The organism is Prosthecodimorpha hirschii (genome assembly GCF_001305515.1).
In the GTDB taxonomy this organism is placed as follows: domain Bacteria; phylum Pseudomonadota; class Alphaproteobacteria; order Rhizobiales; family Ancalomicrobiaceae; genus Prosthecodimorpha; species Prosthecodimorpha hirschii.
The window spans coordinates 4,289,277-4,346,947 of sequence record NZ_LJYW01000001.1 but is presented as its reverse complement, the minus strand read 5'-3'; the positions used below and the strand labels follow the sequence as shown (position 1 = coordinate 4,346,947).

Annotated in this window: 47 protein-coding genes (1 of these 47 only partly in view); 27 read left to right on the top strand and 20 right to left on the bottom strand. The window is 70.3% G+C overall.

The window, feature by feature from the left end:
* A protein-coding gene (locus ABB55_RS19060; RefSeq protein WP_054360216.1) for a catalase crosses the window boundary here: on the bottom strand, positions 1 to 543 show its 5' end (the start). 933 nt of this gene lie to the left of the window's left edge; only the first 543 of its 1,476 coding nucleotides appear in the window; its start codon is at positions 541 to 543; the stop codon falls past the left edge of the window.
* A gap of 175 nt (positions 544 to 718) precedes the next feature.
* On the opposite strand from ABB55_RS19060, the gene ABB55_RS19055 reads away from it, so the two are divergent.
* Positions 719 to 1,630, top strand: a complete 912-nt coding sequence (locus ABB55_RS19055) for a hydrogen peroxide-inducible genes activator (protein ID WP_054360215.1) — start codon at positions 719 to 721, stop codon at positions 1,628 to 1,630.
* Here the strand turns inward: ABB55_RS19055 and ABB55_RS19050 are convergent.
* Together ABB55_RS19050 and ABB55_RS19045 are read right to left on the bottom strand one after the other, a co-directional pair.
* Positions 1,623 to 2,201, bottom strand: coding sequence for a DUF4337 family protein (locus ABB55_RS19050; RefSeq protein WP_054360214.1), 579 nt, complete (start codon positions 2,199 to 2,201; stop codon positions 1,623 to 1,625). The two genes, ABB55_RS19055 and ABB55_RS19050, sit on opposite strands and share 8 nt — an antisense overlap.
* A gap of 103 nt (positions 2,202 to 2,304) precedes the next feature.
* Positions 2,305 to 2,637, bottom strand: coding sequence for a YbjQ family protein (locus tag ABB55_RS19045; protein WP_054360213.1), 333 nt, complete (start codon positions 2,635 to 2,637; stop codon positions 2,305 to 2,307).
* Positions 2,638 to 2,873: 236 nt separating this feature from the next.
* On the opposite strand from ABB55_RS19045, the gene ahcY reads away from it, so the two are divergent.
* From ahcY to grpE, 8 genes are all read left to right on the top strand, one after another.
* Entirely contained in the window at positions 2,874 to 4,274 is a 1,401-nt protein-coding gene (gene ahcY, locus ABB55_RS19040) for an adenosylhomocysteinase (RefSeq protein WP_054362172.1), read from the top strand.
* A gap of 201 nt (positions 4,275 to 4,475) precedes the next feature.
* Positions 4,476 to 7,064, top strand: coding sequence for a sensor histidine kinase (locus tag ABB55_RS19035; RefSeq protein ID WP_083463756.1), 2,589 nt, complete (start codon positions 4,476 to 4,478; stop codon positions 7,062 to 7,064).
* Positions 7,065 to 7,068: 4 nt separating this feature from the next.
* Positions 7,069 to 8,613, top strand: a complete 1,545-nt coding sequence (gene tsaE / locus ABB55_RS19030) for a tRNA (adenosine(37)-N6)-threonylcarbamoyltransferase complex ATPase subunit type 1 TsaE (RefSeq protein WP_054360212.1) — start codon at positions 7,069 to 7,071, stop codon at positions 8,611 to 8,613.
* Positions 8,614 to 8,640: 27 nt separating this feature from the next.
* Entirely contained in the window at positions 8,641 to 9,393 is a 753-nt protein-coding gene (locus ABB55_RS19025) for a nucleotidyltransferase family protein (protein WP_054360211.1), read from the top strand.
* 24 nt (positions 9,394 to 9,417) lie between these two features.
* A complete protein-coding gene (gene addB, locus ABB55_RS19020; protein ID WP_054360210.1) occupies positions 9,418 to 12,699 on the top strand; it encodes a double-strand break repair protein AddB in 3,282 nt (1,093 codons plus the stop codon).
* Positions 12,696 to 16,325 carry a UvrD-helicase domain-containing protein gene (locus ABB55_RS19015; protein ID WP_054360209.1) on the top strand — a complete coding sequence of 1,210 codons (3,630 nt, stop codon included), beginning with the start codon at positions 12,696 to 12,698 and terminating at the stop codon, positions 16,323 to 16,325. Before addB ends, ABB55_RS19015 begins: the two co-directional genes overlap by 4 nt.
* Positions 16,326 to 16,435: 110 nt before the next feature.
* Positions 16,436 to 16,759, top strand: a complete 324-nt coding sequence (trxA, locus tag ABB55_RS19010; RefSeq protein WP_054360208.1) for a thioredoxin — start codon at positions 16,436 to 16,438, stop codon at positions 16,757 to 16,759.
* A gap of 154 nt (positions 16,760 to 16,913) precedes the next feature.
* Positions 16,914 to 17,540: a nucleotide exchange factor GrpE gene (grpE, locus tag ABB55_RS19005; protein WP_054362170.1), complete on the top strand. Its 627-nt coding sequence runs from the start codon at positions 16,914 to 16,916 to the stop codon at positions 17,538 to 17,540.
* Positions 17,541 to 17,616: 76 nt separating this feature from the next.
* Here grpE and ABB55_RS19000 read toward each other — a convergent pair whose 3' ends face one another.
* Entirely contained in the window at positions 17,617 to 19,164 is a 1,548-nt protein-coding gene (locus ABB55_RS19000; protein ID WP_152982106.1) for a hypothetical protein, read from the bottom strand.
* A gap of 237 nt (positions 19,165 to 19,401) precedes the next feature.
* Here ABB55_RS19000 and ABB55_RS18995 point away from each other — a divergent pair, with 237 nt between their 5' ends.
* From ABB55_RS18995 to ABB55_RS18985, 3 genes are all read left to right on the top strand, one after another.
* Positions 19,402 to 19,854 (top strand): thiol-disulfide oxidoreductase DCC family protein, encoded by a 453-nt coding sequence (locus tag ABB55_RS18995; RefSeq protein ID WP_054360206.1) that lies wholly within the window; start codon positions 19,402 to 19,404, stop codon positions 19,852 to 19,854.
* Positions 19,851 to 21,539: a saccharopine dehydrogenase family protein gene (locus ABB55_RS18990; protein WP_054360205.1), complete on the top strand. Its 1,689-nt coding sequence runs from the start codon at positions 19,851 to 19,853 to the stop codon at positions 21,537 to 21,539. Before ABB55_RS18995 ends, ABB55_RS18990 begins: the two co-directional genes overlap by 4 nt.
* A 174-nt stretch (positions 21,540 to 21,713) precedes the next feature.
* Entirely contained in the window at positions 21,714 to 22,520 is an 807-nt protein-coding gene (locus ABB55_RS18985; protein WP_054362169.1) for an SDR family NAD(P)-dependent oxidoreductase, read from the top strand.
* A gap of 767 nt (positions 22,521 to 23,287) precedes the next feature.
* Here ABB55_RS18985 and ABB55_RS18980 read toward each other — a convergent pair.
* Entirely contained in the window at positions 23,288 to 24,625 is a 1,338-nt protein-coding gene (locus tag ABB55_RS18980) for a polyhydroxyalkanoate depolymerase (protein WP_083463754.1), read from the bottom strand.
* A gap of 517 nt (positions 24,626 to 25,142) precedes the next feature.
* Here ABB55_RS18980 and ABB55_RS18975 point away from each other — a divergent pair.
* Both ABB55_RS18975 and ABB55_RS18970 read left to right on the top strand, forming a co-directional pair.
* On the top strand, positions 25,143 to 26,501 hold the full coding sequence (locus ABB55_RS18975; RefSeq protein ID WP_054360204.1) for an ActS/PrrB/RegB family redox-sensitive histidine kinase: 1,359 nt from the start codon (positions 25,143 to 25,145) through the stop codon (positions 26,499 to 26,501).
* A gap of 167 nt (positions 26,502 to 26,668) precedes the next feature.
* Complete coding sequence (locus ABB55_RS18970) at positions 26,669 to 27,226, top strand: ActR/PrrA/RegA family redox response regulator transcription factor (protein WP_054360203.1); 558 nt, start codon at positions 26,669 to 26,671, stop codon at positions 27,224 to 27,226.
* Positions 27,227 to 27,418: 192 nt separating this feature from the next.
* Here ABB55_RS18970 and ABB55_RS18965 read toward each other — a convergent pair whose 3' ends face one another.
* The 9 genes from ABB55_RS18965 to ABB55_RS18925 form a co-directional block, all read right to left on the bottom strand.
* Positions 27,419 to 28,840, bottom strand: coding sequence for a sodium:proton antiporter (locus ABB55_RS18965; RefSeq protein WP_054360202.1), 1,422 nt, complete (start codon positions 28,838 to 28,840; stop codon positions 27,419 to 27,421).
* A 136-nt stretch (positions 28,841 to 28,976) separates the two neighbouring features.
* Positions 28,977 to 30,311, bottom strand: coding sequence for a methyl-accepting chemotaxis protein (locus ABB55_RS18960; protein WP_054360201.1), 1,335 nt, complete (start codon positions 30,309 to 30,311; stop codon positions 28,977 to 28,979).
* 194 nt (positions 30,312 to 30,505) lie between these two features.
* Entirely contained in the window at positions 30,506 to 32,032 is a 1,527-nt protein-coding gene (locus ABB55_RS18955; RefSeq protein ID WP_054360200.1) for a UxaA family hydrolase, read from the bottom strand.
* 171 nt (positions 32,033 to 32,203) lie between these two features.
* Positions 32,204 to 33,313, bottom strand: a complete 1,110-nt coding sequence (locus tag ABB55_RS18950; protein ID WP_054360199.1) for a pyridoxal phosphate-dependent aminotransferase — start codon at positions 33,311 to 33,313, stop codon at positions 32,204 to 32,206.
* A gap of 110 nt (positions 33,314 to 33,423) precedes the next feature.
* A complete protein-coding gene (locus ABB55_RS18945; protein ID WP_054360198.1) occupies positions 33,424 to 36,537 on the bottom strand; it encodes an efflux RND transporter permease subunit in 3,114 nt (1,037 codons plus the stop codon).
* Positions 36,538 to 36,639: 102 nt separating this feature from the next.
* Positions 36,640 to 37,809 carry an efflux RND transporter periplasmic adaptor subunit gene (locus ABB55_RS18940; RefSeq protein WP_054360197.1) on the bottom strand — a complete coding sequence of 390 codons (1,170 nt, stop codon included), beginning with the start codon at positions 37,807 to 37,809 and terminating at the stop codon, positions 36,640 to 36,642.
* A gap of 328 nt (positions 37,810 to 38,137) precedes the next feature.
* Positions 38,138 to 38,713, bottom strand: coding sequence for a hypothetical protein (locus ABB55_RS18935; protein WP_054360196.1), 576 nt, complete (start codon positions 38,711 to 38,713; stop codon positions 38,138 to 38,140).
* A 32-nt stretch (positions 38,714 to 38,745) separates the two neighbouring features.
* On the bottom strand, positions 38,746 to 40,224 hold the full coding sequence (locus ABB55_RS18930; protein ID WP_244472077.1) for a cobyric acid synthase: 1,479 nt from the start codon (positions 40,222 to 40,224) through the stop codon (positions 38,746 to 38,748).
* A gap of 142 nt (positions 40,225 to 40,366) precedes the next feature.
* On the bottom strand, positions 40,367 to 41,518 hold the full coding sequence (locus ABB55_RS18925) for a YbfB/YjiJ family MFS transporter (RefSeq protein ID WP_054360194.1): 1,152 nt from the start codon (positions 41,516 to 41,518) through the stop codon (positions 40,367 to 40,369).
* A 191-nt stretch (positions 41,519 to 41,709) separates the two neighbouring features.
* Here ABB55_RS18925 and ABB55_RS18920 point away from each other — a divergent pair, with 191 nt between their 5' ends.
* The 4 genes from ABB55_RS18920 (at position 41,710) to ABB55_RS18905 (ending at position 45,111) form a co-directional block, all read left to right on the top strand.
* The gene (locus tag ABB55_RS18920) at positions 41,710 to 42,075 is read left to right on the top strand and encodes an ArsR/SmtB family transcription factor (protein WP_054360193.1); all 366 of its coding nucleotides are present in this window, start codon (positions 41,710 to 41,712) and stop codon (positions 42,073 to 42,075) included.
* On the top strand, positions 42,056 to 42,613 hold the full coding sequence (locus ABB55_RS18915; RefSeq protein ID WP_054360192.1) for an SRPBCC family protein: 558 nt from the start codon (positions 42,056 to 42,058) through the stop codon (positions 42,611 to 42,613). Before ABB55_RS18920 ends, ABB55_RS18915 begins: the two co-directional genes overlap by 20 nt.
* Positions 42,614 to 42,829: 216 nt before the next feature.
* Positions 42,830 to 43,582: an ABC transporter ATP-binding protein gene (locus ABB55_RS18910; RefSeq protein ID WP_054360191.1), complete on the top strand. Its 753-nt coding sequence runs from the start codon at positions 42,830 to 42,832 to the stop codon at positions 43,580 to 43,582.
* Positions 43,579 to 45,111, top strand: a complete 1,533-nt coding sequence (locus ABB55_RS18905; protein ID WP_054360190.1) for a hypothetical protein — start codon at positions 43,579 to 43,581, stop codon at positions 45,109 to 45,111. Before ABB55_RS18910 ends, ABB55_RS18905 begins: the two co-directional genes overlap by 4 nt.
* A gap of 29 nt (positions 45,112 to 45,140) precedes the next feature.
* On the opposite strand, the gene ABB55_RS29115 is transcribed toward ABB55_RS18905, so the two are convergent.
* The gene (locus ABB55_RS29115) at positions 45,141 to 45,299 is read right to left on the bottom strand and encodes a DUF3309 domain-containing protein (RefSeq protein ID WP_083463751.1); all 159 of its coding nucleotides are present in this window, start codon (positions 45,297 to 45,299) and stop codon (positions 45,141 to 45,143) included.
* 193 nt (positions 45,300 to 45,492) lie between these two features.
* Here ABB55_RS29115 and argJ point away from each other — a divergent pair, with 193 nt between their 5' ends.
* The 3 genes from argJ (at position 45,493) to ABB55_RS18890 (ending at position 47,419) form a co-directional block, all read left to right on the top strand.
* Entirely contained in the window at positions 45,493 to 46,725 is a 1,233-nt protein-coding gene (gene argJ / locus ABB55_RS18900) for a bifunctional glutamate N-acetyltransferase/amino-acid acetyltransferase ArgJ (RefSeq protein ID WP_054360189.1), read from the top strand.
* 68 nt (positions 46,726 to 46,793) lie between these two features.
* Positions 46,794 to 47,195, top strand: coding sequence for an 8-oxo-dGTP diphosphatase MutT (mutT, locus tag ABB55_RS18895; RefSeq protein ID WP_054360188.1), 402 nt, complete (start codon positions 46,794 to 46,796; stop codon positions 47,193 to 47,195).
* A gap of 11 nt (positions 47,196 to 47,206) precedes the next feature.
* On the top strand, positions 47,207 to 47,419 hold the full coding sequence (locus ABB55_RS18890; RefSeq protein WP_054360187.1) for a Flp family type IVb pilin: 213 nt from the start codon (positions 47,207 to 47,209) through the stop codon (positions 47,417 to 47,419).
* 75 nt (positions 47,420 to 47,494) lie between these two features.
* On the opposite strand, the gene ABB55_RS18885 is transcribed toward ABB55_RS18890, so the two are convergent.
* The gene (locus ABB55_RS18885; protein ID WP_054360186.1) at positions 47,495 to 48,403 is read right to left on the bottom strand and encodes a methyltransferase domain-containing protein; all 909 of its coding nucleotides are present in this window, start codon (positions 48,401 to 48,403) and stop codon (positions 47,495 to 47,497) included.
* 135 nt (positions 48,404 to 48,538) lie between these two features.
* Between ABB55_RS18885 and ABB55_RS18880 the strand changes: the two genes are divergently transcribed.
* From ABB55_RS18880 to ABB55_RS18865, 4 genes are all read left to right on the top strand, one after another.
* A complete protein-coding gene (locus ABB55_RS18880) occupies positions 48,539 to 49,351 on the top strand; it encodes a ComF family protein (protein WP_083463750.1) in 813 nt (270 codons plus the stop codon).
* A gap of 40 nt (positions 49,352 to 49,391) precedes the next feature.
* Positions 49,392 to 49,661, top strand: coding sequence for a glutaredoxin 3 (gene grxC / locus ABB55_RS18875; protein ID WP_054360185.1), 270 nt, complete (start codon positions 49,392 to 49,394; stop codon positions 49,659 to 49,661).
* An 81-nt stretch (positions 49,662 to 49,742) separates the two neighbouring features.
* Entirely contained in the window at positions 49,743 to 50,600 is an 858-nt protein-coding gene (locus ABB55_RS18870) for a carbon-nitrogen hydrolase family protein (protein WP_054360184.1), read from the top strand.
* A complete protein-coding gene (locus ABB55_RS18865) occupies positions 50,597 to 51,121 on the top strand; it encodes a DUF1178 family protein (RefSeq protein WP_054360183.1) in 525 nt (174 codons plus the stop codon). The genes ABB55_RS18870 and ABB55_RS18865 overlap by 4 nt, the downstream gene beginning before the upstream one ends.
* Before the next feature lie 394 nt (positions 51,122 to 51,515).
* On the opposite strand, the gene ABB55_RS18860 is transcribed toward ABB55_RS18865, so the two are convergent.
* The 4 genes from ABB55_RS18860 to ABB55_RS18845 all read right to left on the bottom strand — a co-directional run bounded on the left by ABB55_RS18860 (position 51,516) and on the right by ABB55_RS18845 (position 55,680).
* Entirely contained in the window at positions 51,516 to 52,904 is a 1,389-nt protein-coding gene (locus tag ABB55_RS18860; protein ID WP_054360182.1) for a L,D-transpeptidase family protein, read from the bottom strand.
* 228 nt (positions 52,905 to 53,132) lie between these two features.
* Entirely contained in the window at positions 53,133 to 54,086 is a 954-nt protein-coding gene (locus tag ABB55_RS18855) for an acetyl-CoA carboxylase carboxyltransferase subunit alpha (RefSeq protein WP_054360181.1), read from the bottom strand.
* Between the two features lie 510 nt (positions 54,087 to 54,596).
* Complete coding sequence (locus ABB55_RS18850) at positions 54,597 to 55,529, bottom strand: site-specific tyrosine recombinase XerD (protein WP_276326408.1); 933 nt, start codon at positions 55,527 to 55,529, stop codon at positions 54,597 to 54,599.
* 4 nt (positions 55,530 to 55,533) lie between these two features.
* Positions 55,534 to 55,680, bottom strand: coding sequence for a hypothetical protein (locus ABB55_RS18845; RefSeq protein ID WP_054360180.1), 147 nt, complete (start codon positions 55,678 to 55,680; stop codon positions 55,534 to 55,536).
* Positions 55,681 to 55,897: 217 nt separating this feature from the next.
* On the opposite strand from ABB55_RS18845, the gene ABB55_RS18840 reads away from it, so the two are divergent.
* Both ABB55_RS18840 and aroB read left to right on the top strand, forming a co-directional pair.
* The gene (locus tag ABB55_RS18840; RefSeq protein WP_054360179.1) at positions 55,898 to 56,500 is read left to right on the top strand and encodes a shikimate kinase; all 603 of its coding nucleotides are present in this window, start codon (positions 55,898 to 55,900) and stop codon (positions 56,498 to 56,500) included.
* Positions 56,490 to 57,620 carry a 3-dehydroquinate synthase gene (gene aroB, locus ABB55_RS18835; RefSeq protein ID WP_054360178.1) on the top strand — a complete coding sequence of 377 codons (1,131 nt, stop codon included), beginning with the start codon at positions 56,490 to 56,492 and terminating at the stop codon, positions 57,618 to 57,620. Before ABB55_RS18840 ends, aroB begins: the two co-directional genes overlap by 11 nt.
* Positions 57,621 to 57,671 lie beyond the last annotated feature (51 nt).

The window sequence follows — 57,671 nt, the reverse complement described above, 5'->3', positions numbered from 1 at the left end:
GCGGTCGGACATCAGGATGGTGACCTGGTGCAGGCTCTCCGGCGACAGCGACCAGAAGTCCCACATCGCGGTCGGCGAGCGCAGGTTGGTCGACGGATGCCGCTTCTGGGTGCGGATGAAGTCCGGGAACTTGAGCGGATCGCGGATGAAGAAGACCGGCGTGTTGTTGCCGACCAGGTCCCAGTTGCCCTCCTCGGTATAGAGCTTGAGGGCGAAGCCGCGCACGTCGCGCTCGGCATCGGCCGCGCCGCGCTCGCCGGCGACGGTGGAGAAGCGCAGCAGCACCTCGGTCTTCTTGCCGAGCGCATCGAACAGCTTGGCCTTCGAATAGGCGGTGATGTCGTTGGTGATGGTCAGCGTGCCATAGGCGGCCGAGCCCTTGGCGTGGACGACGCGCTCCGGGATGCGCTCGCGGTTCTGATGGGCGAGCTTCTCGATCAGCTGCCAGTCCTGCAGCAGGAGCGGTCCGTTGCGGCCGGCGGAGAGCGAATTCTGATTGTCGGCGATCGGCGCACCGGCGGTGGTGGTCAGGGTCCGGGTCACGGGCAGTCTCCGTTCGGGTCGATGGGTCGCCGCGCACCCTCCTGTATGGTGGCGATAACGTCCAATCGAAAGATATGGCCCCCGCGATAATTTCAAATTATATAGGCCCAAACCCCCGGCCCGTGCCCCAGGGATCGGCAGTGGGTGGCCGGCCGCCTCAGGAGAACCATCCTTCGTGATTTCGCTGCGTCAGCTCCGCTATCTCGAAGCGCTCGCCCGGCACCGCCATTTCGGCCACGCCGCGGACGAGTGCGCGGTCTCCCAGCCCGGGCTTTCGCAACAGATCCAGGAACTGGAGGCCCGGCTCGGCGTCGGGCTGGTCGAGCGGACGCGCGGCAGCATCGGCCTGACGCCGGCCGGCGTCGAAGTGGTCGGGCGCGCCCGCTCCATCCTGACCGCGGTCGACGACCTGGTCGGCGTCGCCCGGCAGGCGGGCGCACCGCTGACCGGCCCGCTGCGGCTCGGCGTGATCCCGTCGATCGCCCCCTATCTGCTGCCCGCCGTCCTGCCGCTGCTGCAGGCGCGCCATCCCGCGCTGCGGCTGGAACTGCGCGAAAGCCAGACGCGCCTGATCGTCGACGATCTCGTCGACGGGCGGCTCGATGCGGTGCTGATCGCGCTGCCGTCGGGGCGCAACGATCTGGAGGAGCGGCCGCTCTTCGACGATCCCTTCGTGCTGGCCAGCGCCGCCGACCGCCGGCCGGGCGCGCCGCCCGCCATCCACGGCATCCTGGAAACCGAGCGCGTGCTGCTGCTCGAGGAGGGCCATTGCCTGCGCGATCAGGCCCTGGCGCTGTGCGGCGCGACCCGCCCGGATCTGCGCGCCCAGCTGGGCGCGACCAGTCTCGCCACCGTGCTGCAGCTGGTCGCCAACGGCTACGGGGTGACGCTGCTGCCCGACATGTCGGTCGCCGCGGAAACGCGCAACAATCCGCGCGTCGCCGTCACCCGCTTCGCGGCGCCGGAACCGAGCCGCACCATCGGCCTCGTCTGGCGCCGCACCTCGCCGCGCCGAAGGGACTACGAGGCCCTCGGCGCCCTGCTGACGGAGGCGCACGAGGCCGGGACGGCGTCACCGGTCAGCTGAGCAGGGCGACCAGCCAGTTGGGATGGAACTGCGTCCAGCCGCCGAAACCGGCGGAGCCGAAGAACATGCCGAGCAGGCCGAGCCCGGTGGCGAGGCCGAACAGCCAGCGGATGCGGATCAGCGCCGTGATGGCGAACAGCGCCAGCGAGACCGACAGCATGGCGTCGGACAGGTCGAACAGGTCGTCGCGGTCGTTCAGCGAATCGTAGGCTTCCTGCGCGGCCTTGGCCTTGGCGGCGGCCTGGTCGGCGCGCGTCTTGGAATCGTCGACCGCCTTCTGCCATTCGGCCAGCGCCTTGGCGACCCGCTCGGGATAGGGCTCCGGCGTCACCGCCTTGGTCTGCGACAGCATGTATTCGCCGAGCACACGGCGCTGCTGACGCGCCTGATAGACGTTCCAGTTGTCGAGGACCTCGCTCTGGGCTTTCTGCATGGCCTGGACGATGTTGTCGTCCTTGACCTTCGAAACCGCCATGAAGGCCGAGATGAGCGCCACCGCGATGGCGATCATGTTGTTGAAATGATCCCGCGATTCCTGGCTTTCCGGCCGGTGCGCCGCCGCGTCCGTCATGGTCCCCTCCGTCAGTTCCCTTACGTCGCGATGCCGGCAGATTGCGGCTGCGGCAAGGCTGTCGGTAACCTGACGGCAATGCCGGTCCGCGCGGCGGATCGGCTCACATCGGGGTGACTTCGACGGCCGTTCCATAGGCCAGCACTTCGGTCAGGCCCTGGCCGATATCGGTCGATTCGAACCGGAAGCCGATGATCGCGTTGGCGCCGAGGCCCGAGGCATCCTTCATCATCTTCTCGAAGGCCTGCTTGCGGGCCTCCTCGCACAGCTCGGTATAGATCGAGATGTTGCCGCCGAAGATGGTCTGCAGCGAACCGAGGAAATTGCCGACGATCGAGCGCGAGCGCACCACGATGCCGTGGGCGATGCCGATCTCGCGCACGACGCGGTAGCGCTGGAAGCCGAAGCCGGTGGTGATGAAGTCGCTGCGGATCATGGAACCCTCCGTCGGGAACGGATCGCCACTCTAGCGCCCGCATGTTTCAGGACCGTTCCATGCCCGGCAAAGATCGGAAACCACGTTCGCCGAGGGATATAAAGAAATCTTTATATCCTTGTTGCCGGATTTCACCGGCTCGGCTATAAGCCCGCTCGACGACAGACGTCCCGCAGCAGCGGGCGCCTGCGGGATCCCGTATGTCGGCCGCGGAAGGCCGCGGCCCGGAGTGCTCCATGACCACCACCAACGACTTTTCCGTGAAGGATCTCAGCCTGGCCGATTTCGGCCGCAAGGAGATCGCGATCGCCGAGACCGAGATGCCGGGCCTGATGGCCGTGCGCGCCGAATACGGCATGGCGCAGCCGCTCAAGGGTGCCCGCATCGCCGGCTGCCTGCACATGACGATCCAGACCGCGGTGCTGATCGAGACCCTGCAGGCGCTCGGCGCCGAGGTGCGCTGGTCGTCCTGCAACATCTTCTCGACCCAGGACCATGCCGCCGCCGCGATCGCCGCGCGCGGCACCCCGGTCTTCGCCCACAAGGGCGAGAGCCTGGAGGAATACTGGGACTTCGTCGCCCGCACCTTCGAATGGCATGACGGCGGCGTGCCGAACATGATCCTCGACGACGGCGGCGACGCGACCATGTACGTCATCCTCGGCGCCGAAGCCGAGAAGGACGCCTCGATCCTCGCCGATCCGAAGAACGAGGAGGAGATCGTCTTCTTCGCGACCATCAAGCGCCGCCTGGCCGCGGCGCCGGGCTGGTTCGCCAAGACCCGCGACGCGATCCGGGGCGTCTCCGAGGAGACCACCACGGGCGTGCATCGCCTCTACCAGCTGATGGAACAGGGCCGCCTGCCCTTCCCGGCGATCAACGTCAACGACAGCGTCACCAAGTCGAAGTTCGACAATCTCTACGGGTGCCGCGAAAGCCTGGTCGACGCCATCCGCCGCGGCACCGACGTGATGCTCGCCGGCAAGACCGCGGTCGTGTGCGGCTACGGCGATGTCGGCAAGGGCTCGGCGGCCTCGCTGCGCAACGGCGGCGCGCGCGTGATCGTCACCGAGATCGACCCGATCTGCGCCCTGCAGGCGGCCATGGAGGGCTACGAAGTCCAGACCATGGACGACATGGCGCCGAAGGCCGACATCTTCGTGACCGCGACCGGCAACAAGGACGTGATCACCATCGACCACATGCGGGCGATGAAGAACAACGCGATCGTCTGCAATATCGGCCATTTCGATGCCGAGATTCAGATCAGCGCCCTGCGCAATTACAAGTGGGACAACATCAAGCCGCAGGTCGATCACGTCGAGTTCCCCGACGGCAAGCGGATCATCGTCCTGTCGGAAGGCCGTCTGGTCAATCTCGGCAACGCCACCGGCCACCCGAGCTTCGTCATGTCGGCGTCCTTCACCAACCAGACGCTCGCCCAGATCGAGCTGTGGCAGAATGCCGGCCGCTACGAGAACAAGGTGTTCACGCTGCCGAAGCGCCTCGACGAGAAGGTCGCCGCCCTGCATCTCGACAAGCTGGGCGTCAAGCTGACCAAGCTGTCCGGCGAGCAGGCCGCCTATATCGGCGTGACCTCCGAAGGTCCGTTCAAACCCGACCACTACCGGTATTGAGCCGCCTCCGGCTTTAATCAATATCTTGAGACCGCACCGGAATACGGTGCGGTCTTTCAATTTTTACCGATCGGACTCTCCCCAGCCGTCCGGCGACGGGTTATCGTCGGAGCGATTCGACAGGACGAAGGCCGTTGAACGGCCGCGGTGCCTCGGAATCGCGTTCCATTTCACGTCTCAGGCAGGGAAAGGACCCTCGGCATGGCACCGCGGAGGCGAGCACGGATTCGGGCAAGGTTCCCGAAATTCGACGCCGTTTTCGGCCAGACCGCGCATGCCCGGCTTGTCGTCCCGACCGTCCGCCCGCCGTTCGCTCACGATTTCGCCCGGCACTGCGCCGCCGGACTGGCCGCCCTGCCGACCCTGGCGCTGCCGGCCTTCGCCGCCGCCGCCGAGGACACCGCCGTCACCGTCGGCAGCCTCTACTCCCACGAGATCATGCTGACCGCGCTCTTGACCGGCGTCCTGACCGTCGCGGTCGCCAGCGCCGTCGGCATGATGCGGGTGCGGACGCGGCAGGAGCGCGAGATCGACCGGCTGAAGGCCGAGAACCGCGACATCCGCGCCCTCGCCGATCGCGCCGAGGGCCTGCTTGATGCCGGGGACCAGCTGGTCGTGGTCTGGTCGGGACCGGAGGAACCGCCGGTCATCGTCGGCTCTCTCGACCCGGCCGCGGGCGCGCCGAAGGCACGCGGCAGCTTCCTGGCCTTCGGGTCCTGGCTGTCGCGCGAAAGCGCCGCCGATCTCGACCACCGCATCGCCGCCCTGCGCGAGCGCGGCACGCCCTTCGCGATCGAACTGGCGACGACGTCGCACACCTATATCGAGGCGATCGGACGCATCGGCGGCGGCCGGCCCTTCGTCCGCTTCCGCGATCTCTCCGCCGAGCGCATCGCCTTTGCGGATCTGAAGGAGCGCCACCAGCATCTGGTCGGCGAGGTGCAGACGATCCGCGCCATGCTGGACGCCGCGCCGATGCCGGTCTGGCTGCGCGACGCCAGCGGCAAGATCACCTGGGTCAATCCGGCCTATGCGCAGGCGGTGGAAGCATCCGACCCCGATGCCGCCGCCGTGCGCGGCCTGGAACTGCTCGACCGGGCCGCGACCGACGCGGTGGCGCGCCTGCGGGTACAGGCGCCGACCGTCCATGCGCGCCTGCCGCTGGTGGCCGCCGGCCAGCGCCGGGTGTTCGACGTGGTCGACGTGGCCGGACGCGACGGCTCGGCCGGCATCGCCACCGACATCTCCGACCTGGAACGCATCCAAGCGGAATTGCGCCGGACCATCGACTTTCACGCCCGCACGCTCGATCAGCTGGCCACCGCGGTCGCCATCTTCGGCGCCGACAAGCGGCTCGAATTCTACAATGCCGCCTATCGCGGCCTGTGGAACCTCGACACCGCCTTCCTGGACGGACGCCCCGAGGACAGCCGCATCCTCGATCAGCTGCGCGCCGCGCGCAAACTGCCCGAGCAGGCCGATTTCCGTCTCTGGAAGAAGGAGATGCTGGCCGCCTACCAGTCGCTGGAGGCGCGCGAGCACTGGTGGCACCTGCCCGACGGGCAGACGCTGCGCGTGATCGCCAATCCGCATCCGCAGGGCGGCGTCACCTATGTCTACGAGAATGTCACCGAACGGCTCGAACTGGAGAAGCGCCACAACGCGCTGGTTCGCGTCCAGGGCGAGACGCTCGACCACCTGAACGAGGCCGTGGCGGTGTTCGGCTCCGATGGCCGGCTGCGCCTGTGGAACCCGCCCTTCGTGCAGTTCTGGGCGCTGGACGAGAACCGCCTCGCCGCCCGCCCGCACATTTCCGAGGTGATCGGCGACTGCTCGCGCCTGCACGACCACGCACAAAGCTGGCTCGAGGTGAAGCTCGCCGTCACCGGCCTCGCCGACAACCGGACCCGCCTGGTCGGGCGCATGGACCGGCGCGACGGCCTGACGCTCGAATATGCCGCCGTGCCGCTGCCGGACGGCGCCACCATGGTGACCTTCACCAACGTCACCGACTCGGTCAACGTCGAACGCGCCCTGATGGAGAAGAACGAGGCGCTCGAGGAGGCCGATCGGATCAAGACCGACTTCGTCGGACTGGTCTCCTACGAACTGCGCTCGCCGCTGACCAACATCATCGGCTTCGCCCATCTGCTCGCCGACAACAAGACCGGCCCGCTCAACGACAAGCAGCGCGACTATGCCGGCCACATCATGACATCGAGCCAGGCCTTGATGATCATCGTGGACGACATCCTGGATCTGGCGACCATCGATGCCGGCATCATGAAGCTCGATCTGGTCGAGACCGACGTCGCGGCGGCCGTCTCGGGCGCCGTCGAGGGCGTGCGCGACCGGCTGGATGCCGCCGCGATCCGGCTCGCCACCCGCATCGCCCCGGATGTCGGCTCCTTCGTCGCCGACCAGAAGCGCGTCCGGCAGATCCTGTTCAACCTGCTCTCCAATGCCATCCGCTTCTCGCCCGAAGGCGGCGAGGTCCGCGTCAGCGCGGTGCGCGACGGCGACGACCTGGTGCTGAGCGTCGAGGATGACGGCATCGGCATCCCGGCCGACCAGCTGCGCACCGTGTTCGACCGCTTCCATGCCCGCCGCCAGGGCCCGAACCGCGGCGGGGCGGGTCTCGGCCTGTCGATCGTGAAGAGCTTCGTCGAGCTGCACGGCGGCTCGATCGCGATCCACTCGGCCGAAGGGCACGGAACCGCGGTGACCTGCCGGTTTCCCGGCGCGCGCCATCTCGACGATCCGGTCGTCACGCACACCGCGGCGGAATGAGCCGATGAACCAGCCGGCGGCGCCCTGGCGCCTCAGCATCGACCTGGCCGACGAAGCCGCGACGGTGCGTCTGGCCGAGGACATCGCCGCGATCCTCCGGCGCGGCGACGTGATCGCGCTCGACGGCGATCTCGGCGCCGGCAAGACCACCCTGGCGCGCGCCCTGATCCGGACGCTGGCCGGCGACGCCGCGCTCGAAGTGCCGAGCCCGACCTTCACGCTGGTGCAGAGCTACACCCTGCCGCGCTTCGCGCTCGCCCATTTCGACCTCTACCGGCTCGGCGGCGCCGACGAGATGGCCGAGCTCGGCCTCGACGAAGCGCTGGCCGACGGCGCCGCCCTGGTCGAATGGCCCGAGCGGGCGGAGGGCGAACTGCCGATGGACCGGCTGACGCTGGCGCTCAGCGACGGTCGGACGCCGGATGCGCGCGTCGCCACCCTGTCCGGCCCGGAAGAGGTCTGGCGCGACCGGATCGAGCGGACCTTCGCCATCCGCGCCTTCATGGCTGCGGCCGGGTGGGGCGATGCCACCCGGCGCTACCTGCAGGGCGACGCCTCGGCGCGGGCCTATGAGCGGCTGGCCGGCCCGGCCGGCCGCGCCATCCTGATGAACCAGCCGGCCGAAACCGACGACGCGGCCGGGCAGGCGCGCCGGGGCGCCCGTGCCGCCGCGAAGCTCGCCGAGGATACGCGGCCGTTCCACGCCTTCGCGCTCGGCCTCGGCGAACGCGGCTTCTCGGTGCCGACCGTCCGCGCCCACGATCCCGAGCGCGGCTTCATGCTCCTGGAGGATCTCGGCAACGACTTCTGCGTCGCCGGCGATCCGCCGGCGCCGATCCCGGAACGCTACCGGATTGCTGTCGAGGTGCTGGCGCGGCTGCACGGCCTGGACCTGCCGGCGCGCCTCGACGACGGCTGCGGCGGCGCCTATGCGATCCCGGCCTATGATCGCGGCAACCTGACCGCCGAGATCGGCGTCTTTCTCGACTGGGGCCTGCCGCATCTCCTCGGACGGTCCGCAACGCCGGATGAGCGCGACAGCTTCCTGGCCGCCTGGTCGCCGCTGTTCGACGAGGTCCTGGCCGCCCCGACGACCTGGTGCCTGCGCGACTACCACTCGCCGAACCTGCTCTGGCTTGCGGACCGCGAGGGCCACCGGCGCATCGGCATTCTCGACTTCCAGGATACTATCGTGGGCCATCCGGCCTACGATCTGGTCTCGATCGCCCAGGACGCCCGCGTCACCGTCCCGCCGGACCTCGAAGCCGGGCTGCTGGCGCACTATCTGGCGCTGCGCACCGCCGCCGATCCGGCCTTCGACGCGAGCGCCTTCCGCCGGGCCTACGCGATCCTGTCGGTCCAGCGCAACACGCGCATCCTCGGCGTCTTCGCCCGGCTGAAGAACCGCGACGGCAAGCCCGGCTACATGCGGCATTATCCCCGGCTTTGGGACTATCTCGACCGATCCCTGCGCGAAGGCGTGACGCTCGGCGTGAAGCTCTGGTATGACGCGCACGTCCCCGTGGCCTCGCGCCTGCGGGTGCCGTGAGCCATCGCATCCAGAGCTGTTCCGACCATGACCCATCCGACCCAGGTGAAGCGCCCCGAGGCGAAGCGACCGACCCGCGCCATGATGCTCGCGGCCGGGATCGGCAAGCGCATGCGCCCGCTGACCGCCACCACCCCCAAGCCGCTGATCGAGGTCGCCGGCAAGGCGCTGATCGACCACGGTCTCGACCGCCTGGTCGATGCCGGCGTCGAGACCGTGGTGGTCAACGTCCACTATCTCGCCGATCTGGTCGAGTTCCACGTCCTCAAGCGGGCTGAGCCGAAGGTTCTGATCTCCGACGAGCGCAGCGGTCTCCTGGAGACCGGCGGCGGCATCGTCAAGGCGCTCGACATGATCGGGCCGGACCCGTTCTTCCTGTTCAATTCGGACAGCTTCTGGATCGACGGCTACGCCGACAATCTCGAACTGCTGGTCGAATTCTGGGACGAGGCGACGATGGACATTCTGCTCCTGCTGTCGCCGACCGTCACCGCATCCGGCTACGACGGCCAGGGCGACTTCACCATGGACCCGCTCGGCCGCCTGGAGCGCCGCATCGAAGGCCGCGTCGCCCCCTTCGTCTATGCCGGCACGGCGATCATCCACCCGCGCATCTTCGCCGGTACAGCCCAGGGTCGGTTCTCGCTCAACAAGTTCTTCGATCGCGCGCTCGAATCGGGCAGGCTCTACGGCGTGCACATGGACGGCATCTGGCTTCACGTCGGCACGCCGGAGGCGATCCGCGAGGCGGAGGAGACCATCCGGCACAGCGCGGCGTGACGGCCCGACCGCGGGCGGAGCAGCATGGCAGGCAGCGATCCTGAGGCGGAGGCAGGCCCGGAGGCCCGGCGGCACCCGCGCGTCCTGACCATCGATCCCGGACTGCCCTTCCTCGCCACCCTGGTCGATGCGCTGTTCGCCGGCCAGATCGTTCCGGACTTCCGCTTCGACCCGGCCGGATCGCCCAACCCGGACGGAAGGTCCGACCCGGACGCAAGGTCCGACCCGGACCTGGGGTCCGACCCGCTGGCGCTCGCCGACGTGACCATCCTGGTGCCGACGCGGCGTGCCGCGCGCGCCCTGCGCGGCGTGATCCTCGACCGCCTCGGCGGTCGTGCCGCGATCCTGCCGCGCATCGCCCCGCTCGGCGACATCGACGAGGATGCCGGCCTGATCGACGCCGAAGGCTCGGCCGCCTTCGCGCGCGATCTCGAACCGGAGGTCGACGGCCTGGAGCGGCTGCTCGGCCTGACCCGGCTGGTGGTCGCCTGGACCGAGACGCTCGCCCGCGATCTCTTCAACCCGGTCACCGACGCCGCACCGACCTTCCCGGCCTCGCCGGCGGAGGCCGCCCATCTCGCCCGCGCGCTGCTGACCCTGATGGACCAGGTCGAGACCGAGGGCGCCGACTGGGCGAAGCTCGCATCGATCGTGCCGGAGGATCACGCCGCCTTCTGGTCCCTGACGCTGTCCTTCCTGTCCATCGTCACCGAGCATTGGCCGGCCTTCCTGGCCGAACGCGGCCTGGCCGACCCGGCCCGCCAGCGCAACCGCGCCGTCCGCCGCGAGGCCGAGCGGCTGGCCGCCGCGCCGCCGAAGGGGCCGGTAATCGCCGCCGGCTCGACCGGCTCGATCCCGGCCACCGCGGCGCTGCTCGCCACCATCGCGAGCCTGCCGCGCGGCGCGGTCGTGCTGCCGGGCCTCGACCGCGGGCTCGATGCCGACAGTTGGAATGCGATCGGCGGTCCGGATCATGGCCAACCGGCCTATGGCCACCCGCAATACGGCCTGAAGCAATTGCTCGATCGCGGCTTTCGCATCGACCGCAGCGCGGTCGAGCCGGTCGGACCGGCCGTGCCGGAGGCGCTGGCGCTGCGCGCCCGGGTCGTCGCCGAGGCGCTGAAGCCCGCCGGCACCACCGAGACCTGGCCCGGCTTCCGCGCCACCGTCGGCGGGCTCGCGCCCCTGCAGGCCGCCTTCGCGGGCGTCGGCCTGATGGAGGCCCGCTCGGAGGCCGAACAGGCGCTGGCGATCGCGCTCGCCTTGCGCGAAGTCCTGGAGACCGACGGCCGCACCGCCGCCCTGGTCACGCCCGACCGCACGCTCGCCCGCCGGGTCGCCGCCGAACTCGGCCGCTGGGGTCTGGCGGTCGACGATTCCGCCGGCGTGCCGCTGCTCGAAACCCCGCCCGCCGTGCTCGCCCGCATGGTCGCCGAGGTCGCCTGCGGCGGCTTCGAGCCGGTCGCGCTGGTCGGCCTGCTGCAGCATCCGCTCGCCGCCTTCGGGATGGAGCGGGCCGCGGCACGACGCGCGGCGCGCGCGCTGGAGATCGCCGCCCTGCGCGGACCCCGCCCGGGTGCCGGCAGCGAGGGGCTGGCGGCCGCCTTCGCCGAACGCCGGCACGCCTACGACACCCGCACGGCGCGCGACTCCAGTCCGCAGCGGCGGCGGCTCGGCACCGCCGGTTGGCAGGCGGGCGAAGACCTGATCGACCGGCTCGCCGCCGCGCTCGGTCCGCTGGAGCGGGCCGCCGCCGCCCCGGGCCGGGTCCCGCTGGCCGATCTGCTCGGCCTTCACGCGGCGGCGCTGCGCGCCGTGGCGGCGGATGCGGACGGTTCCGACGCCCGGCTCTTCGAGGGCGAGGCCGGCGAGGCGCTGGCGACGGCGCTGGCCGGGCTGATCGAAGCCGCGCGCGCCGACGCCTTCACCATCTCGCTGCGCGGGTCGGACTATCCGGCCTTCTTCGAGGCGCTGATCGGCCACCAGCCGGTGCGCCGCCGCGCCGCCGGCACCGGCAGCCGGATCGCCATCTGGGGTCCGCTGGAGGCGCGCCTGCAGAGCGTCGACCGGCTGATCCTGGCCGGGCTCGACGAGGGCACCTGGCCGGCCGTCACCCGCGCCGATGCCTGGCTGTCGCGCCCGATGAAGCGCGAACTCGGCCTGGAAGCGCCGGAAAGGCGCATCGGCCTGGCGGCGCATGACTTCGTCGAAGGCGTCACGGCGCCGGAGGTGATCCTGTCGCGCAGCGCGCGGTCCGGCGGCGCCCCGACCGTGCCGTCGCGCTGGCTGCAGCGGCTCCTCGCCGTGGTCGGGCCGGACATCGCCGCGTCCTTACGCGCGCGCGGCGCCGTCCACCTGGACCGCGCCCGCCGGCTCGACCGCCCGGCCGCCGCCCCGGCGCCGGCCGCCCGGCCCGAGCCGAAGCCGCCGGTCGAGGCGCGGCCGAACCGGCTCTCGGTGACCGAGATCGAGACCCTGATCCGCGACCCCTACGCGATCTATGCCCGCCACGTCCTGCGCCTGCAGCCGATGGAAGAGCTCGCGGAGGCCCCGGACGGCGGCGACCGCGGCAGCATCGTGCATGAGGTGCTGCACCTTTTCGTGGCCGGGCGGCAGGCAGAGAGCCCGTCGGAGGCCCAGGCGCGCTTCATGCGGCTCGCCGACGACGCGCTGGAGGCCTATGCGGCCTTCCCGGAGGTGCTGGCGCTGTGGCGGCCGCGACTGGAGAAGATCGGCGCCTGGTTCATCGCCCAGTTCGAGCGGCCGCGCGCCGGGGCAATCGCCGACAGCCTGCTGGAGCAGCGCGAGGCGCTCGACCTGCCGGTCGACGGCACGCCCTTCACGCTGGTCGGCCGCGCCGACCGCATCGACCGGTTCAAGGACGGCGGGCTCGGCATCCTCGACTACAAGACCGGCACCGTGCCGTCCGCCGCCCAGGTGCAGAGCCTGCTCGCACCGCAATTGCCGCTGGAGGCCGGCATGGTCCGGCAGGGCGCCTTCGGCGCCGACCTCGCCGAGCGGCCGATCGCCATGCTCGCCTATGTCAAGCTGTCCGGGACCGGGGCCGGCGGTGCGGTCACCGACGTGACGCTGCCGATCCGCGGCGGCGGTCCTCCGCCGAGCGCGGACGAACTCGCCGCCATGGCGCTCGACCGGCTGCGGCGGCTGGTCGGCCACTACCGCAATCCCGCCACCGGCTATCCGTCGCGGCCGCGCATCCAGTTCCAGCGCGACACCGACGGCCCCTACGACCATCTCGCCCGGGTCAAGGAATGGGCGGCCGGCGAAGGGGGCGAGAGCGAATGAGCGGCGCCCGCATCGTCGTGCCGAAGGACACCGCCGACCGCCAGCGCCGGGCGAGCGATCCGCGTGCCTCGGCCTGGGTGTCGGCCAATGCCGGCTCGGGCAAGACCCATGTGCTGACCCGGCGGGTGATGCGCATCCTGCTCGCCGGCACGCCGGCCTCGAAGATCCTCTGCCTGACCTTCACCAAGGCGGCGGCGGCGACCATGTCCAACCGCGTCTTCGACGATCTGGCCAAATGGGCCGTCGCCGACGACGCCAGCCTCGTCCGCAGTCTGGCCGACGTGACCGGCACCGACCCGGCTCCGGGCGACCTGATCCGGGCGAGGCGCCTGTTCGCCTCCGCGATCGAGACGCCGGGCGGGCTCAAGATCCAGACCATCCACGGCTTCTGCGAACGCATCCTGCAGCAGTTCCCGATCGAGGCCGATCTCGCCGGCAATTTCGAGATCCTCGACGAGGCCGGCGAGCGCGAGCTGATCGACCGCGCCCGCAACCGCATCCTGGTCCGCGCCGCCGCCGAGGGGCCGGACGGGCATCTCGGCGCCGCCCTGGTCGACGTCATCGACACGGCCGGCGAGGACGGCTTCACCAGCGCGCTCGACGAACTGGTGCGCCGGCGCGACAGCTTCCGCCGCGCCTTCCGCACGGCGGAGATCGGCGATTTCGCGCGCATCGAAGGCCTGCTCGGCACGGCCCTCGGCCTGCCGCCCGGCGAGACGCCCGAGACGGCGGCGGACGCCATTCTGCAGTCGCCGGACTTCGCCGGCCCCTGGCTCGACCGGCTGATCGCCACCGCCGGCCAGTCCGACAAAGCGACCGACATCGCCCTGGCGACCGCCTTCGGGGCGGCGCGGGGCGCGGCGCCGGAGGCCGCCCGCGAGGCCTGGCTCGACATCTTCCTGACCAAGGACCGCAAGCCGCGCGCGGCAAGCCGCTTCGCGACCAAATTCGTCAAGGACCGGATCGGCGACCTGGAGGAGCGGCTCGATCGCGAAGGCGCCCGCCTCTCCGGCCTCGTCGACCGGCTGGTGGCGCATCGCGCCCGCGCCGCGACGCTGGCGCTGATCGCGCTCGGCGACGCCGTGCTGGCCGACTACGAGAGCTCCAAGCGGGCGCGCGGGGCGCTCGATTTCGACGACCTGATCGCCCGCACGCTGCAGCTCCTGTCGCGCTCGGAGGCCGCCGCCTGGGTCCAATACAAGCTCGACCGCGGCATCGACCATGTCCTGGTCGACGAGGCGCAGGACACCAGCCCGCGCCAATGGGCGATCGTGCGCCAGCTGACCGAGGAATTCTTTGCCGGCGAGGGCGCGCGGCGCGGCCGGACGATCTTCGCGGTCGGCGACGAGAAGCAGTCGATCTACTCGTTCCAGGACGCCGCCCCGAAGGAATTCGGCGCCAACGAGGCGCATTTCGCCATCGCGGTGCCGCGCGGCGGCGGCCGCTTCGACCGGGTCCCGCTCGATCTTTCCTTCCGCTCGACGCCGGACGTGCTGGAGGCGGTCGACCGGGTCTTCGCCGCGCCCGAGATGCAGGCCGGCGTCGCCGGCGGCGGCTGGCAGCGGCACCTCGCCGTGCGCGCCTCCGCACCCGGGATGGTCGAGATCTGGCCGCCGGTGATGCCGGTGGCGCTGAGCGAGCCGGAGGATTGGACCGCCCCGATCGACCGGCTCGGTGCCGCCGCGCCGCCGCTCCTGCTTGCCCGGCGCATCGCCGACGAAATCGAGCGGCTGACCGCGCCGGGCTTCCGGCTGGAGGGCACCGGGCGGCCGGTCCGCCCGCGCGACGTGCTGATCCTGGTCCGCAAGCGCGGCGCCTTCGTCGAGGCCATGAACCGGGTGCTGAAGGAGCGCGGCATTCCGGCCGCGGGTGCCGACCGGCTGCGACTGACCGACCATATCGCGATCGAGGATCTGGTCGCGCTCGGCCGCGTCGTGCTGCTGCCGGAGGACGACCTGTCGCTCGCGACGGTGCTGAAGAGCCCGCTGATCGGCCTCTCGGAGGAGCAGCTCTACCGGGTCGCATCCCGGCGCGAGAACGACCGGACGGCGCTCTGGGACGCGCTGCGCGCGGCCGCCGGGGACGGTACGGCGGGCGACAGTGTGACGGGCGACCGTGCGGCGGGCGGCGATCCCGGGAGCGACGCATCTGCGGATGCGGAGGGAGCCGGCGGGGCAACCGACCCGGCAGCCGCGGAGGCCTATCGCCGGCTGGCCGGCTGGCGCCGCCGCGCCGATCTGGTGCCGCCGTTCGAGTTCTATGCCGGCATCCTGTCGGCGGAGGGGGGCCGCCAGCGCATTGCCGCACGGCTCGGGCCAGAAGCCGACGACGTAATCGACGAATTCCTGGCCGCCGCGCTCGCCCATGACCGCGTCGCCGCGCCGAGCCTCGCCGGCTTCCTGGCCGCCTTCGCGGCGAGCCCGCCGGAGATCAAGCGCGAACTCGACGAGGCGCGCGACGAGGTGCGCGTGATGACCGTGCACGGCGCCAAGGGGTTGGAGGCGCCGGTGGTGTTCCTGGTCGACGGCGGCTCCAAGCCGGTCAATGCGCGCCATGCGCCGAAGCTGGTCGCCGTGCCGGTCGTGGCCGCGGCCGGGCTCGATGCCGTGCCGCTCCTGGTCTGGTGCCCGCGCAAGGAGCTCCGCTCCGCCCGGATCGAGGCGGCGATCGCCGACTGGCAACGCGAGCAGGGCGAGGAATACCGCCGCCTGCTCTATGTGGCCATGACGCGCGCCGCCGACCGTCTCTATGTGGTCGCCCATGCCGGCCGGAGCGGGCTCGACGACGAGTGCTGGTTCCGCTCGATCGACCTGGCCCTGTCGCCGTCTCCCGAAGCCGTCCGGATCGAGGCGCCGGACCGCACGCTCCTGGCGACGCGCTGGCGCGCGGCCGAGCGCCCGCCGGTGCCGCCGGTCGCCGACACGGCGGCGGTCGGGCCGGTCGAAAGCCCCCTGCCCGACTGGATCGCGCGCCCGGCACCCTCGGTCGCCGGTCCGGAGCTGCTGCGGCCGTCCAAGGCCCTGGCCGAGATCGCCACCAAGGAGGCGCTGCCGGCCTATCCGGCGGTCAGCGCCTTCGAGGCAGCACTGGCGCCGGAATCCTTCGAGGCCCGGCGCGGCCGGGTGATCCACAAGCTGCTCGAAGTCCTGCCCGACATGGCGGCGGAGCGGCGGCGGATGGCCGCGGAGGCCTTCGTGGCGCGCACGCTCGCCGACAGCGAGGCCGCGGACCGGGACCGGCTGGTCGACGAGGTGCTGCGCGTGATCGAGGACGGGGCCTTCGCGGCCCTGTTCGCGCCCGGCTCGCGCGCCGAGGTGGCCATCGCCGGCGAGATCGCCCTCGCCGACGGCACGCGCCGCGCCGTCTCGGGCCAGATCGACCGGCTCGCCGTCTCCGCGACGGATGTCGTCGTGCTCGACTACAAGACCAACCGCAACCCGCCGGCCGATGCCGCCGGCACGCCGCGCGACTATCTCGCCCAGATGGCCGTCTACCGGCGCGTGCTCGCCGACATCTTCCCCGGCCGGCGCATCCGCTGCGCGATCCTGTGGACCGCGCGGCCGTCGATCGCCGAGCTCGATCCGGCCGCGCTCGACGCGATGGCGGCCGGGCTCTCCTTTTCGTGACGGCAGGCTTGTGGCGCGGTCTTCTTGACGCTACCCGGCCCGGTTCCTACCTTGGTCCATCCGATGCATACTTGCGGCGCGTGAAGCGCCCGTTCCGAAAGGCCTTTCCCATGGCGTCCGAGAAAGTCACCGATTCGTCGTTCGAAGCCGACGTGCTCAAGTCCTCCGAGCCCGTGCTGGTCGACTTCTGGGCCGAGTGGTGCGGCCCGTGCCGCATGATCGCCCCGGCGCTCGAGGAGATCTCGACCGAGATGTCCGGCAGCGTGAAGATCGCCAAGCTCAACATCGACGACAACCAGCGCATCGCGCAGGTCTATGGCGTGCGCTCGATCCCGACCCTGATCCTGTTCCGCGACGGCAAGCCGGCCGCCAACCTGGTCGGCGCCTATCCGAAGAACAAGATGGTGGAATGGATCAAGACCAACATCGCCTGATCCGCCGTCCTTCGGCGCGCTCGTCTGTCGCGACGCCCCGGCCCCGGCCGGGGCGTTTGCGTATCGGCCGACGGATGGCTTGATTTCGCCGCTGCGAAACCTCAAATGCACGGCCGGAACCGAACCCGAATCCGGCCTGTTGATTGAGGACGCCATGAGCGACGAAACCCGTTCGAACACCACCGCGGCGGATCAGACCGAAGCGGCGGCCGCGGGCGCGCCGACGCCCGACGCCGCCCCCGCCGAGACCGCCACCCCCGATCCGACCGAACAGCTGCGCGCCGAACACGCCGAGATGAAGGATCGCCTGCTCCGTACGCTGGCCGAGATGGAAAATCTGCGCCGGCGCACCGAGAAGGAGATCAAGGACGCGCGCGACTACGCCATCACGGCCTTCGCCCGCGAACTGCTCGGCGTCTCCGACAACCTGACCCGCGCCGTCGGCGCCCTGCCGGCCGAGGCGCGCGCGGCGGCCGAGGCCGCCGTCACGTCGCTGATCGAGGGCGTCGAACTGACCGGCCGCGAACTCGCCAAGGCGATGGAGAAGCACGGCGTGCGTCGGATCGAGCCGATGGGCGGCCGCTTCGACCCGAACCTGCATCAGGCGATGTTCGAGATCCCGAATGCCGAGGTTCCGTCCGGCACCGTGCTGCAGGTGCTGCAGGACGGCTACGTGCTCGGCGACCGGGTGCTGCGGCCGGCCCTGGTCGGCGTCGCCAAGGGCGGCCCGAAGGCCCCCGCAGCCCCCGCCGAGGCGGCCGGGGTCGACCGCACGGCGTGACCGGCGGCAAGACCGCGTCCCGCGGGCCCTCGGCTACGCCCGGGGGCCGGTCGGAACGCCGATCCGGGAGCCGTCGTCAGCGCCGCGGCAGCGTCGTTTCCGAACGACTGCCGTCGCGGAATTCCAGCCGGACGGTCACCGACCGGGTCGTCGCCGGGATCTTGAAATAGGGCGTCGCGCCGGACGGCACCGAGAAGGGATCCTTCGGGTCGCAGGGCGGCAGCGGGATCGCCTTGTCGACCGGCTCGCTGTCGAGGCCGTAGGTGGCCTTCGCGATGGTGCAGCGATAGGTCATCAGGTGGGTGGTATAGAGTGTCAGGCCGCTGCCTTCGCGGTAGGCCACCCACGAGCCCTTGGTCATTTCCAGGGCCTGGCGCTGCTGCCCGACCAGCGCCGACATCGGATCGAACGGAATCCGGAACGGACCCACGGGGCTGCCGCGCAGATCCTGGTAGGCGACCTCGATCACCTGCGGCTCGGCGCCCGGGACGACCGAGATGGTCGTGTTCGGGCTCGGCCGGCCGGTGCGCTGATCGATGCCGACGGCGGGCCCGGCCTGGACCATCGGTCCGGCCTCGCCGAGCCGGTAGGAGAAGCCGGTCGCCGGCTCCGGCAATTGCACATAGACCGACCAGTCGGCATTCGAGCGCGTGAAGATCGCCCGCGGCTCGCTCGGCATGTTGATCAGCGCCGTCTCCAGCACGCCGCGGCGGCGGCGCGCCTTGTCGAGCCAGTCGGCCAGCATGGAGAGGTCCAGGAACCGGTTCTTCAGCAGACCGGCCTCCTCGGCCTGCAGGAAGCGGTTGAGCGCATCGCGCTCGCGCCGCTTCTCGCCGATGGTCTGGCTGCCGAGCCGGGATTCGGAGAATTCGTCGGCATAGAGATACCAGCCCGGCCCGTAATCGGGATTCATGGCCATGAAGGCCTCGATCCGGCGCCGGCGATCGGCATCCTCGGCGAGCGTCGCGGCGACCAGCTCGAAGGCAGGCGCGCGATTGCGATCGGCCAGCGTGGCGAAGACCTGGCGGGCGCCCGAGCGGCCGTCCTGGACCAGCACCAGGGCGGCGAGCCGGCTCCAGGGATCGACCGCGTCGAGGTCGAGCCCGGCAACCTTCAGATAGGCCCGGCGCGCCTCGACGGCATCGCCGCGCATCTCGGCCGTGCGGGCATTGTGATACCATTCCGGGGCGTTGCGCGGCTCGGGAACCGGTCCGGTCGCCGCCAGGGCGGCGAAACGGCGGGCCATGTCCTCGATCGAGACCGTCGCGGCCGGCGATACCGAGGCGAGCTTGGAGGTATCGGCCGCACCGGGTCCGGCGGCGACGCGCAAGGCCGGCTCCGGTGCCGCGGGCGCCGGAACGGCGTCGGCGTCGACATCCTCCGGCGGCAGGCGCCGCGGCGGCGGCGCGACGGCGGCCAGGATCTCGCCGGCCGCGGTCTGGCCGACATGGGTCGGCACGGCGGGAACCGCGGCGGCGGCGGCGCGGGCAAACCGACCGGCTTCCGGGAGCAGCGCTTCGGACGGACGCTCGCTGAACAGGGCCGGCGCCGCCATCGGCACAAGGGCGACGGCGCCCCCGAAGACGGTCAGAAGGCCGAGCCGGCGCCAAAGGCCGGCGGACATCCGCAGGCGACCGGTGCGATGCATGTCGAGGGCCGAACGCGAAACCGGCATTTCGACCCTACGACCTTCCGACATCGACGCATGACCCCACTGTGGCGCTTCTGCAGCTTGTTACAGGGGATGTGTTTCGCACTGATTTCGTCGGATGTTGCCCATTGCCTTGCCGCATCCGCCGGGCCACCCTGTCGATCCTCGCAGCCGGGGCTGGATCCGGCGCTCCCGCCGGAATACGCCTGAATGCTGAAGTCCCGAGACTGGTCTCCGGTCCCCTGGCAGGGCGCCGACGGCGTGATCCTGTTCGACGGCGTCTGCGTGTTCTGTTCGCGGTGGGTTCGATTCGTGGCCCGGCGCGACGCTGCGCGGCGGTTCCGCTTCCTGCCGATCCAGACCGAGGCCGGCCGCCGTCTGGCCGCCACGCTGGGGATCGACCCCGAGGCGCCCGAAACCAACGCGGTCGCGGTCGGCGGCAGGGTCTGGTTCAAGTCCGATGCCGCCATCGAGGTCACCCGCCGCCTGCCCGGCTGGCGCTGGACGCCGCTGGCGCGCCTGGTGCCGCGCGTCGTGCGCGATCGCCTCTACGACCTGATCGCCCGCAACCGCTACCGCCTGTTCGGCCGCAGCGAGACCTGCATGGTGCCCGGCCCGGAACTGTCCGGCCGGCTCGTCGCCGGGAGCAGCGATCCGACATGACGGCCCGTCGCGTTCTGGTCATCGGCGGGAGCGGCGCCTTCGGCTCCCGTCTGGTGGAGCGGCTGTTGGCGACGACCGATTTCGTGGTGGTCATCGCCGGCCGCGACAAGGCGCGCATCGAACGGGCGGCGCGCGAGCTGTCGGGCCTGCATCCGGGCTTCGCGGTCGAACCGGTCGTGCTCGACACCGCGACGCTGACCGCCGACGACCTGAAGGGCCTGCGGCTCTGGGCCGTGGTCGATGCGGCCGGTCCCTGGCAGGGGGCCACGCCGCGGGTCGCGGAAGCCGCGATCGATGCCGGCTGCCACTATGTCGACCTCGCCGATGCGCGCGACTTCGTGCGCACGATCCCGCCGCTCGATGCCCGCGCGCGCCGCGCCGGCGTGGTGGTGCTGACCGGCGCCAGCTCGACGCCGGGCCTGTCCAACGCCGTGCTCGACCGGATGACGCGCAACTGGGGCAAGGTCGAGACGGTCTTCGCCGCCATCGCGTCGGGCAATCGCGCGCCGCGCGGCAAGGCCGTGATCCGCGCCATCCTGTCCTGGGCCGGGCGGCCGGTCCGCGTCTTCGAGAACAGCGTCTGGCAGGAGCGGCCGGGCTGGGACTGGCCGCAGGCGATCCGCATCGAGGGGCTCGGCCGGCGCTGGGTCTCGCTCGCCGAGACGCCCGACCTCGATCTCCTCGCCCATCGCTACCGGCCGACCCGGGCCGCCGTGTTCAAGGCCGGGCTCGAACTGCCGGTGCTGCATTTCGGCCTCTGGGCGCTGGCGCAATGGGCACGGCTGCCCTTCGTCGGATCGCTGACCGGCCTCGCCGAGCCGCTGCGCCGCATGGCGCTGTGGCTCGACCGGCTCGGCAGCGACCGCGGCGGCATGCTGGTCGAGGCGGTCGGCACGGAAGCGGCCGGACGGCGGGTGCGCGCCGTCTGGCAACTGGTCGCCGAGGCGGGCTCCGGGCCGACCATCCCGACCCTTCCGGCCGTCGCCGCCCTGAAGGTGATCGCCGCCGGCAAGATCCTGCCGCGCGCCGACATCGCGGCCGGCCGCATCCCGCTCGATGCGATCGAGGCCGAGATCGAGCGCCTGCCGATCACGGTCACGACGCGGACCGACGTGCTGGTGCCGCAGTTCCGCCGCGCGCTGGCGGCGGCCTTCGACAATCTGCCGACCCCGGTGCGCGGCCTGCACAGCCCGGGCGCGGTCGCCGACCATGTCGGCGAGGCCGACATCTACGGCGCCAAGAACCCGCTCGCCCGGGCGATCGCACGCCTGATCGGCCTGCCGCGCGAAGGCCATGCGGTGCCGCTGACGGTCCGGATCGAGGACATGTCCGGCGCCGGCGCGGACCACGAGGTCTGGACCCGGGATTTCGCCGGCCGGCGCTTCGCCAGCCATCTCTCGGCGGCCGAAGCCGATGCCGGCGCCGGCGTGATCGAGGAACGGTTCGGCCCGTTCCGCTTCCGGCTCGCCCTGGAGGCCAATCCCTACGGGCTGGTGTTCCGCTCGGCCGGCTGGCGGATCGGCCGGCTGCCGCTGCCGGCGCTGCTCGGGCCGGAGGCCTATGCGGTCGAGGCGGTCGACGAGGACGGGCGCTTCACCTTCGATGTCGAGATGAGCCTGCCGCTCCGGCTCGGCCGGCTGGTGCGCTATCGCGGCCATCTCGCCCCGGTCCGGCCGGCCCGCTGACCGGCCCGAAGACCACTGCAGGGTGCGACCGATGCGGTCCGCGTGCACGGCATGGCTCCTGCGCCACGGACGGATCGCTCGGCCGCCATGCGTCGCCGGCCGGAACGGAACGGTCCCGGGCGGCTTATGATCGCGCGCCATGACGGCATTCCCATCGAGCGCGGAGGATCAGGCATGTCCGGCAGGCTGAGACACAAGGTGGCGCTCGTCATGGGCGCCGGATCGAGCGGCCCCGGCTGGGGCAACGGCAAGGCGACCTCGGTCCTGTTCGCGCGCGAGGGCGCCAAGGTGGTGGCGGTCGACCGCAATCTCGCCGCCGCCGAGGAGACGGCCGAGATCATCCGCCTGGAGGGCGGCGACGCCGTCGCGGTCGCCTGCGACGCGACCAGGGAGGCGGAGATCGTCGCGGCGGTCGAGACCGCCAGGAGCCGGTTCGGCCGGATCGACATCCTCGACAACAATATCGGCATCGCCGAGGTCGGCGGAGTGGTTGAAGTCGCGGAAGCCGAGTGGGACCGGGTCTTCGACGTGAACCTGAAGAGCGCCTATCTGGCGATGAAGCACGTCATCCCGCTGATGGTCGCGCAGGGCGGCGGGGCGATCGTCAACATCACCTCGATCGCGGGCCTGCGCTATACCGGCGTGCCCTATTGCACCTATTCGGCGACCAAGGCCGCGCTCGGCCATCTGACCCGCACCACGGCGGCCGAATATGCGGCGCGCAAGGTGCGCGTCAACGCGATCGCTCCCGGGCTGATGAAGACCCCGATGGTCGAGCACACCGCCGGCCTCGCCAAGGCCTATGGCGGCGGCGACATCGAAGCGATGTGGAAGAAGCGCGACGACCAGGTGCCGATGGGCCATATGGGCGACGCCTGGGACGTGGCCTATGCGGCCGTCTATCTGGTCTCCGACGAGGCCAAATACGTGACCGGCGTCGAACTGGTCGTCGACGGCGGCATCACGCTGAAATATTCGTAGCGGTCAAAGCGTGTGTGGTTCGGAGTCACGAGACGGATGGATGCCATCCGTCTCGGTCGAACCACTGGCAGGTTGCTAAAAAATTCTTCGGAACATGATCAGACGCAGGCCGTTTCAACTCTGTCATCCCCGGGCTTGTCCCGGGGATCCAGACTTTCCAAAGACTTAGCCATCGCACTGGATCCCCGGGACAAGCCCGGGGATGACAGAATGGCGGGTTCGGAGTGATGTTCAGTAGCCTGCTAGCGGTCAAAAAGTTCGTGGCTCGGATTGACGAGACGGATGGATGCCATCCGTCTCGATCGAACCACTAGCAGGTTGCAAAAAAAATTCGTCGGAACACGATCAGACGCAGGATGTTTCAACTCTGTCATCCCCGGTCTTGTCCCGGGGATCCAGACTTTCCAAAGACTTAGCCATAGCGCTGGATCCCCGGGACAAGCCCGGGGATGACAGAATGGCGGGTTCGGAGTGATGTTCAGTGGCCTGCTAGCGGTCAAAAAGTTCGTGGCTCGGATTGACGAGACGGATGGATGCCATCCGTCTCGGTCGAACCACTGGCAGGTTGCTAAAAAATTCTTCGGAACACGATCAGACGCAGGCCGTTTCAACTCTGTCATCCCCGGGCTTGTCCCGGGGATCCAGACTTTCCAAAGACTTAGCCATAGCGCTGGATCCCCGGGACAAGCCCGGGGATGACAGAATGGCGGGTTCGCAGTGATTTTCAGCAGCCTGCCGAGCGGCACGATCGGACCCGATCGGCCGCCTCACTTCACCAGCGAGATCGACGGCCGGCCGCCGCGCTTCGGAGTGGCGGGCTTCTCGACCGGCTTGCTCGCGGCGGCCGACGGCTTGGCGGCCATGCCGCGGGCGCGGCCGCGATCGTGGGTCAGGATGAAGTCGGTGATGCGCGGCGCGATCTCGGAGCGGAAGCGCGAGCCGTTGAAGACGCCGTAATGGCCGACGCCCTGCTGGACATAGTCGGCGCGGCTGTCGGCCGGGATGTTGCTGCACAGCGTGTGGGCGGCCTGGGTCTGGCCCATGCCGGTGATGTCGTCGAGTTCGCCTTCCACGGTCAGGAGCGCGACGCGGCGGATCGCCGACGGATCGACGCGGCGGTCGCGATGCATCATTTCGCCGCGCGGCAGGGCGTGGTCGATGAAAACGGTCTCGACGGTCTGCAGATAGAATTCCGAGGTCAGGTCCATCACGGCCAGATATTCGTCGTAGAAGTCGCGATGCTTCTCGGCCGAATCGCCGTCGCCCTTGATCAGATGGCGGTAGAAATCGTGATGCGCGGTCATGTGGCGGTCGAGATTCATCGACATGAAACCGCCGAGCTGCAGGAAGCCCGGATAGACGGAGCGCATGAAGCCCGGATGCGGGAACGGCACCTGCATGATGACGTTGCGCTCGAACCACTCGATGCCCTTGTCGGCGGCGAGCTTGTTGACCGCGGTCGGCGAGATGCGGGTGTCGATCGGCCCGCCCATCAGGACCATGGAGGGCGGCGCATAGGGATCGTCGTTCTGCTCCATGATCGAGACGGCGGCGAGCACCGGCACGGAGGGCTGGCAGACCGCGATCAGATGCGCCTCGCCGTGCAGCGCATGCATCATCGAGATGACGTAGTCGATATAGTCGTCGAGATCGAACCGGCCCTGGTCGAGCGGCACCATGCGGGCGTCGATCCAGTCGGTGATGTAGACCTCGTGGCGCGGCAGCAGCGCCTCGACGGTGCCGCGCAGCAGCGTCGCATAATGGCCCGACATCGGCGCCACCAGGAGCACCTTCGGATCGTGCCGGCGGCCGGCCTCGAGGCCGCGCTCGAAATGGATCATGCGGCAGAACGGCCGCTCCCAGACGACCCGCTCGGTCACCGGCACGCGCGTGCCGCCGACCAGCGTCGTCTTGATGCCGAATTCCGGCTTGCCGTAGCGCCGGGTGGTGCGCTCGAACAGCTCGCAGGCCGCCGCCATCGAGCGGCCCAGATGCGTGTGGGTGAAGGGATTGAGCGGGTTCTGGAAATAGAGCTTGGTCACGTCGGCGGCGGCCCGGAACGGACCGAGGGCGGCATGGTTCAACTCGTAGAATTGATAGAACACGTCGATTCCCCCGACCTGGTGGACCTTCCGGCGAGGATCCCCCCGCCGCGCGGCCCTTGCGCATCCTGGATGCTAGTCCGTTTGTCCGACAAATACCAAGCTAGCCTTAGGTACTACGGCCGGCGTCCAATCCGGCCGATCGCGCAGGCATTCGCTGAAAACCGGCTGCGGAACCGGATTTCGCGCCTCTGCGGGCCGGCAAAGCGTGCTGGCAGCGGTTCCAAACCGGCGCCGACGCATTCCGAGCGGCCGCAGCGGACGAGTATGGGATCAGCCGGCAAAGGGCTTGTCCAGAGGATTCCCGTTCGCATCTGCGATTGGACCGCAGGATTTTGTGCCCTGCGGCAAGCTTCGCTCAACCATGTCAGTTGTCCGTCATCTTCGAGGCCGCCGCGGCGGGGCCTGACGGGCGCTTTCGCCGCGGCGCGCCGGCTTGGCAGGACGCGGCGACGGCGCGCATATAGGGATCGCCCCGGGGCGCAGTGTCCGGTCGACGGGGCTTCAGGGATTGAACGGAATGTTCCCGACCACGGCCGAACTGCGCGAATCCGTCTCCCGCAGCCTGCGGCTGTCGACCCTGGTCACGCTGCGCTGGCTGGCGCTGGCCGGCCAGGCGGCCGCGATCCTGATCGTGCGTTACGGGCTGGAATTCCACCTGCCGCTCGCCGGCTGCTTCGCGCTGATCGGCATTTCGGCGGCGCTCAACCTCCTGCTGCGCTTCCGTTTCGATCCGACCCACCGGCTCGACGGGCCCTATGTGACGGGGCTGCTCGCCTATGACGTGCTCCAGCTTTCCGGGCTCCTGTTCCTGACCGGCGGCCTCGCCAATCCGTTCGCCCTCCTGCTGCTCGCCCCCGTGATGGTCGCGGCGGCGACCATGCCGCCGCGCTCCACCATGCTGCTCGGCGCGATGGTGGCCGGCATGTCGACCCTGCTCGGCGTGTTCCACTGGCCGCTGCCCTGGGGACCGAGCGAGCCGCCGGTTCTGCCGCCGCTCTATCTCGCCGGCATCTGGATGGCGCTGGTCTCGACCGTGGTCTTCTCCGGCACCTATGCGTTCCGCGTCGCCGAAGAGGCGCGCCAGCTCGCCGAAGCCCTTTCGGCGACCGAACTGGTCCTGCAGCGGGAGAAGCACCTGACCGCGCTCGACGGCCTCGCCGCCGCCGCCGCCCACGAGCTCGGCACCCCGCTCGGCACCATCGCGGTGGTGACGCGCGAACTGGAGCGGGAGATCCCGCAGGGTTCGCCGATCGCCGACGACATCGCGCTGCTCCGGAGCCAGTCGGAGCGCTGCCGCGAGATCCTGCAGAAGCTGCGCACGCTGGCGACCGGCATGGACGCCTATTACAAGCGCATGGCGCTTTCGAGCCTGATCGAGGAGGTGGTTTCGCCCCTGCGCGAGTTCGGCGTCGAGATCGCGGTGACGCGGATCGCCCGGGCCGGCGCGGAGCCGGTCGGCCGGCGCGACCCGGCGATCCTCTACGGCCTCGGCAACATCGTCGAGAACGCGGTCGACTTCGCAAAGTCGCGGGTCGAGATCACCGCCGAATGGGACCAGCGTCAGGTCGCCCTGACGATCGCCGACGACGGGCCGGGCTTCGCACCGGAAATCATCGACCGGATCGGCGAACCCTATGTCACGACCCGGGAGAAGTCCGCCGCCGAGCGGGACAGCGACGAGGTCGGCGGCGGCCTCGGCCTCGGCTTCTTCATCGCCAAGACGCTGCTCAAGCGGTCCGGCGCGCGCGTCGCCTGCGGCAATCGCAAGAGCCCGGAGACCGGCGCCGTGATCCGCATCACCTGGCCGCGCGAGAGCCTCGAGGCCAAGCCCGGCGACGACGACGAGGACGACGTGGACGATGCGCTGCTTGCGTGACCGCGTCGGCAGGCGGCCGGGTTCGTCGGCGCCTCAGTCATAACCGCAGCTCGGGCGGCCATAATCGGCAAGCCGCTGTTCGCGATCATTGGAAGGGGCTATGGTTGCCTCCAAGACCCGTCTCAGACTACCCAGGGAACGGGCCACCCAAGGAAAAGGACAACAAAATGATGATCGACGCGCCGGTCGGGACAGGCGCCGACCCGAAGACGCTGCTCATTGTCGATGACGACAAGCCCTTCCTCCAGCGCATTGCGCGGGCGATGGAATCGCGCGGCTTTCTGGTCGAAACGGCGGACTCGATCGCCGACGGCATGGCCAAGGTCGACGCCAACCCGCCGCAATATGCGGTCGTCGACATGCGCCTCGGCGACGGCAACGGGCTCGACGTGATCGAACTGCTGCGCACGCGCCGCCCCGACAGCCGCGCGGTGGTGCTGACCGGCTACGGCAATATCGCGACCGCGGTGACGGCGGTGAAGCTCGGCGCGATCGACTACCTGTCGAAGCCGTCGGATGCCGACGACATCCTGCGCGCCCTGACCCAGGGGCCGGCCGACAAGGCGCCGCCGCCCGACAATCCCATGTCGGCCGACCGGGTCCGCTGGGAGCATATCCAGCGCGTCTACGAACTGTGCGAGCGCAACGTCTCCGAGACGGCGCGCCGGCTGAACATGCACCGGCGCACCCTGCAGCGCATCCTGGCCAAGCGCGCGCCGCGCTGAGGCCGGACCGAGCCGGATTTCACGGGAAGGAACGGCGGCCGCGGGCCGCCGTTTGTGTTTGGATCGCCGGTGTTTGGGCCGCCGGTGTTTGGGCCGCCGGTATTTGGGCCGCCGGTATTTGGGGCGACTGTGTTGGGATCGCCGGCACCGCGCGGTCGCCGGAGGCCTGAAGGCCGGCGGCGCCGGGTGCGGTCAGACCCGGAAGAACACCCAGGTGACGAGCGCGAACAGCGGCACCAGGATGCCGCAGGACCAGGCCATGTAGCCGAAGAAGCTCGGCATCTTCACGCCGCGCTCCTCGGCGATCGCCTTGACCATGAAGTTCGGCGCATTGCCGATATAGCTGTTGGCGCCCATGAACACCGCACCGCACGACATGGCGGTCAGCGTCATCGCCAGCGGCCCCATCAGGGTCTGCGCATCGCCGCCGGCCAGATTGAAGAAGACCAGATAGGTCGGCGCGTTGTCGAGGAACGACGACAGGATGCCGCTGGCCCAGAAATACATGGCGTTGTCGGGCGCGCCGTCCGGCCGCGTGACCAGGGCGACGATCGGCGCGAAGGCCCCGTCCCGGCCGGCCTTGAGCATGGCAATGACCGGGATGATCGTGGCGAAGATGCCGGCGAAGAGCTTTGCGACCTCCAGGATCGGCCCCCAGGAGAAATCGTTGGCTTCGCGCGTCGCCTTCGGGGTCATCAGCACGGACAGGATGAGGATCGCGACCAGCAGTCCGTCGCGGACCAGGTTCTGCAGCTCGACCACCGTGCCATAGACGGTGAAGACGATGCCCGGCCGCCAGGATCCCGAGACCAGCACGGCGCCGACCACGGCGGCGAGCAGCGCGAAATTGATCCCACCGACGATGCCGAGCCGCTTGGTGTCGGGCGTCGGGTCGGCGAGCGCGCGGAACTTGTGGTCGTAGCGGTAGAACCAGGAATCCAGCACGAAAAACAGCGCCAGCAGGATGAGCGCGCAGAACACCGTCTCATGGGCCAGATGGCCGGTCGTCCAGAAGAAGTCGACGCCCTTCAGATAGCCGAGGAACAGCGGCGGATCGCCGAGCGGGGTCAGCGAGCCGCCGATATTCGAGACCAGGAAGATGAAGAACACGACCACATGGGCGTTGTGGCGGCGCTCGTCGTTGGCGCGCAGCAGGGGCCGGATCAGCACCATCGAGGCGCCGGTGGTGCCGATCAGGCTGGCCAGCAGGGTCCCGATGGTCAGGATGATGGTGTTCGTCCCGGGGCTGCCATGCAGGTTGCCGGTAACCAGGATGCCGCCCGCGACGGTGAACAGCGTGCCGATCAGGATCACGAAGGGAATATACTCGGCCAAGGCCGCATGGACGACGAGATGCGCCGAGGCCGACGGCCCCGCCAGCGCCGCATAGGGCAGCACGAAAGCCAGCGCCCAGCCGAGCGCGATCTTGCCATAGTGGTGATGCCAGACCTGCGGCAGGGCGAGCGGCAGGATGGCGATCGACAGAAGGACGCCGGCGAACGGCAGGGCCCAGAGCACGGACAGATCGGCGCCCCTGATCGCCTCTTCGGCCGCGAGCGCCGGACCGGCCGTGGCCGCGGCCACGCCGGCCGCGGTCAGGACGGAGAGAATCATTCGGATTCGGATCGAGATCATCGGGCCCCCCGGACGATGCGGTGGGTCACCGATACAGTCTCGCGCGCGCCGACGCCACCATCGCGTCGCCCGGTTCCGCCGCCGGACGCACGCGAAAGGCGGCCGGGGGCCGGGGCTAGCGGGCTGGACGCAGCCCGGCTACCAGGCGGCCGAGTTCGACCTGGGCCTCGCCGGACGCCTTGTCCATGGCCATGTAGGCCTCGATCGCCTTGCCCATGTCGCCGCCGGCGACCGCGCGCACCATGGCGATCGCGTCGCGTCCCATCGACTGCGCCAGGCCCGACAGGGCATTCCAGGCCGGCGTACCGGTCACGGTCGGATCGGTCACGGCCCGGAAATGCGGGCCGAGCGGCGCGACATCGGCGGCGAAGCGGGTCGGATCGAGCTTCAGGATGCCGACCAGGCACTCGGCGAGGTGCTGCTTCCAGAGCAGGTGGTCGGCCCGCAGGCGGCGGACCTCGTAGTGTTCGACGGCCGCCGCGCGGCCCTGGTCGAGCATGCCCGACACGGCGACCTCGGCCTTCTTGATGGCGTCCGCCGCAGCGGTCGAATCGGTCTCGTTCTGGGCCGCCAGCCGGGCGATCTCAGTCAGGTTCTTGGCGATGGAATCGGTCGCGATCTGCTGGTCGGACAGCATGTGGGTGATCGACGAGACATCGGTCGTGACCCGGTCGACGCAGTCGCGGATCTGCTCCATGCCGCCGACGACCCGGTCGAAGGTCTGGCCGCCGTCGCGCACCTTGTTGCCGCCGACCACCATGGCGTCGAGCATGTCGTGCATCACGCCGGTCAGGCCGGCCAGCTGGCCGCGGATCAGTTCGGTGGTCCGGCTGGTCGCCTCGGACAGCTGCTTGACCTCGGCGGCGACGACCGCGAAACCGCGCCCGGCCTCGCCGGCCCGCGCCGCCTCGATGGTGGCATTCAGGGCCAGAAGCTTGGTCTGGCCCGAAATGGTCTCGATCTCCTTGGCGAAGCCGCCGATGGTCTCGATCGCATTGCCGAGCTGGCCCATGCGCCGGTCGAGCCCCGAGAAGGCGTCGGCGATGTCGGCCATCGCGCGCCCGGCGGACCGGGCCTGCTCGACGCCGCCATTGACGATGCCGCGCGCGTCGCTGGCGCGCCCATGGGCGCTGCCGCTCAGTTCCGCGATGTTCTGGATGGTTCGGGCCATCTCCTCGACGGCGCCGGAAATCGCCACCGTCTCGCCGGACAGCTTGCGCACGTTGCCGTTGGACCAGGCCATCAGACACAGCAGTTCGCTGAGGCTGGCGGATTGTTCGACCGCATTGCCGAACCACTCGACGAGGCGCGCCTTCAGGCCGTCGCGCTCCTCCGCGGCGGCCCGCGACTGCCCCAACTCGCCCTCCAACTGGGCGAGCCGCGTCAGCGCCGCCTCCGCGCGCATTTCCTCGGCGCCCGTTTGACGGGCCGTCATCTTGCGTCCGAACATCCTTGGGTCTCCCAGTACCCATGCGTATTCGAGCAATCGTGACGGCACAGAACTAAGGATGCGTTAATACTGCAGTCGCGTCTGGTAGAAGCCCTGAAAAGACCGTGGTCCGATCGCGGAACTCCGAGAGTTCGATAAAAATTCCGCGATCGGTGCCATAGGGTTAGGTGCAATGCACTGTGGCGCGATGCGCTTCACATGGTCGCACCGATCTGCCAGGGGACGAACTCGTTGTCGCCATAGCCCAGTTCCTCGGATTTCGACTTTTCACCCGAAGAAACCTGCAAGATCTTATTGAAGATCTCGCGTCCCTTATCAGCAATGCTGACACCTTCGAGGATATCACCGCAATTGATATCCATATCGTCGATCATTCGATTAAATATATCGGAATTCGTCGCAAGCTTGATCGACGGCGTCGGCTTGCAACCATAGGCCGAGCCCCGCCCGGTCGTGAAGCACAGGACATTGGCGCCGCCGGCAACCTGGCCGGTGGCGGCGACCGGATCGTAGCCGGGGGTGTCCATGAACACGAAGCCCTTGCGGTCGACCCGCTCGGCATATTCGTAGACGCCGCGCAGCGTCGTGGTGCCGCCCTTGGCGGCCGCCCCGAGCGACTTCTCCAGGATCGTGGTCAGGCCGCCGGCCTTGTTGCCGGGCGAGGGATTGTTGTCCATCGAGCCGCCGGCCTTGGCGGTGTAGTCCTCCCACCAGCGGATGCGCTCGACCAGCTTCTCGCCGACCGCGCGGCTCTCCGCACGCCGGGTCAGCAGGTGTTCGGCGCCGTAGATTTCCGGCGTCTCCGACAGGATCGCGGTGCCGCCATGCTCGACCAGGAGGTCGGCGGCCGCACCGAGCGCCGGATTGGCCGTGATGCCCGAATAGCCGTCCGAGCCGCCGCATTGCAGCGCCAACATCAGTTCGGAGGCCGGCACCGTCTCCCGCCGGGCGCGGGCCGCGATCGGCAGCATGGCGCGGATGCGCTCCATGCCCTGCTCGATCGTCTTCTTGGTGCCGCCGGTCTCCTGGATGGTCATGGTCTGGAAATGGTCGCCCTCGACGATGCCGTACTCGTCCTTCATGCGGGCGATCTGGAACACCTCGCAGCCGAGGCCGACCAGCAGCACGGCAGCGACGTTCGGGTTGGTCGCGTAGCCCCACTGGGTCCGCTTCAGGACCTCGAAGCCCTCGCCCGACGCGGCCATGCCGCAGCCTGTGCCGTGCACGAAGGGCACGACGCCGTCGATGGTCGGATAGTCGGCGAGGATGCCGGAGCGATTGATCGCCTCGGCCATGAAGCGGGCGACCGAGGCCGAGCAGTTCACGCTCGACAGGATGGCGACGTAGTTGCGCGTGCCGACCTTGCCGTCCGGCCGGCGATAGCCCTCGAAGGTCGCCTGCAGCTCCGGCGGCAGCACCATGTCGTTGCGGGCGTCCGCCCCATAGGCATAGTCGCGGTCGAAGGCCTGGAAGGCGCAGTTGTGGCTGTGGATGTGATCGCCGGGCAGGATGTCGACGGTCGCGAAGCCGATGATCTGGCCGAACTTCACGACCGGCGCGCCGGCCGGGATGGCGAGCGTCGCGAGCTTGTGGCCGCGCGGGACCCGCTGACGGGCCTCGACTCCGCCGGCGGACGCGCCGACATCGACCGTGTCGACGGCGACGACGACATTGTCGTCGGCATGAAGGCGGACGGTGCGGGGCGAGAGCGGGCGCGACATGGGCGTTCCTCGTTGGCGGCCGGTCTCATGCCGGCACATTCATCAGACAATTACAATGTGGTAGCATCGGGGTCGGAACCCCGCAATCGGGCGCGGCGCGGACCCGGCCCGCGTCGGCGGCATCGGACCGGCGCGCGCCCGGCCGGCGGCGTGGCCCCGGCCGGCGCCCGGTCAGGCCTCGCGGCGGGCGACCGCGAGGGCGGCCGGCAGTTCGGCTTCCAGCACGTCGAGATCGGCCGCCGGTCCGCAGCCGATCCGGATGCACCGATCCTGCGGCGCCACGCCGGGCATGCGCACGAACACGCCGCGCTGCGCGAGCGCGACCAGCAGGCGCCGGGCGAAGGCGCCGTCACGGCCGCAATCCACGGTCACGAAATTGGTGGCGGACGGCAGCGGCTTCAAGCCGTTGGCCTCCGCGATCCCGCCGATCCGGGCGCGCGCCTCGACGATGCGCTCCCGGATCCAGGCGAGATGCGCGGTGTCGCCGAGCGCCGCCAGGGCGCCCGCCTGGGCGATCCGGTTGACGCCGAAATGATTGCGGATCTTGTCGAATTCCCGGATCAGCGGCGCCGCCCCGACCGCATAGGCGATGCGCGCGCCGGCCATGCCGTAGGCCTTGGAGAAAGTGCGGAAGCGCAGCACGTTGGGCCGGCTCACGTCGATCGGCGGCAGGGTGCCGTCGGGGGCGAACTCGCCATAGGCCTCGTCGACGCACAGGATCGCGTCGTCCGGCACAGCGTCCATCAGTCCGACCACGGTCTCGGCCGGCCACCAGGAGGCCATCGGATTGTTGGGATTGGAGAAATAGACGAGCCGCGCATCCTCGGCCCGGGCCGCCGCCGCGAGCGCCTCCGGGTCCTCGCGATCGTCGGCGAACGGCACCGTGACCAGCCGGCCGCCGAAGCCGGCGACGTGGAAATTGAAGGTCGGATAGGCGCCGAGCGAGGTCACCACCGGCAAGCCCGGCGCGACCACCAGCCGGACCGTCAGACCGAGCAGGCCGTCGATGCCCTCCCCGACCACGACATTCTCCGGACCGACGCCGAGATGGCGCGCCAGCGCCTGCTTCAGGTCCCAGTTCTCCGGATCGCAGTATTTCCAGACCTCGCCGGCCGCCTGGGCCATCGCGGCGACGGCTTTCGGCGAGGGGCCGAAGCCGTTCTCGTTGGCGCCGATCCGGGCCCGGAACCGGGTGCCGCGCTGGCGCTCCTGGGTTTCCGGACCGACGAAGGGGACGGTCGCCGGCAGGCCGGCGACGAGCGGCGTGATGCGGGGCGGCATGACGACTCCGGAAGACAAGGACCGAGCGGTGCTTTAGCCCAATCCGGCGGGGAACGCACGCGCCGGCGCACGCCCTTCGCGGCCGCGCCGGCGCCCCGGTCGATCGACCGTCACTCCGCCGCGTGCAGCTGCGGCGCCGGCGCGCCGCCGGCGCCCTGGCCGTGGCCATGGGACGGGGCCAGATCCTCGTGATGGTCGCGCTTGTGCTCGCGCGCGATCATGTAATAGACGACCGGCACCACGAACAGCGTCAAGAGCGTGCCGAAGCTCATGCCGCCGACGATGACCCAGCCGATCTGCTGGCGGCTTTCGGCGCCGGCACCGGTGGCATGGGCCAGCGGATAGGCGCCGAGCACCATGGCGCCGGTGGTCATCAGGATCGGGCGCAGGCGCAGGGTCGCCGCCTCGATGATCGCCTCCCGCTTGGAATGCCCCTTTTCCTGCAGCTGATTGGCGAATTCGACGATCAGGATGCCGTGCTTGGTGATCAGGCCGATCAGCGTGACGATGCCGATCTGGCTATAGACGTTCCAGGTGCCGCCGGTGACCAGAAGCGCATAGAGCGCGCCGGCCGCCGCGACCGGCACGGTCAGCATGATGATGAAGGGGTCGACGAAGCTCTCGAACTGGGCGGCGAGCACCAGGTAGATGAACATCGCGGCCAGCGCCAGGATCAGCATGAAGCTGGTGCCGGCATTGCGGAATTCGCGGCTCTGCCCGCCCACGTCGGTGCGCGCGGTCTTCGGCAGCACCTCGTCGGCGGCGCGATCCAGGAAGGCGAGTGCCTCGCCCTGGGCATAGCCCGGCGCCAGCGCCGCCGTCAGGGTGACGGAGCGCATCTGGTTGAAGCGGTTCAACTCGCGCGCGGCCGTGACCTCCTTGATGTCGACCAGGTTCGACAGCTGGATCATCGCGCCGTCGGGGCTGCGCACATAGAGCGAGGACAATGCCTGCGGGGTGGTGCGGTTGGCGGCGGCGAGCTGGACGATCACGTCATACTGCTCGCCCTCCATCTCGAACCGGTTGACCGTACGCCCGCCCAGCATGGTCTCCAGCGTGCGCCCGACCGTCTCGACCTGCAGGCCGGACTCGAGGATCTTGTCGCGGTTGATCTTCACCTCGACCTGCGGCTGGTTGAGCTTCAGGTCGGTGTCGACGCTGACCAGGCCCGGATAGGCCCGCACCTTCTCCAGCATCTTCTCCTGCAGGACGCGCAGATCCTCGTAGGTGCCGGAGGTCTGGATGACGAACTCGATCGGCCGCGACGAGAAGCCCTGACCGAGCGACGGCGGGTTGTTGGCGAAGAAGGTGACGCCCGGAATGCGGGCGAACTCGCTGAACAGCGTCGGCACGATCTGCTGCTGCGTGCGCTTGCGCTCGTCCCAGTCGACCAGCCGCGCCACGGCCGTGGCGTTGGTCACCTGCGGGAAGCCGGCGATCACGAAGGTCGACTTGACCTCCGGGATCTTGGCGTAGACCTCCTGGGTCTTCTGCGCATAGCGCAGCACGAAATCGAGCGTCGAGCCCTCCGGCGCGACGCCGAAGCCCTGGATGACGCCACGATCCTCGACCGGCGACAGTTCGCCCTTGAGGTTCGAATAGAGGACCACGGCCGCGCCGGCGACCAGGATGGTCGCGACCACGACGAAGGGCCGGATCACCAGGGCCCCCTTGAGCAGCGTGCGATAGGTGGCGGTGATGGTCTCAAACACCCATTCCAGGGCGCGATAGAGGAAATTGTGGGTCTCGTGCTCCTTGAGGATCTTGGAGCACATCATCGGCGACAGCGTCAGGGCGACAAAGCCCGAGACGATGACCGAGCCGGCGAGCGTGAGCGCGAATTCGATGAACAGCCGGCCGGTGCGGCCGGTCGAGAAGGCCAGCGGCGCGTAGACGGCCGCGAGCGTCACCGTCATGGCGACGACCGCGAAGGCGATCTCCTTGGTGCCCTCGATGGCCGCCCGGAACGGCTTCTCGCCCAGTTCGATGCGCCGGTGGACATTCTCGAGAACCACGATGGCGTCGTCGACGACCAGGCCGATGGCCAGCACCATGGCCAGCAGCGTCAATGTGTTGACCGTGAATCCGAGCGCGAACATCATCGCGAAGATGGTGATCAGCGACACCGGAATGGTGATGATCGGGATCAGCGTCGCCCGGACCGAGCGCAGGAACAGGAAGATCACCAGGACGACGAAGATCACGGCTTCCAGGATGGTGTGGTAGACCGCCTTGATCGACCGGTCGATGAACACCGAGGTGTCGTAGGCGACCTCGCCGGTCATGCCGTCGGGCAGCTCCGTCAGCATCTCGTCGATGCGGGAGCGCACCCCCTTCGACACGTCGAGCGGATTGGCGACCGCCTGCTTGACGATGCCGAGCGTGACGGCATCGTCGCCGTTGTAGAGCGCCTGGCGGCGCTCGTCGGCCGCGCCGAGATCGACCCGGGCCACGTCGCCGACCCGGACCAGCATGCCGTCCGCACGCTTGACCACGATCTGGCGGAACTGCTCGGGCGTGTTCAGGCCGGTCCGCGACAGGACGTTGAATTCGCGGTCGTTGCTCTCGATGCGGCCGGAGGGCAGCTCCAGATTCTGGCCCTTCAGCGCATTCTCGACATCGGTCGTCGTCAGCTGGTAGGCGGCCAGACGCTGGTCGTCGAGCCAGACCCGCATGGCATAGCGACGCTCGCCGAAGATGGTCACGTCGGCGACGCCGTCGACATTCTTCAGCCGGTCGACGATGTAGCGATCGAGATAGTCGGTGATCTGCAGCGAACTGTGCCGCTTGGACGCGAAGGAAATATAGATGATCGGCTGCGCGTCGGCCTCGACCTTGGTGATGATCGGCTCGTCGATGGCGTCCGGCAGGCGGCCGCGCACGCGGCCGACGCGGTCGCGCACGTCGGAGGCCGCCTCGCTCGGATTGACGGTGGCGCGGAAGCGGGCGGTGATGCGGCTCGATTCCGAGCGGCTCGACGAGGTCAGCACGTCGATGCCCTCGATGCCGGCGACCGAGCCCTCGATGACCTGCGTCACCTGGCTTTCGATGATCTCCGGCGAGGCGCCCGGATAGCGCGTCACGATCGAGACGACCGGCTCGTCGATATTCGGATATTCGCGAACGCTGAGGCGCTGGTAGGAGACCGCCCCGATCAGGACCATCATCACGGTCATGACCGTGGTGAAGACCGGACGCCGGACGCAGAGTTCGGAAAGGGACATGGGCGACGCTCGCTCGGGTCTCGGTACGGGGCCGTTCGATGCTTCATCGGGCCCGACGGTGCGGACCCGGTCCTGCGGATGCGGTCGGCGGCGGCCCGGCCGTCAGGAGGTCGGGCCGGTTCCGACGATCTCGACCGGGACGCCGTCGCGCAGGCGCTGCTGGCCGGAGACCACGACGACATCCTGCGGGCCGACGCCCTCCAGCACCTCGACGCGGCCGGTCAGCCGCAACCCGGTGACGACCTTCGAGCGAACCGCCTTGCCGTCGCGCACGATATAGACGAAACGCTCGCGGCCCTGGTTGACCAGCGCCGTCTCCGGAATCGTGATCGCCTCGGGATGCGACGCGGTGATCAGTTCGACGCGCGCGAACAGGCCGGATTTCAGCTCGCCGCCCGCATTGGCGATCCGGGCGCGCAGCTGCAGGGCGCGGCCGTTCACGTCGACCTGCGGGTCGATCGCGTAGACCTCGCCCTCGAACTTGCGCCCCGGCAGGGCATCGACCTCGACGCGGATGCGCGAGCCGACCTTGACGTTGCCGAGCTCGACCTCGGGCAGGCGGAAATCGACCTTGATCGGGTCGACCCGCGACAGCACGATCAGCGCGCGGCCCTTGGTCACGTACTCGCCGACGCCGATGGCGGAAAGCCCGACCACGCCGCCGAAGGCCGCGCGGATGGTGGTCTTGTCGAGCCGCGAGGCGGCCAGTTCGACATTGGCGCGGGTGCGGTCGAGCGCATAGCGCGTCTCGTCGCGCGTCCGCTCGGTGCCGGACTTCTGCTTGAACAGCGTGTCGGCGCGGTCGTAATTGGCCTCCGCCAGGGCGAACTCGGCCTTGGCCTGCGCCAGTTCCGCCTTGGCCATCTGGTCGTCGAGCCGGAACAGCACGTCGCCGGCCTCGACCTTGATGCCTTCGCGCACGACCACTTCGGAGATGCGGCCGTCGATCTCGGTTGCGACCGTCACGCTCTCGTCGGCGCGCAGCGAACCGACGGCGGTCAGGCTGGCCGTGACCGGACCGACCCGCACCTTGGCGGCCTCGACGGCGACCGGACGCTGTCCTGCGCCACCGCCCCCGGCCGGCGCGGGCGCGCCCGGCCGCGGTGCCGTCCCGGCCGTTGCGGCGATCTCCGGCAGCGGCGCCGCAAGCTTATGCTTCAGAAGTTCGGCGTGGACCGGCTTCGGCAGCCATTCCGGGCGATAGAAGCCGATGCCGATGACCACGGCCACGCCGCATGCCAGCGCCAGAAGCCAATTGAATACTTTCACCATGCCTTGCTCCTGGCGATCAGACCGATCACGCGAAGTAACACAGCCGTGATCCGGCCCGTCCAATCGCCGTCTTTTCCGATGTCGCGGGACTATAAGCAGAAATCCGCGACGGAGGCCATGGGCCAGACGCCACGCGTTCAACATTTGCGCAGACAATCGGCCCCTTGCGAAAGAGGCGGGCAGATGTCGTCACAGGTATGACCAAATCCTGACCGAACTCATCGTCCGCGGTCACGAATGAGTGCAGTCGACCGTTGCCTGCATTGGGGAACGACACCGGTGGCGGGCGATACCGATGCGGAACCGCCATGGTCCGGCCCTGTCGGGCTCACACCGCCCGCGCGACCCAGGAGGCGAGCGCCTCGCACAGGTTCTCCAGCCGCCGGCGCTCGCTCTGCTCGGTCAGGTACCACGGACCGCCGTCGGTGGCATCGCGCTGCGCGGTGATCGGCACGCGCTCGACGGTCCGCCCGGCCGCGTCGACGACGAGGCCGGCGCCCGTGATCCAGTCGAGCGGACGATCCATGCCGTCCCGACCGAAGCCGCTGCCGCCGCCATAGGACGCCATCTGGATCTCCTGCACCACCAGGACCAGCGTCGGCAGGCGGCGGTCGCCGGGCCGGATCCGGCCGGCGAAGACCCGGGCGGCGATCGGCTCCATCACGGTGCGCACCACCGCCGCATAGCGCGAGACGCCGAGCGCGGCGAGCGGACCGGTATCGACCCGGATGGCCCGGAAGCTGCCCCCGGCCGCCGCCGCCGGGCCGGCCAGGAGGGCAGAGCCGGCCAAAGCGGCCGGGCCGGCCAAGGCAGCCGGGCCGGCGAGGAGCGCCGCACCGAGACCGGCGAGCAGCCTGCGGCGGGTGGGGGCGAGAGGCGTGGTGGCGAGGCGCATGTCGTCCATGGCTTGGCTCCGACAGAGGTCAGGCGGCGGGATCATCGCGCCAGGGCGAGGAGGCCGTCCAGATCCATATGGGTCTCCAGATGGCCGGCGAGGCGATCGAGCACCGCCTCGACCTCCTGCTCGTAGGCATAGCCCGACGCGGCCGCGCCGAGACCGGCCAGGAAGCCGGCGCGGGCGCGGTCGTCGGCGAAGAGGCCGTGCACGTAGCAGCCGGCGACCAGGCCGGACGGCGCGACCGCCCCGTCGCTGCGGCCATCCGCAAAGGCGACCAGCGGCCGCGCCCGGCCGGGGCCTTCGGTCGCGCCGACATGCATCTCGTAGCCGGCGAAGGGCGCGCCGTCGGCCGCGAGCGTGCCGGCGACGGCCGTCAGCGTCTTGGCGCCGCCGAGCACCGTCTCGACATCGAGCAGGCCGAGGCCCGCGACGGTCGCCGGCGGCCCCTCGACCCCGTCCGGATCGGCGATCGACCGGCCGAGCATCTGGTAGCCGCCGCAGATGCCGAGCACACGGCCGCCGCGCCGGATATGGGCCTGGATGTCGATATCCCAGCCGGCGGCGCGCAGCGCGGCGAGGTCGGCGATGGTCGCCTTGGAGCCGGGCAGCAGGACGAGATCGGCATCGCCCGGCAGGGCCTCGCCCGGGCGGACCATGTGCAAACGGACGGCGGGCTCGCCGCGCAGCGGATCGAGATCGTCGAAATTGGCGATATGCGGCAGCAGCGGCACCGCGATCGTCACCGTCCCGGCCGAGGCCCGCGCCCCGCCCCCGCTGCGGCCGGCGCCGGCGAGCGCCATGGCGTCCTCCGCCGGCAGCCGGCCGGCCTCGGCGAACCAGGGGACGAGCCCGAAGCTGCGCCAGCCGGTCCGGTCGGCGATCAGGCGCATGCCGGCCTCGAACAGGCTCGGATCGCCGCGAAACTTGTTGACCACGAAGCCGGCCACCATGGCGGCATCCTCGGCGTCGATGACCACGCGCGTGCCGACGATCTGGGCGATGACGCCGCCGCGGTCGATATCGCCGACCAGGACGACCGGCAGGTCCGCGGCCCGCGCGAAGCCCATATTGGCGATGTCGCCGGCGCGCAGGTTGACCTCCGCGGCGCTGCCGGCACCCTCGATCAGGACGAGATCGGCCCGCGCCTTCAGGCGCTCGAAGCTTTCCATGACGGCCGCCTTGAGGCGCGGCTTCCAGGCCTGGAATTCGCGCGCCCGGGCGTTGCCGATCACCCGCCCCTGCACCACCACCTGCGCGCCGACCTCGCTCTGCGGCTTGAGGAGCACGGGATTCATGTCGACCGTCGGCGCCACGCGGGCGGCGCGCGCCTGCAGCGCCTGGGCGCGCCCGATCTCCCCGCCGTCCGCCGTGACGGCGGCATTGTTGGACATGTTCTGCGGCTTGAACGGCAGCACCTTGAGGCCGCGCAGCGTGAAGGCGCGCGCCAGGCCGGCGACCAGGACCGACTTGCCGACATCCGAGCCGGTGCCTTGGATCATCAATGCGCGTGCCGGCATCCGCAGAGGTCCTCCGCGCCTCGGGATCGGAAACGGGCGCCGGCGGCCAGGAGTGCCCGGGCGGCCCGGTCTTGTCCAGGGGCCGGCAGTCTCTCTCCGGACGGTCAAGCAGGCCGGCGGCCGGCCGGGCGCCTTCTAAAGGTCAGGCGGGCCGGCGACCCACCAGGGTGGCGAGCGCCAGGGCGGCGCCGGCGAAGAGCAGGCCGGCGCCGATCTCGTACATCAGCGGATAGTCGCCGGTCCGGCCGAGCAGCGTCGCGAACAGCGAGGCGGCGGCGGTCTGGGTGCCGGCGAAACCCGAGGTCATCAGTCCCCAGGCCGCGCGCTGGCGTCCCGGGCCGGCCAGTTCGGCCGAATAGCCGGCGGTCAGCGAGGCGATGCCGGGCGTCAGCGCGCCGACCAGGATCGACGAGACGGCCAGCGCCGGCAGGCCGGTCATGAAGACCGGCAGCAGCACGGCCGCCGCCTTCAGGAGGAAGAACAGCACCACCGCCGGACCGAAGCCGATCCAGGCCGCCACGCGCGCCACCGCCAGGGGGCCGATCGCCGCGCCGATCCCGAACAGGATCCACTGCGTGCCGCCGACCCCGTAGCCGAGGCCGAGTTCGCGCGCGACATAGTCGACCCAGTAGACGGTATGCGGCACGAAACCGGCCGCATCGAGCGCATAGGCGACGAACAGCAGCGCGACCGCCACCGGCCGGCGCATCGGCTCGGCCGGCGCCGCCGCGCTGGCGACCGGAACGGCGCCGGCGACCTGGCCCCAGATGCGCCAGGTGGCGACCGCGATCGCCGCGGAAGCCGCGGCCAGGATCATCCAGGCGGCCGCGACGCCGAGCCCGGCCAGCATCGGTACCAGCGTGCCGGAGAGCGCGATGCCGAGCCCGATGCCGGTGAACATCAGCCCGACCATGCCGGCGCGCCGGGCGGGCGGCACGGCGGCCAGGATGGTCATCGGCGCCAGCACCATCACGACCGAGCCGGTGAAGCCGGGCAGGAAGCGCCAGACGGCGAGCCAGATCAGCCCGAAATCGAAGGCCGAGGCCGCGAAGGCCAGCGCGGTGACGACCAGCGCGAGGCGGACCATGGCGGCGACCGGCACCCAGCGGGCGATCGGCACGGCCGTCAGCGCGCCGAGCAGGTAGCCGGAGAAATTGGCCGAGGCGAGGTAGCCGGCACCGGTCGGCGTGGTCCAGCCTTCCTGGACCAGCGCCGGCACCAGCGCCGTATAGCCGAAGCGGGCGAAGCCGATCACCACCAGCAGCGCGCCGAAACAGGCCGCCGGCCCGGCCATGGCCCCTCCCGCACTGCCTTCGACCCGATCCGTCACCGCCCCTGCCCCGTCCGCCTCTTGCTGCAGCGCGGCACCCTGACAGGAGAGGGCCGGCCTCGCCAGACCGCCCTTCGCATGGGCGCCGCGCATCTGGCGCCGAATATTAAACCGAACGGTTGACAGTCCCCAACCGATCGACCATATTCAACCACATGGTTGATGATCATTCCGCCCCGCTCGACGCCGTCTTCCACGCCCTCGCCGACCCGACCCGTCGGGCGATGCTGCGGCAGCTGGCCGGGGGCGAGCGGTCGGTCGGCGACCTGGCGGCGCCGCACCCGATGTCGCTCGCCGCCGCCTCCAAGCACATCCGCGTGCTGGAGGATGCCGGTCTGATCCGGCGCGAGATCCGCGGCCGGCAGCATGTCTGCCGGCTCGATGCGACCCCGATGCATGCCGGCCAGGAATGGATCCGGCATTTCGAAAAGTTCTGGACCGAGCGGCTCGATGTCCTCGAGGCGCTGCTGCGGGCCGAGGATGCGGCCAAGGGAGAGACCGATGGGCAAGATGGACACTGAAATCGGCGGCTTCGGCCGCCGGGTGGCGGCCGACACGGTGGTGATCGAGCGGCTTCTGCCGGGAACGGCCGCGCGCCTCTGGCGCTACCTGACCGAGCCGGACCTGCGCCGCCAGTGGCTCGCGGCCGGCGCCTTCGACCTCGTGCCGGGCGGCGCGATCGAACTCGTCTTCCGCAACAACGGCCTGACGCCCGGCGATGCGCCGCCGCCGGCGGGCTTCGAGCGCTTCGGCGAAGAATCGCGGCTCGAGGGCATCGTCACCGAATGCGATCCGCCGCATTGCCTCGCCTATACGTGGGGGCGCAGCGAGACGGCCTCGCAGGTCCGTTTCGACCTCCTGGAGACCGGCGCCGGCGTGCGCCTGACCGTGACGCATAGCCGCCTCGCCGATCCGGGCGCCATGATCAACGTTTCGGCCGGCTGGCACAGCCATCTCGACCTCTTGGTCTCCCGCATCGACGGCCGCGAGCCGGAGGGCTTCTGGCGCCGCTTCGGCACGCTGGAGCCGATCTATCGCGAGCGTCTGGCCGGAGCCTGAGAACGGCGGCGGGGGCGCGCCGCCGGAAGCGGACCGGCGGCCTCCAGCCCGCGCGGGCGGGCCGCCGCCGGCCGCGGCCGGGCCGCCCATCACCCCGGGTTTCGACGTCGGCGCCAAGGCTTCGTCAACCCTACCGGGTAACCCCGCCCTAACCGGAACGGCCTAGCGTCGCGCCCGACCCGAGCCGATCCGGCCCGGCCGCCGGAGCGCGACGCCATGCCGACCGACCCGCCTGCCCTCCGCGTCCGCGGTCTTGCCAAGAGCTTCGGACGCCCGGCCGTGGCCGGACTGGATCTGGAGATCCGGGCGGGCGAGTTCTACGCCCTGCTCGGCCCCAACGGCGCCGGCAAGACGACCTCGCTGCGCATGGTGGCGGGACTGCTGCCGCCGGATGCCGGCTCGATCGAGATCTTCGGCATCGATGCGCGCCGCGATCCGATCGGCGCCAAGCGCATCACCGCCTGGGTCTCCGACGAACCGCTGGTCTACGACAAGCTGACCCCGGTCGAGTATCTGGAATTCGTCGCCGGGCTGTGGAGCCTGCCGGGTCCGGTCGCCGCCGCGCGTGCGGCCGACCTGATCGACTGGCTCGGCCTTGGGCCCCAGGCGCATCAGCGCTGCGAGGGCTTCTCCAAGGGCATGCGCCAGAAGGTGGCGCTGGCCGGGGCGCTGATCCACGAGCCGCGCCTGATCATCCTCGACGAGCCGCTGACCGGGCTCGACGCCGGCTCAGCCCGGCAGGTCAAGTCCGTGCTAGCCGAGCGGGTCGGCGCGGGCGCGACCATCATCATGACCACCCATATCCTGGAAGTGGCCGAGCGCATGGCCGAGCGGATCGGCGTCATCGCTGCCGGCCGGCTGATCGCGGAGGGAACGCTCGCCGAACTGCGCGCCGCCTCCGGGGCCCTGCATGCCAGCCTGGAGGAGATCTTCCTCGATCTGGTTGCCGGTCAGGATCGGGCCGCGTGACGCGCCCCGGCACCCTGGCCTGGTTCGCGCACCACGAGATGCGTCTCGCCTGGCGCGATTTCGTCGGCATGATGACCGCCGGCCGGCCGACGCGCCGCCGTCTGGTCTACGCGGCGCTGGCCGGCTTCGCCGCCTTCCTGCACCTGATCGCCTACGCGATCCTGGTCGCCGGCGGGCGCCTGCCGCTGGTCCTCGACCGCACCACGCTGGTCGTCGCCACCGGCCTCGGTGCGGCAGCCTTCGCGCTGATGCTGTCGCAGGCGCTGGAATCGGTCACTCGCGCCTTCTATGCGCGCGGCGATCTCGACCTGATCCTGTCGTCGCCGGCCGCCGCCGGACGCCTCTTCGCCGTGCGCATCGGCTCCGTGGCGCTGGCGACCGGCGCCATGACGGCCCTGCTGGCCGGGCCTTTCGTCAATATCCTGGCCGTGTTCGACCGTCCGGGCTGGCTCGCCGCCTATCCGGTGATGGCCGCCGGCGGCGCGGTCGCGACCGGTCTTGCGGTGACGGTGACGGTCGGGTTGATCCGGCTGATCGGCCCGCGCCGGACCCGCTTCGCCGCGCAGGTGCTGGCCGCGGTGACCGGCGCGGCCTTCGTGATCGGCGTCCAGGTCGGCTCGATCCTGTCCTTCGGCCATCTCGACCGGACGTCCTTCCTGGCCTCGCCGGCGGTGACCCGGGCGATGCCGGCGGAGACGAGCCTCCTCTACTGGCCGGCGCGCGCTGCCGCCGGCGAAACCGGACCGCTCGCCGCCACGCTCGGGCTCGGCGCGCTCGTCCTCGTCGGCGCGATCCTCGCCTTTGCCGGACGGTTCGGCGCGCTGGCGCTGACCACCGCCGGATCGGCCGATCCTGCCGCCCCAGCCGCGCGCGGCGCCGCCTTTCGCGGCCCGTCTTCGCCCGCCGCCGCGCTCCGGCGCAAGGAATGGCGGCTGGTGGCGCGCGATCCCTGGCTCCTGTCGCAGACCTTGATGCAGCTTCTCTACCTGCTGCCGCCGGCCTTCCTGCTCTGGCGCAATTTCGGCGACCGCACCGGCGCGCTCGTCGTGCTGGTGCCGGTGCTGGTGATGGCGGCCGGCCAGCTCGCCGGCGGCCTCGCCTGGCTGACCATCTCGGGCGAGGACGCGCCCGACCTGGTCGCGACTGCCCCGGTGCCGGCCGCGACCGCGACCCGCGCCAAGGCCGGCGCGGTCATCGCCGCCATCTCGGTCGTGCTGTTGCCCTTCTCGGCCGCGATGGCGGTCTCCTCGCCCTTCGAGGCGACGATGATGGCGGCTTTCGCCGCCGCCGCCGCCCTGTCGGCGATCGCCATCCAGCTTCTGTTCCGGACGCGCGCGCGGCGCAGCCAGTTCCGGCGCCGGCAGACGGCGTCGCGCTTCTCCACCTTCGCCGAGGCCTTCTCGTCGATCGCCTGGGCGGGCGGTGCCGCCCTGGCGGCGGCGGGCACCTGGCTCGCCGCGATCCCCGCGGGGCTCGCCCTGGCGGTGGTCGCGGCCGCCTGGCTGGCAAGCCCGGCGCGCGACGGCTGAGCGCCGCCGCGCGGGTCTGCGGGCGGCGCTTATATGCGCCCGATCAGGACCAGGATCAGAATAACGACCAGGACCGTGCCGAGCACGCCGGACGGTCCGTAGCCCCAGGCGCGGCTGTGCGGCCAGCTCGGGATGGCGCCGATCAGCATCAGGACCAGGATCACGATCAGAATGGTGCCGAGTGTCATGAGAATCTCCCTTGCGATGTGCCGGTTGCGGCGTCGCTTGAGGTAACCCGGCGGATCGCAAGTGGTTCCCGCGCTTGTGATCACAGTCCGCCGCCGGCCGCGCATGGTTCTCGTCCCGGGCGCCACGGAACTGTCGCTTGAGCCAGCCCCGATCGGCCGCTAAACCGGGGCGCCGACCATCGAGGATCCTGCCATGGCCCATGCCGTTTCGCCGCTCGCCCCGAAGACCGTGCCGGACATGCCGGCGGTGCCGGGGGTCCGCTTCGCGACCGCCGCCGCGGGGATCAAGTACAAGGGGCGTACCGACGTGCTCCTGGTCGCGCTCGACGAGGGCACCGAGGTGGCCGGCGTCTTCACCACCTCGAAATGCCCCTCCGCCCCGGTCGACTGGTGCCGGCGCAGCCTGGCGCAGGGCCGCGCCCGTGCGGTTTTGGTCAATTCCGGCAACGCCAACGCCTTCACGGGCGCCAAGGGCGTCGCCACCGTCGAGGCGACCGCCGCCGGGGCCGGCGCCTTCGTCGGCTGCGATCCGGCCGAGATCTTCCTCGCCTCCACGGGCGTGATCGGCGAACCGCTCGACGCGGCCAAGATCGTCGCCGTGCTGCCCGAAGCCGCCGCCCGTCTCGCCGACGGCCCCTGGATCGAGGCCGCCAAGGCGATCATGACCACCGACACCTTCCCGAAGGTGGCGACCGCCAAGGCGCGGATCGGCGACACCGAGGTGGTGCTGTGCGGCATCGCCAAGGGCGCCGGCATGATCGCCCCCGACATGGCGACCATGCTGTCCTTCGTCTTCACCGATGCGGCGATCGCCGCCCCGGTCCTGCAGGGTCTGCTCTCCGCCGCCGTGGTCGACAGCTTCAATGCGGTCACGGTCGACGGCGACACCTCGACCTCGGACACACTGCTCCTGTTCGCGACCGGCAAGTCCGGCGCGCCGCGCATCGACGATCCGGCCGACCCGCGTCTCGGCGCCTTCCGGGCCGCGCTCGACGCGGTCACGCTCGATCTCGCCCGGCAGGTCGCCCGCGACGGCGAGGGCGCGCGCAAGTTCGTCGAAGTGACCGTCGAGGGCGCCGTCTCGAAGGCCTCGGCGCGGCGCATCGCGATGTCGGTCGCCAATTCGCCGCTGGTCAAGACCGCCGTCGCCGGCGAGGACGCCAACTGGGGCCGCATCGTCATGGCGGTCGGCAAGGCCGGCGAGCCGGCCGACCGCGACCGGCTGGCGATCTGGTTCGGCGAGACCCGCGTCGCCGTCGACGGCGCGCGCGATCCGGACTATTCGGAGGCCGCCGCCAGCGCCCACATGCAGGGCGACCATATCCGCATCCGCATCGCGCTCGGCCTCGGCGAGGGACGCGACACGACCTACACCTGCGACCTGACCAAGGAATATGTCGCCATCAACGGCGACTATCGCAGTTGATACGAATTGTTTCGAAACAGCGTATCCATCCCGTTAAGCACATTTGCGCGTAGAGGATGCGCCAGATCATGACGAAACTCGTGCTCGTAGCCGCCGTGGCCCTGATCGATCCGGACGGCCGGATCCTCCTGGCGCGGCGGCCGCCCGGCAAGTCCATGGAAGGACTGTGGGAATTCCCCGGCGGCAAGGTCGAGCCGGGGGAAAGCCCCGAGGCGGCCCTGATCCGCGAACTCGAGGAAGAGCTGGGCATCGAGGTTAAGAGCGAGTGTCTCGCACCCCTGACCTTTGCCAGCCATGTTTATCCCAATTTTCACTTGCTGATGCCACTATGGGTGTGTCGGCGCTGGTCGGGAACGGTCGTGGCGCGCGAGGGACAGGCCCTGAAATGGGTCCGGCCCCGCGACCTCCGGGACTATCCCATGCCGCCGGCCGATGAACCGCTGATCCCGCACCTCGTCGACCTGATCTGACGGACCCCGCGATGACCGCAGCTTCGACCGTCGTGACCTTCGTGCGCAGCCGTCTCTCGGCTCTCCGCACCGACGAGTTCGGCGCGACGTCGATCGAGTACGGCCTGATCGCCAGTCTCGTGGTCATCGTCATCATCGCCGGCATCACCGGCTTCGGCGAGCAGCTCGCCGCCCAGTGGGACTGGGTCAGCGGCCTGATCCGCTCGAATGTGAAATCGAGCTGAAGCGCCGCGCGCCGGCCCAGAGGCGCGCCGGCCGTCGCCAAACCCCGATCACCCGCCCCCGTTCACACCGCCCGTTCACTCGCCCCCGTCCGCCGTCTCGCCGCCGGACCGCTCGACCGTTCCAAGCGCATCGGCGAGCCTGACGGTCGCCGAACCGCGCCGGGCCGGCTTCTGCTGGCTCTCGTGCGGCGCCCAGCCCGATGCGGACACGATCTCGAAGGTCGCCCGGATGCGCCCGTCGGGATCGGCATGGCGCTCGGCATAGAGCGCGGCGGCGCGCAGGAACAGGCCGCGACCGGCCGGCTTGCGGCTGCGTTCGGCCAGGATGCTGGTCGCCCCCATGGCGCGCAGGTCGATCATCAGCGCGAACATGTCGTCATAGCGCACGGTCATCCGGTCGACATCCGTGACCGGCAGCGCGAAGCCTGCCCGTTGCAGAAGGCCGCCGAGATCGCGGATGTCGACGAAGGGCGCGACGCGCGGGCTCGCGCCGCCGGCCGTCTCGGCCTCGGCGGCGATCAGGCTGCGGCGCAGTTCCGACAGCGTGTCTCCGCCCGGCAGGGCCGCGAGCAGCAGCCCGTCCGGCCTCAAGGCCCGCCGGATCTGGACGAGCGCGCCGGGCAGATCGTCCAGCCAGTGCAGCGAAAGCGGCGCCACGACGAGGTCGAGCGCAGCGTCGCGAAACGGCAGCAGGGCTTCGTCGGCGATCAGGTCGCCCCGGCCCGCCGGCGCCGGATCGGCCGGCGGCAGGGCCTCCACGACGTGGCCGACCTTGCCGGAGGCCCGCAACATCGCGGCCGTCCGACCGGTCGGATCGCCGAGCGCGACGGCGACGGGAAAGTGTCGGCTCACCGTCGCCAGCCGGTCGGCGAGATCCTCGACCACGCGGGCCATCAGGAAATCGGCGCCCGGCCGGGCCTCGCGAAGCGCACGGCCGCGCCGGCGGGCGAGCAGCGTGCGGTCGAAGATCGGCGGTACGGTCATGCTGGCCTCGGCCCTTGCGGTTGGCGGCTATATGGGCCGGCCGCGCGCGAAGGTCAAAGCCGACCAGCCAGTCCCCGGCCGCCGAGGGATGCCGGCACGCTGGGCGCGCGGGCGCTTCAGCGCTATGGTTGCACCATGGACCCGCACACGCCGATCCGCCGTCTGTTCGACCGTGCCCACGCGGGCGGCGGGTCCGGCCTTGTCGCCGGGGCGGCTCGGCTCTTCCGGCGCGGGCTCGATTTCGTGCTGCCGCCGGTGTGCAGCCAGTGCCGCATTCCGGTCGCCGAGCCGCACAGCCTGTGTGCCGGCTGCTGGGCCGACCTGCGCCTGATCGAGCGGCCCTATTGCGAGCGGCTCGGCATTCCGTTCGGCTACGACCTCGGCCCCGGCGCGCTCTCGGCCGAGGCGATCGCCGATCCGCCGCCCTTCGACAAGGCCCGCGCGGCCGTGCTCTACGAGGGAATGGCGGCCGAATTGGTCCACCGGCTGAAATACCAGGACCGCACCGAGCTCGGCCGCCTGATCGGGCGCCTGACGGCGCGGGCCGGGACCGACCTCTTCCCCCGCGCGGGCCTGATCGTGCCGGTGCCGCTGCATCCGAGCCGGCTGCTGACGCGCAAGTTCAACCAGTCGCAGCTGATCGCCGCCGAACTCGGGCGCCAATGCGGTCTGCCGGTCGACCCGCTCGCACTCGCCCGCATCAAGGCGACCGATCGCCAGGTCGGGCTCAATCCGCGCGAGCGCGCCGAGAATGTCGCCGGCGCCTTCCGGGTGCCGCCGGCCGCCAAGGCGCGCGTCGCCGGGATGCACATCCTCCTCGTCGACGACGTGCTGACCACCGGCGCCACCGTCAAGGCCGCCACGCGCGCGCTGAAGCGCGGCGGCGCGGCCGGGGTCGACGTGATCACCTTCGCGCGGGTTGCCGCGGCCGGAACCTTGCATATATGACGGAGATCGGTCACACCGGCCCTCCACCCGGATCCGCACCATGGCAGCCGTCGTCATCTACACGCGTGAATTCTGCGGCTATTGCAGCGCCGCCAAGGCGCTGCTCGACCGCAAGGGCATCGCCTACGAAGAGAAGGACGCGACCGGATCGCCAGATCTGCGCCGGGAGATGATGGACCGGTCGGGCCGGACCACCTTCCCGCAGATCTTCGTCGGCACGACCCATGTCGGCGGCTGCGACGACCTGCATGCCCTCGATCGCGCCGGCCGCCTCGATCCGCTGCTGGCGTCCGCCGGGGCGCAGGGCTAGCCTTTCCGGATCCGCTGCGGCCGACCCGGCCTATCAACCCGACCGGCCGGCCGCAACGGCCGGCATCTCCCGGTGAGAGCCATGACCCAATTCCGCGCCGCGCTCGTCCAGACCACGGCCTCCCGCTCGGTCGAGGCCAATATCGCGGCCGTCGAAGCGCTGGTGCGCGAGGCGGCTGCGGCCGGTGCGCACTATGTGCAGACGCCGGAAAACACCAACATCATGGAACATAACGGCGACCGCCTGTTCGCGGCACTGACCGACGAGGCGTCCGACCCGACCCTGGCGCGGCTCCGCGCCGTCGCCGCCGAATTGGGCATCTGGCTGCATATCGGCTCGCTGGCCATCAAGGTGGCCGAGGCCAAGGCCGCCAACCGCGCCTTCGTGATCGCCCCCGACGGTTCGGTCGCGGCGCGCTACGACAAGATCCATCTCTTCGACGTCGACCTAGTCGGCGGCGAGAGCTACCGCGAGAGCAACCGCATCCGCCCGGGCGCGGAATCCGTCACGGTCGACCTGCCGTGGGGCCGGCTCGGCCTCGCCATCTGCTACGACCTGCGCTTCCCGCAGCTGTTCAGGGCGCTCGCCCGCGAGGCCGGCGCCGACATCCTGAGCGTCCCCGCCGCCTTCACGCAGCAGACCGGCGAAGCGCATTGGCATGTCCTGCTGCGCGCCCGGGCGATCGAGAACGGAGCCTGGGTGTTTGCGGCCGCGCAGAGCGGCCTGCACGAGAACGGCCGCTCGACCTATGGCCACAGCCTGATCATCGACCCCTGGGGCCGGATCGTCGCCGAGGCGGCCGATGGCCCCGGCATCGCGATCGCCGATATCGATCTCGGCCGCGTCGCCGAGGCGCGCGGGCGCATCCCTGCGCTCCAGCACGACCGCCCCTTCACGGCCGCACCGGCATCGCCCGTCGAGCTCAAGGCCGCCCCATGATCCATTACGCGCTGATCTGCCCGACGGAGCACGAATTCGAAGGCTGGTTCCGGTCCTCGTCGGATTTCGAGGCCCAGGCCGCCGCCGGCCACGTCTCCTGCCCGGTCTGCGGCTCGACCCAGGTCGCGCGCGCCCTGATGGCGCCGAATGTCCAGCCCGCGCGCGGCCGCGCCGCCGTGCCGGCGGCAGAGACGGGAGCCGGAACGGGGACCGGCAGCGAATCCGCGCCCGCCGCCGCGCCAGCGCCCGTACCGCCCCCCGCCGCGGCCCCGCCGGCGCTGGTCGCGCCGCATCCAGCCCAGGCGGTCCTGCTCGCCGCGCTGAAGGAAATCCGCGCCAAGGTGCTTGAGACGGCCGACTATGTCGGCACCGACTTCGCGGAAGAGGCCCGCCGCATCCATTACGGCGAGAGCGAACAGCGCGGCATCTATGGCGAGGCCAGCGCCGAGGAGGCCGAGGCGCTGATCGAGGAGGGCATCGACGTGCATGCCCTGCCGATCCTGCCCGACGATCGCAACTGAGCGGCCCGAACCCGTCAGAGCCGTCAGAACCGCTGCGTCGCCCGGACCGTTCGAACGGGTCCGCGGGAAGGCCCGGCCGTGCTGGAGATCGGCAGCCGTCATCCCTGCGGATCGGCAGCCGTCATCGCCCGCAGGGCGCCGCGAAGCGGCGCGATCGCACCGACATGTCCTGCATCAGTAATGGCGGCATCGGTGATGCCGCGCGTTCGTCCCGACGTCGCACCGTGCCGGCATCCGGGACCGCGGCGACAGCGACAGCGACGAGGGGTCAGCGCATCAGGCTGGACTGCCTCGCCTGACATGCCGGACTGCCGGAGGATAGCGGGCGGCAGCCGCGCACTGACGGCGGCACACGGACCACGGCGCGCAGATCCGCGCCGTGTCGGAATAGCGCTCATCCGCCGAACGGATTGAGCCGCTGCCAGATGGACCGCTCCGGCTTCGGGGCCGCCACGGCGGCGACCGGTGCAGGGGCCGGGGCCACGACGGCGGCCGGCTTGCTGCCGACCGGAACGGGCGCGGGCGCGGGCGCAACCGCGGGCCGCGGCGGCGCGGCCGGCATCACCACGGCGGTGCTGGCGGGCGCGGCTGCGGCGGTGGCGACCGATCCGGCCTTCGCGGTGCCGGTCGTCTCGCTGTCGGATTTCGAGGCGAAGCCGAACCACGATCCGACGCCCTGGTCGGCCTTGGCGACCTCCACCGGCTGCGCGGGCTGCGAAGGAATCCGGCCCGGGGCCGCCCGCGGGATCGGCACGGCGATCGGGGTCCGGGCCGCCCCGGCGGAACCGGTCGTTGCCGGCGACGCCTCGCCCTGACCGCTGCGGAAGATCGACGCCATCAGGCTGCCGCCCTCGCGCTTCGGCTTGGATTCCTCGAGGCGCCGATCGAGTTCCTCCTGGGTCGCCTTGCGCTCCTTCTCGTCGAGCGCGGCAATGACGGTGGAGCGCTCGGCCTCGTCCGCCTTGGACTTGGCGGCGACCAGCGTCGCGATATGCGAGGGCACCTCGTAGACCGGGCAGGCGCCGACCGCGTTGAAGGTCGACATGGCCGGGTCCTTCGGCTGCGCATTGAAGACGTAGCGCTTCTCGCAGACATCGACCTTGGGCTCGACCTTGGTCACCTCGAAGTGGTCGTAACCTTCCTTCAGGTTGCGCCAGAACGGCATGTTCGGATTGTTCCGGTTGCGCGCCATGTTCTGGGCGGTCATGCGGAACGGAAAGGACTGGACCTGGAAGGACGGCTGGCCGCCGGCGAAGGCCTCGCGGGCCAGCGCATAGATTTCCTCGACCTGGGCATCCGTCATGGCGAAGCAGCCCGCCGACGAGCAGGCGCCATGCACCATGATCGCGTCGCCGGTCCGGCCATAGGCGCGGTCGAAGGCGTTCGGGAAGCCGACGTCATAGGACAGGTAGTATTGCGAATTGGGATTCATACGGCTGGGCGTGACCGTGTAGAAACCCTCCGGCGACTGCTTGTCGCCCTGCCGGATCTTCGGCCCGATGGTGCCGCCCCAGGCGCAGATCTTGTAATCCTTGAGCAGGGCGTAGCGGCCGGTCTTGTCGCGCTTCCAGACTTCGAGCACCGAATCCTGCTTGAAGATGCGCACGAGGATCGGGTCCTCCTTGCGCATGCCCTTCTCGGCCATCAGTTCGATCATGTCCTGACGCAACGGCCGTATCGACTTGCCGTTCTGCTCGATCAGTCCATGCTCTTCCTGGCAGGCGGCGAGCCCGAAGGCGACCGCCGAGATGGCGAGGAGGCGAAGAGCCGGCTTGAAGACCATCCGAGTACCACCCAAAACGCGGTTCCGGCCGCGAGCCTGCGTCGGCCGGACCGAAACACCCTCGCCCCACGCTGCCGCGGGACCGATCGATAGACTAGCGACCGTTTCGTTGACGGCTTGTTAACGGTCGCGGACACCCGCACGTCGCCGTCCGACACTAGCCCAAGATTCGCACGGCAGCAAAACCGTTTGCAACCGGATTGCCGCCCATTTGCGGCGGCTTCGGGATCACAGCACGCGGCCGATGGCCAGGAACTTTTCGCGCCGCTGACGGCGGACCTCCTCCCGCGACAGACCCGCCATGCCGGCGAAAGCCTCGGCGATCGCCGCCCCGGCGGCATCGATCACCGCCTCCGGCGCGCGGTGCGCGCCGCCGAGCGGCTCCGGGATGACCCCGTCGATGACCTTGAACCGGATCAGGTCCTGCGCGGTGATCTTCATGTTGGTCGCCGCATCCTGGGCGCGGGCCGGGTCGCGCCACAGGATCGAGGCGGCGCCTTCCGGCGAGATCACGCTGTAGATGGCATGCTCGAGCATCAGCACGCGGTTGGCGGTGGCGATCGCGATGGCGCCGCCCGAGCCGCCTTCGCCGATGATCAGCGCCACATTGGGCACGCCGATATTCAGACAGGCCTCGGTCGAGCGCGCGATCGCCTCGGCCTGGCCGCGCTCTTCCGCGCCGATGCCCGGATAGGCGCCGGCCGTGTCGACCAGGCTGATCACCGGCACGTCGAAGCGGTCGGCCAGTTCCATCAGCCGCACGGCCTTGCGGTAGCCCTCGGGTCGAGCCATGCCGAAATTGTGGCGGATGCGGCTCGCCGTGTCCGATCCCTTCTCGTGCCCGATGACGGCGACCGACTGGCCGCGAAACCGCCCGAAACCGCCGAGAATGGCCGCGTCCTCGGCAAATTTCCGATCGCCGGAGAGCGGCGTGAAGTCCTCGATCAGGCGCGCCACATAATCGACGAAATGCGGACGGTCCGGATGCCGGGCGATCTGCGTCTTCTGCCAGGGCGTCAGCTTCTGGTAGATCTCCTGCAGCGCCTGGCTGGCCTTGGTCTCGAGCCGCCCGATCTCCTCCGTCACGTCGACCGCTTCGCCGCGCTCCGCCAGGACACGCAGTTCCTGAATCTGCCCTTCGAGATCGGCGACGGGCTTTTCGAATTCGAGATAGCTGCGCATGAAGGATTGGCTCGGTCGGCTTGTTCCGGGGACTTGGGCCTGGGGCCCGGCCCGGCGGAACGCTGTTCGGAGGGACGCGGCGCGATCGGCTGGGACGGCCCGCAGGCCGCCCGCGAGGCCGGAGACAGGCCACGGGTCTGCGGCGATGTCAAGGCAGGTCGCGCCGGGACCATGACCGGTTGCGACTTCGCGAAAAAGTTGCAGATGCCGGTGACCGGTCTACTCTTGTCGCCATTGCGGGCGGAAGCCGCGGCGCCGGCCAGGGCGCATCCCGGGGAATGGGCCGCCGAGACCAGGGCGATGGTCTCGCCCGCAATCCGGAGATGATTCCATGCGGTGGCAACTGCAAGGATTCATGATCGAAGTGAAAAGGACTCGGAGTGGCTGGCAAATCCTCCTCCGAGTCCAATTCCAACGATAACAAGGAGGGCGGGCGAAAGCCCGCCTTCCACTCCGGATACTAGCACGTTGCGCGCGCGGACCCAAGTCCGGGCGCTCGCCCCGCATGCCTCACCCGGCAAGCGGGTGATGGGTGCCGACCAGTTGCTTCAGGCGCTCTTCCAGGACGTGGGTATAGATCTGGGTCGTGGAAATATCGGCGTGGCCGAGCAGTTCCTGCAGCACGCGCAGGTCGGCGCCGTTCTCCAGGATGTGGCTGGCGAAGGCATGGCGCAGGACATGCGGGGAGATTGCCGACGGCGGCAGGCCGGCCCGCGCGGCCGCGGCCTTCAGATCGCGCCCGAAGGCCTGCCGGGTGACGTGCCCCTCCTCGCTCCAGGACGGGAACAGCCAGCGCCCGGTGCCGGCCCGGCCGGTGGCGCGCACGGCCTCCTGGTACCGGCGCATGGCCTCGCGGGCCTGGCCGCCGATCGGCACCATGCGTTCCTTGCCGCCCTTGCCGCGCACCACCACGACGGGCAGGTCGCCGCGCGCCGCCGAGGCCGGCAGGCCGATCAACTCGCTGACGCGCAGACCGGTCGCATAGGCGATCTCGATCAGGGCATGGAGCCGAAGCGCCCGGAGCCGGGCGGCCGGCGACAGGTCGGGCCTTTCGCAATCCGCCGCCACGGCGCCGAGCAGGTCGTCGACCGCCGCGCGCGACAGGGTCTTCGGCAACGGCCGGCCGCGGCGCGGTCCGTCGACCGGGCCGGTCGGATCGGTCGGGCGCACGCCTTCGGCATAGAGAAATTTCTGGAACTGGCGGATCGCGGACAGGCGCCGGCGCTGGGTCGACGCGGTGAAGCCGCGGCCGGCGAGATCGGCCAGATAGTCGCGGATGTCGTCGCTGGCGGCGGCCTGGATGCCGAGACCGCGCGCGCCGAGGAAGCCGGAAAAATCGTCCAGGTCGCGCCGGTAGGAGTCGAGCGTGTTCTTCGCGGCGCCGCGCTCCACCGCCATCATTTCCAGAAAGGTCTCGACGTGATGGCGGCCGCGCGCAGCCACGGGACTATTGTTCCCGGAAGCGGTCGGACGGGACCCGGATGGTGATTTCGCGCGGCTTCGGCTCGACATAGTTGGCGAGATAGTACATCCCGGCAAAGGACACGATGCCGAGAACCAGGAGCACCACGAGAAACTTGATGAGGCTGGGCATGACGGGCGCCGGGCCTCCTGTCGGGTGGCGGTCGGGCGGAGGGCTTCGGGCCACGGCCGTATCGAATCGGCCGCTGCCTCTTTTCTGTCCGATGCGGCAGCGCAGCGCAAGGCGGCCGGTGCCGACATCGACGCTCGACTGCCTTGACGCGGGCGCCGCCATGGTCTCAAAGCGTCCGACCGGATAGGCTTTGGGCTGGGGAGGCCCGGCGAGGGCGATGCAGGCCGAAGCGAAGCGCAGCAGCGACGAAGAGAGAGCCCGGCGGATCGTCGGGCGGCTCGGGCGGCGTTCGATCGTGCTGGTCGGCATGATGGGCGCCGGCAAGACGACCGTCGGCCGCCGCCTCGCCCAGCGTCTCGGCCTGCCCTTCGTCGATGCCGACGTGGAGATCGAGCGGGCCGCTGCGAAGACGATCCCGGAGATCTTCGCGGAGCATGGCGAGCCCTATTTCCGCGACGGCGAAAGACGCGTCATCCGCCGCCTGCTCGGCGAGGGTCCGCAGGTGCTGGCCACCGGCGGCGGCGCCTGGATGAATGCCGACACCCGCGCCTCGGTCGCCGAAGCCGGGCTGTCGATCTGGCTGAAGGCCGATTTCGAGGTCCTGGCCGGCCGGGTCCGGCGCAAGGCCAACCGCCCCCTGCTCGACACCACCGACCCGGACGAGACGCTGCGCCGCCTGATGCGCGACCGCTATCCGGTCTATGCGCTCGCCGATATCGCCGTGCATTCCCGCGACGTCTCCCACGACCTCGTCGCCGAAGAGATCATCGCCGCGATCGAGCAGCGCCTCGACGCCCGAGAGGACCCCGATGTCTGCTGAACCCGCCCGCCTTGCCGCTGCCGAGACCGTCGCCGTCGAACTCGGCGAGCGCGGCTACGACATTCTGATCGGGCCGGGGCTGATCGCCGGGGCGGGTCCGGAACTGGCGCGCCGGTTTCCGGGCGCCCGCTACGCCATCGTCACCGACGAGACCGTCGCCGGCCATCACCTGGAACCGCTGGCGGCGAGCCTGACCGATGCCGGCCTCGCCTATTCGTCGATCGTGATCACGCCCGGCGAGGCCTCGAAGAGCTTCGAGGTGTTCGGCGATGTGATCGACGGCGTGCTGTCGGCCCGCCTGGAGCGCGGCGATCTGCTGATCGCGCTCGGCGGCGGCGTGGTCGGCGATCTGGTCGGCTTCGTCGCCGGCGTGGTCCGGCGCGGCATGCGCTTCGTGCAGGTCCCGACGACGCTGCTCGCCCAGGTCGACAGTTCCGTCGGCGGCAAGACCGGCATCAACACCCGGCACGGCAAGAACCTGGTCGGCGTCTTCCACCAGCCGAGCCTGGTGCTCGCCGACACCGGCGCCCTCGACACGCTGGCCCCGCGCGATTTCCGCGCCGGCTATGCGGAGGTCGCCAAATACGGCCTGATCGACGATCCGGCCTTCTTCGGCTGGCTCGAAACGCACTGGCAGGAGGTCTTCGCCGGCGGCCCGGCCCGGATCCAGGCCGTCGCCACGAGCTGCCGGGCCAAGGCGCATGTCGTCAGGATCGACGAGAAGGAGACCGGCCCGCGCGCGCTGCTCAATCTCGGCCACACCTTCGGCCATGCGCTGGAGGCCATCACCGGCTATGACGGCAGCCGGCTGGTGCATGGCGAGGCGGTCTCGATCGGCATGGTGCTGGCGCACGACTTCTCGGTGCGCATGAATCTGTGCTCGCCGGACGATGCGGCCCGCGCACGCGCCCATCTGGAGGCGATCGGCCTGCCGGTCTCGCCGCGCCAGGTTCCCGGCGGCGTCGGCACGGCCGACGACCTGATGGCCGCGATCTTCCAGGACAAGAAGGTCAAGCGCGGCCGGCTGACCTTCATCCTGACCCGCGGCGTCGGCCAGGCCTTCATTGCCGACGACGTCGCCCCCGACGTGGTCCGCGCCTTCCTGGCCGAGCAGATCTGAGCGCCAGCCACCCGCCCGCTCCGCGCGAAGTCCCCCCATCCCGCACCGTTT

Coding starts and splice junctions, on each gene's coding strand:
- ABB55_RS19000 (WP_152982106.1), bottom strand. CDS start 19,164: ATGTCCGCCGGCCTTTGGCGCCGGCTCGGCCTTCTGACCGTCTTCGGG.
- grxC (WP_054360185.1), top strand. CDS start 49,392: ATGGCAGCCGTCGTCATCTACACGCGTGAATTCTGCGGCTATTGCAGC.
- ABB55_RS18915 (WP_054360192.1), top strand. CDS start 42,056: ATGGGCAAGATGGACACTGAAATCGGCGGCTTCGGCCGCCGGGTGGCG.
- ABB55_RS29115 (WP_083463751.1), bottom strand. CDS start 45,299: ATGACACTCGGCACCATTCTGATCGTGATCCTGGTCCTGATGCTGATC.
- ABB55_RS19050 (WP_054360214.1), bottom strand. CDS start 2,201: ATGACGGACGCGGCGGCGCACCGGCCGGAAAGCCAGGAATCGCGGGAT.
- ABB55_RS18995 (WP_054360206.1), top strand. CDS start 19,402: ATGCTGAAGTCCCGAGACTGGTCTCCGGTCCCCTGGCAGGGCGCCGAC.
- trxA (WP_054360208.1), top strand. CDS start 16,436: ATGGCGTCCGAGAAAGTCACCGATTCGTCGTTCGAAGCCGACGTGCTC.
- mutT (WP_054360188.1), top strand. CDS start 46,794: ATGACGAAACTCGTGCTCGTAGCCGCCGTGGCCCTGATCGATCCGGAC.
- ABB55_RS18945 (WP_054360198.1), bottom strand. CDS start 36,537: ATGTCCCTTTCCGAACTCTGCGTCCGGCGTCCGGTCTTCACCACGGTC.
- ahcY (WP_054362172.1), top strand. CDS start 2,874: ATGACCACCACCAACGACTTTTCCGTGAAGGATCTCAGCCTGGCCGAT.
- tsaE (WP_054360212.1), top strand. CDS start 7,069: ATGAACCAGCCGGCGGCGCCCTGGCGCCTCAGCATCGACCTGGCCGAC.
- ABB55_RS18925 (WP_054360194.1), bottom strand. CDS start 41,518: ATGGCCGGGCCGGCGGCCTGTTTCGGCGCGCTGCTGGTGGTGATCGGC.
- ABB55_RS18960 (WP_054360201.1), bottom strand. CDS start 30,311: ATGTTCGGACGCAAGATGACGGCCCGTCAAACGGGCGCCGAGGAAATG.
- ABB55_RS18930 (WP_244472077.1), bottom strand. CDS start 40,224: ATGCCGGCACGCGCATTGATGATCCAAGGCACCGGCTCGGATGTCGGC.
- ABB55_RS18845 (WP_054360180.1), bottom strand. CDS start 55,680: ATGCCCAGCCTCATCAAGTTTCTCGTGGTGCTCCTGGTTCTCGGCATC.
- ABB55_RS18965 (WP_054360202.1), bottom strand. CDS start 28,840: ATGATTCTCTCCGTCCTGACCGCGGCCGGCGTGGCCGCGGCCACGGCC.
- ABB55_RS18985 (WP_054362169.1), top strand. CDS start 21,714: ATGTCCGGCAGGCTGAGACACAAGGTGGCGCTCGTCATGGGCGCCGGA.
- addB (WP_054360210.1), top strand. CDS start 9,418: ATGGCAGGCAGCGATCCTGAGGCGGAGGCAGGCCCGGAGGCCCGGCGG.
- ABB55_RS19015 (WP_054360209.1), top strand. CDS start 12,696: ATGAGCGGCGCCCGCATCGTCGTGCCGAAGGACACCGCCGACCGCCAG.
- ABB55_RS19025 (WP_054360211.1), top strand. CDS start 8,641: ATGACCCATCCGACCCAGGTGAAGCGCCCCGAGGCGAAGCGACCGACC.
- ABB55_RS18950 (WP_054360199.1), bottom strand. CDS start 33,313: ATGCCGCCCCGCATCACGCCGCTCGTCGCCGGCCTGCCGGCGACCGTC.
- ABB55_RS18855 (WP_054360181.1), bottom strand. CDS start 54,086: ATGCGCAGCTATCTCGAATTCGAAAAGCCCGTCGCCGATCTCGAAGGG.
- ABB55_RS18935 (WP_054360196.1), bottom strand. CDS start 38,713: ATGGACGACATGCGCCTCGCCACCACGCCTCTCGCCCCCACCCGCCGC.
- ABB55_RS19045 (WP_054360213.1), bottom strand. CDS start 2,637: ATGATCCGCAGCGACTTCATCACCACCGGCTTCGGCTTCCAGCGCTAC.
- ABB55_RS18990 (WP_054360205.1), top strand. CDS start 19,851: ATGACGGCCCGTCGCGTTCTGGTCATCGGCGGGAGCGGCGCCTTCGGC.
- ABB55_RS18910 (WP_054360191.1), top strand. CDS start 42,830: ATGCCGACCGACCCGCCTGCCCTCCGCGTCCGCGGTCTTGCCAAGAGC.
- ABB55_RS18870 (WP_054360184.1), top strand. CDS start 49,743: ATGACCCAATTCCGCGCCGCGCTCGTCCAGACCACGGCCTCCCGCTCG.
- aroB (WP_054360178.1), top strand. CDS start 56,490: ATGTCTGCTGAACCCGCCCGCCTTGCCGCTGCCGAGACCGTCGCCGTC.
- grpE (WP_054362170.1), top strand. CDS start 16,914: ATGAGCGACGAAACCCGTTCGAACACCACCGCGGCGGATCAGACCGAA.
- ABB55_RS18890 (WP_054360187.1), top strand. CDS start 47,207: ATGACCGCAGCTTCGACCGTCGTGACCTTCGTGCGCAGCCGTCTCTCG.
- ABB55_RS18975 (WP_054360204.1), top strand. CDS start 25,143: ATGTTCCCGACCACGGCCGAACTGCGCGAATCCGTCTCCCGCAGCCTG.
- ABB55_RS18970 (WP_054360203.1), top strand. CDS start 26,669: ATGATGATCGACGCGCCGGTCGGGACAGGCGCCGACCCGAAGACGCTG.
- ABB55_RS18955 (WP_054360200.1), bottom strand. CDS start 32,032: ATGTCGCGCCCGCTCTCGCCCCGCACCGTCCGCCTTCATGCCGACGAC.
- ABB55_RS18840 (WP_054360179.1), top strand. CDS start 55,898: ATGCAGGCCGAAGCGAAGCGCAGCAGCGACGAAGAGAGAGCCCGGCGG.
- ABB55_RS18865 (WP_054360183.1), top strand. CDS start 50,597: ATGATCCATTACGCGCTGATCTGCCCGACGGAGCACGAATTCGAAGGC.
- ABB55_RS18920 (WP_054360193.1), top strand. CDS start 41,710: ATGGTTGATGATCATTCCGCCCCGCTCGACGCCGTCTTCCACGCCCTC.
- ABB55_RS18940 (WP_054360197.1), bottom strand. CDS start 37,809: ATGGTGAAAGTATTCAATTGGCTTCTGGCGCTGGCATGCGGCGTGGCC.
- ABB55_RS18880 (WP_083463750.1), top strand. CDS start 48,539: ATGGACCCGCACACGCCGATCCGCCGTCTGTTCGACCGTGCCCACGCG.
- ABB55_RS18860 (WP_054360182.1), bottom strand. CDS start 52,904: ATGGTCTTCAAGCCGGCTCTTCGCCTCCTCGCCATCTCGGCGGTCGCC.
- ABB55_RS19035 (WP_083463756.1), top strand. CDS start 4,476: ATGGCACCGCGGAGGCGAGCACGGATTCGGGCAAGGTTCCCGAAATTC.
- ABB55_RS18885 (WP_054360186.1), bottom strand. CDS start 48,403: ATGACCGTACCGCCGATCTTCGACCGCACGCTGCTCGCCCGCCGGCGC.
- argJ (WP_054360189.1), top strand. CDS start 45,493: ATGGCCCATGCCGTTTCGCCGCTCGCCCCGAAGACCGTGCCGGACATG.